Source organism: Diaphorobacter sp. C33, assembly GCF_030503915.1.
Taxonomy (GTDB): Bacteria; Pseudomonadota; Gammaproteobacteria; order Burkholderiales; family Burkholderiaceae_C; genus Diaphorobacter; species Diaphorobacter nitroreducens.
In genome coordinates this window covers 2,457,753-2,514,154 of the sequence record NZ_CP129980.1, presented here as the reverse complement: position 1 = coordinate 2,514,154, position 56,402 = coordinate 2,457,753, and the positions used below count along the sequence as shown (strand labels likewise).

Annotated in this window: 50 protein-coding genes and 1 other RNA gene (2 of these 51 cut by a window edge); 32 read left to right on the top strand and 19 right to left on the bottom strand. The window is 68.0% G+C overall.

Annotation, left to right across the window (positions count from 1 at the left end):
• A protein-coding gene (locus QY917_RS11855) for a glyoxylate/hydroxypyruvate reductase A (RefSeq protein ID WP_015914313.1) crosses the window boundary here: on the top strand, positions 1-294 show its 3' portion. It extends 627 nt beyond the left edge of the window; 294 of the gene's 921 nt are visible here — the last part of the coding sequence; its start codon lies beyond the left edge, outside the window; the stop codon is at positions 292-294.
• Between the two features lie 28 nt (positions 295-322).
• Positions 323-1,237 (top strand): hydroxymethylglutaryl-CoA lyase, encoded by a 915-nt coding sequence (locus QY917_RS11850; protein WP_103738664.1) that lies wholly within the window; start codon positions 323-325, stop codon positions 1,235-1,237.
• A gap of 14 nt (positions 1,238-1,251) precedes the next feature.
• Here QY917_RS11850 and QY917_RS11845 read toward each other — a convergent pair whose 3' ends face one another.
• Complete coding sequence (locus QY917_RS11845; protein ID WP_123676841.1) at positions 1,252-2,985, bottom strand: diguanylate cyclase; 1,734 nt, start codon at positions 2,983-2,985, stop codon at positions 1,252-1,254.
• A 113-nt stretch (positions 2,986-3,098) separates the two neighbouring features.
• Between QY917_RS11845 and QY917_RS11840 the strand changes: the two genes are divergently transcribed.
• The 6 genes from QY917_RS11840 (at position 3,099) to QY917_RS11815 (ending at position 8,212) form a co-directional block, all read left to right on the top strand.
• Positions 3,099-3,587, top strand: a complete 489-nt coding sequence (locus QY917_RS11840; RefSeq protein WP_015914310.1) for a YbaK/EbsC family protein — start codon at positions 3,099-3,101, stop codon at positions 3,585-3,587.
• A complete protein-coding gene (locus QY917_RS11835; protein WP_047350700.1) occupies positions 3,584-3,868 on the top strand; it encodes a DUF1289 domain-containing protein in 285 nt (94 codons plus the stop codon). Before QY917_RS11840 ends, QY917_RS11835 begins: the two co-directional genes overlap by 4 nt.
• Entirely contained in the window at positions 3,865-4,518 is a 654-nt protein-coding gene (locus tag QY917_RS11830) for a 2-hydroxychromene-2-carboxylate isomerase (protein ID WP_015914308.1), read from the top strand. Before QY917_RS11835 ends, QY917_RS11830 begins: the two co-directional genes overlap by 4 nt.
• A gap of 446 nt (positions 4,519-4,964) precedes the next feature.
• Positions 4,965-6,659, top strand: a complete 1,695-nt coding sequence (locus QY917_RS11825) for an MFS transporter (RefSeq protein ID WP_123676840.1) — start codon at positions 4,965-4,967, stop codon at positions 6,657-6,659.
• Between the two features lie 238 nt (positions 6,660-6,897).
• Complete coding sequence (locus tag QY917_RS11820; protein ID WP_088888308.1) at positions 6,898-7,902, top strand: porin; 1,005 nt, start codon at positions 6,898-6,900, stop codon at positions 7,900-7,902.
• 136 nt (positions 7,903-8,038) lie between these two features.
• Positions 8,039-8,212, top strand: coding sequence for a hypothetical protein (locus QY917_RS11815; protein ID WP_162844577.1), 174 nt, complete (start codon positions 8,039-8,041; stop codon positions 8,210-8,212).
• An 86-nt stretch (positions 8,213-8,298) separates the two neighbouring features.
• On the opposite strand, the gene QY917_RS11810 is transcribed toward QY917_RS11815, so the two are convergent.
• Positions 8,299-9,423, bottom strand: coding sequence for an ABC transporter substrate-binding protein (locus QY917_RS11810; protein ID WP_047350704.1), 1,125 nt, complete (start codon positions 9,421-9,423; stop codon positions 8,299-8,301).
• 134 nt (positions 9,424-9,557) lie between these two features.
• Complete coding sequence (locus QY917_RS11805; protein ID WP_047350705.1) at positions 9,558-10,670, bottom strand: ABC transporter substrate-binding protein; 1,113 nt, start codon at positions 10,668-10,670, stop codon at positions 9,558-9,560.
• Positions 10,671-10,828: 158 nt separating this feature from the next.
• On the opposite strand from QY917_RS11805, the gene uvrA reads away from it, so the two are divergent.
• From uvrA to QY917_RS11770, 7 genes are all read left to right on the top strand, one after another.
• Entirely contained in the window at positions 10,829-16,654 is a 5,826-nt protein-coding gene (gene uvrA / locus QY917_RS11800) for an excinuclease ABC subunit UvrA (protein ID WP_123676839.1), read from the top strand.
• Positions 16,655-16,791: 137 nt separating this feature from the next.
• On the top strand, positions 16,792-17,301 hold the full coding sequence (locus QY917_RS11795) for a hypothetical protein (protein ID WP_088888312.1): 510 nt from the start codon (positions 16,792-16,794) through the stop codon (positions 17,299-17,301).
• Between the two features lie 138 nt (positions 17,302-17,439).
• Entirely contained in the window at positions 17,440-18,483 is a 1,044-nt protein-coding gene (gene pyrC / locus QY917_RS11790) for a dihydroorotase (protein ID WP_123676853.1), read from the top strand.
• 34 nt (positions 18,484-18,517) lie between these two features.
• Positions 18,518-19,375: an NYN domain-containing protein gene (locus QY917_RS11785; protein WP_123676838.1), complete on the top strand. Its 858-nt coding sequence runs from the start codon at positions 18,518-18,520 to the stop codon at positions 19,373-19,375.
• Entirely contained in the window at positions 19,372-20,145 is a 774-nt protein-coding gene (locus QY917_RS11780) for a DUF3025 domain-containing protein (protein ID WP_123676837.1), read from the top strand. The genes QY917_RS11785 and QY917_RS11780 overlap by 4 nt, the downstream gene beginning before the upstream one ends.
• Before the next feature lie 127 nt (positions 20,146-20,272).
• The gene (gene htpX, locus QY917_RS11775) at positions 20,273-21,151 is read left to right on the top strand and encodes a protease HtpX (protein ID WP_088888315.1); all 879 of its coding nucleotides are present in this window, start codon (positions 20,273-20,275) and stop codon (positions 21,149-21,151) included.
• Between the two features lie 94 nt (positions 21,152-21,245).
• On the top strand, positions 21,246-21,608 hold the full coding sequence (locus tag QY917_RS11770) for a YXWGXW repeat-containing protein (protein ID WP_011806832.1): 363 nt from the start codon (positions 21,246-21,248) through the stop codon (positions 21,606-21,608).
• 13 nt (positions 21,609-21,621) lie between these two features.
• On the opposite strand, the gene QY917_RS11765 is transcribed toward QY917_RS11770, so the two are convergent.
• Positions 21,622-22,560, bottom strand: a complete 939-nt coding sequence (locus QY917_RS11765; RefSeq protein ID WP_123676836.1) for a LysR family transcriptional regulator — start codon at positions 22,558-22,560, stop codon at positions 21,622-21,624.
• 132 nt (positions 22,561-22,692) lie between these two features.
• Between QY917_RS11765 and QY917_RS11760 the strand changes: the two genes are divergently transcribed.
• The 11 genes from QY917_RS11760 (at position 22,693) to QY917_RS11710 (ending at position 35,022) form a co-directional block, all read left to right on the top strand.
• A complete protein-coding gene (locus QY917_RS11760; RefSeq protein ID WP_123676835.1) occupies positions 22,693-24,810 on the top strand; it encodes a 3-hydroxyacyl-CoA dehydrogenase NAD-binding domain-containing protein in 2,118 nt (705 codons plus the stop codon).
• Between the two features lie 142 nt (positions 24,811-24,952).
• Entirely contained in the window at positions 24,953-26,152 is a 1,200-nt protein-coding gene (locus QY917_RS11755) for an acetyl-CoA C-acyltransferase (RefSeq protein WP_123676834.1), read from the top strand.
• 10 nt (positions 26,153-26,162) lie between these two features.
• Positions 26,163-27,362 (top strand): acyl-CoA dehydrogenase family protein, encoded by a 1,200-nt coding sequence (locus tag QY917_RS11750; protein ID WP_123676833.1) that lies wholly within the window; start codon positions 26,163-26,165, stop codon positions 27,360-27,362.
• 25 nt (positions 27,363-27,387) lie between these two features.
• Positions 27,388-28,518, top strand: coding sequence for an acyl-CoA dehydrogenase family protein (locus QY917_RS11745; RefSeq protein WP_123676832.1), 1,131 nt, complete (start codon positions 27,388-27,390; stop codon positions 28,516-28,518).
• A gap of 109 nt (positions 28,519-28,627) precedes the next feature.
• Positions 28,628-29,458 (top strand): oxepin-CoA hydrolase, alternative type, encoded by an 831-nt coding sequence (locus tag QY917_RS11740; RefSeq protein WP_123676831.1) that lies wholly within the window; start codon positions 28,628-28,630, stop codon positions 29,456-29,458.
• 35 nt (positions 29,459-29,493) lie between these two features.
• Positions 29,494-30,729, top strand: a complete 1,236-nt coding sequence (locus tag QY917_RS11735; RefSeq protein ID WP_123676830.1) for a CaiB/BaiF CoA-transferase family protein — start codon at positions 29,494-29,496, stop codon at positions 30,727-30,729.
• 70 nt (positions 30,730-30,799) lie between these two features.
• Positions 30,800-31,795, top strand: a complete 996-nt coding sequence (locus tag QY917_RS11730; RefSeq protein ID WP_123676829.1) for a tripartite tricarboxylate transporter substrate binding protein — start codon at positions 30,800-30,802, stop codon at positions 31,793-31,795.
• Positions 31,796-31,806: 11 nt separating this feature from the next.
• Entirely contained in the window at positions 31,807-32,781 is a 975-nt protein-coding gene (locus tag QY917_RS11725) for a nitronate monooxygenase family protein (protein WP_011806823.1), read from the top strand.
• A 21-nt stretch (positions 32,782-32,802) separates the two neighbouring features.
• Positions 32,803-33,552 (top strand): electron transfer flavoprotein subunit beta/FixA family protein, encoded by a 750-nt coding sequence (locus QY917_RS11720; protein ID WP_302076993.1) that lies wholly within the window; start codon positions 32,803-32,805, stop codon positions 33,550-33,552.
• 21 nt (positions 33,553-33,573) lie between these two features.
• Entirely contained in the window at positions 33,574-34,506 is a 933-nt protein-coding gene (locus tag QY917_RS11715; RefSeq protein ID WP_302076991.1) for an electron transfer flavoprotein subunit alpha/FixB family protein, read from the top strand.
• 264 nt (positions 34,507-34,770) lie between these two features.
• Positions 34,771-35,022 carry a trimeric intracellular cation channel family protein gene (locus QY917_RS11710; protein WP_302076988.1) on the top strand — a complete coding sequence of 84 codons (252 nt, stop codon included), beginning with the start codon at positions 34,771-34,773 and terminating at the stop codon, positions 35,020-35,022.
• An 11-nt stretch (positions 35,023-35,033) separates the two neighbouring features.
• Here the strand turns inward: QY917_RS11710 and QY917_RS11705 are convergent, their stop codons facing one another.
• The 5 genes from QY917_RS11705 to cysK form a co-directional block, all read right to left on the bottom strand.
• On the bottom strand, positions 35,034-36,815 hold the full coding sequence (locus tag QY917_RS11705; RefSeq protein WP_123676091.1) for an NAD(P)/FAD-dependent oxidoreductase: 1,782 nt from the start codon (positions 36,813-36,815) through the stop codon (positions 35,034-35,036).
• A 102-nt stretch (positions 36,816-36,917) separates the two neighbouring features.
• On the bottom strand, positions 36,918-37,970 hold the full coding sequence (locus QY917_RS11700) for a YbhN family protein (protein ID WP_123676092.1): 1,053 nt from the start codon (positions 37,968-37,970) through the stop codon (positions 36,918-36,920).
• Between the two features lie 8 nt (positions 37,971-37,978).
• Positions 37,979-39,196, bottom strand: a complete 1,218-nt coding sequence (gene clsB / locus QY917_RS11695) for a cardiolipin synthase ClsB (protein ID WP_123676093.1) — start codon at positions 39,194-39,196, stop codon at positions 37,979-37,981.
• Positions 39,196-39,966: an endonuclease/exonuclease/phosphatase family protein gene (locus QY917_RS11690; RefSeq protein WP_047349377.1), complete on the bottom strand. Its 771-nt coding sequence runs from the start codon at positions 39,964-39,966 to the stop codon at positions 39,196-39,198. The genes clsB and QY917_RS11690 overlap by 1 nt, the downstream gene beginning before the upstream one ends.
• A 205-nt stretch (positions 39,967-40,171) precedes the next feature.
• Complete coding sequence (gene cysK, locus QY917_RS11685) at positions 40,172-41,089, bottom strand: cysteine synthase A (RefSeq protein ID WP_123676094.1); 918 nt, start codon at positions 41,087-41,089, stop codon at positions 40,172-40,174.
• Positions 41,090-41,332: 243 nt separating this feature from the next.
• Here cysK and QY917_RS11680 point away from each other — a divergent pair, with 243 nt between their 5' ends.
• Entirely contained in the window at positions 41,333-41,503 is a 171-nt protein-coding gene (locus tag QY917_RS11680; RefSeq protein ID WP_015914283.1) for a hypothetical protein, read from the top strand.
• Between the two features lie 49 nt (positions 41,504-41,552).
• An RNA gene (gene rnpB / locus QY917_RS11675) (RNase P RNA component class A) lies at positions 41,553-41,894 on the top strand.
• A 65-nt stretch (positions 41,895-41,959) separates the two neighbouring features.
• On the opposite strand, the gene QY917_RS11670 is transcribed toward rnpB, so the two are convergent.
• The 4 genes from QY917_RS11670 to QY917_RS11655 all read right to left on the bottom strand — a co-directional run bounded on the left by QY917_RS11670 (position 41,960) and on the right by QY917_RS11655 (position 46,270).
• The gene (locus QY917_RS11670; RefSeq protein ID WP_123676095.1) at positions 41,960-43,084 is read right to left on the bottom strand and encodes a M48 family metallopeptidase; all 1,125 of its coding nucleotides are present in this window, start codon (positions 43,082-43,084) and stop codon (positions 41,960-41,962) included.
• 58 nt (positions 43,085-43,142) lie between these two features.
• Positions 43,143-44,402, bottom strand: coding sequence for a YjgN family protein (locus tag QY917_RS11665; protein ID WP_123676096.1), 1,260 nt, complete (start codon positions 44,400-44,402; stop codon positions 43,143-43,145).
• A gap of 198 nt (positions 44,403-44,600) precedes the next feature.
• Positions 44,601-45,401, bottom strand: a complete 801-nt coding sequence (locus QY917_RS11660; RefSeq protein WP_123676097.1) for an HpcH/HpaI aldolase/citrate lyase family protein — start codon at positions 45,399-45,401, stop codon at positions 44,601-44,603.
• Positions 45,402-45,421: 20 nt separating this feature from the next.
• Positions 45,422-46,270: a 3-hydroxybutyryl-CoA dehydrogenase gene (locus tag QY917_RS11655; RefSeq protein WP_088887740.1), complete on the bottom strand. Its 849-nt coding sequence runs from the start codon at positions 46,268-46,270 to the stop codon at positions 45,422-45,424.
• 112 nt (positions 46,271-46,382) lie between these two features.
• Between QY917_RS11655 and QY917_RS11650 the strand changes: the two genes are divergently transcribed.
• From QY917_RS11650 to QY917_RS11640, 3 genes are all read left to right on the top strand, one after another.
• Positions 46,383-47,978, top strand: coding sequence for a GMC family oxidoreductase (locus tag QY917_RS11650; RefSeq protein ID WP_123676098.1), 1,596 nt, complete (start codon positions 46,383-46,385; stop codon positions 47,976-47,978).
• Positions 47,979-48,152: 174 nt separating this feature from the next.
• Entirely contained in the window at positions 48,153-48,872 is a 720-nt protein-coding gene (locus tag QY917_RS11645) for a hypothetical protein (RefSeq protein WP_123676099.1), read from the top strand.
• A complete protein-coding gene (locus QY917_RS11640) occupies positions 48,869-49,300 on the top strand; it encodes a hypothetical protein (RefSeq protein WP_123676100.1) in 432 nt (143 codons plus the stop codon). The genes QY917_RS11645 and QY917_RS11640 overlap by 4 nt, the downstream gene beginning before the upstream one ends.
• A gap of 20 nt (positions 49,301-49,320) precedes the next feature.
• Here the strand turns inward: QY917_RS11640 and QY917_RS11635 are convergent, their stop codons facing one another.
• Genes QY917_RS11635 through QY917_RS11620 form a run of 4 tightly spaced genes read right to left on the bottom strand, consistent with a single transcriptional unit; the run spans position 49,321 to position 52,919 of the window.
• On the bottom strand, positions 49,321-50,667 hold the full coding sequence (locus QY917_RS11635) for a GAF domain-containing protein (protein WP_123676101.1): 1,347 nt from the start codon (positions 50,665-50,667) through the stop codon (positions 49,321-49,323).
• Positions 50,664-51,155: a hypothetical protein gene (locus QY917_RS11630; protein ID WP_088887735.1), complete on the bottom strand. Its 492-nt coding sequence runs from the start codon at positions 51,153-51,155 to the stop codon at positions 50,664-50,666. Before QY917_RS11630 ends, QY917_RS11635 begins: the two co-directional genes overlap by 4 nt.
• Before the next feature lie 11 nt (positions 51,156-51,166).
• Complete coding sequence (locus QY917_RS11625; RefSeq protein WP_011806805.1) at positions 51,167-51,976, bottom strand: ABC transporter permease; 810 nt, start codon at positions 51,974-51,976, stop codon at positions 51,167-51,169.
• A gap of 1 nt (position 51,977) precedes the next feature.
• On the bottom strand, positions 51,978-52,919 hold the full coding sequence (locus QY917_RS11620; protein ID WP_103738795.1) for an ATP-binding cassette domain-containing protein: 942 nt from the start codon (positions 52,917-52,919) through the stop codon (positions 51,978-51,980).
• A 178-nt stretch (positions 52,920-53,097) separates the two neighbouring features.
• Here QY917_RS11620 and QY917_RS11615 point away from each other — a divergent pair, with 178 nt between their 5' ends.
• Entirely contained in the window at positions 53,098-54,348 is a 1,251-nt protein-coding gene (locus QY917_RS11615) for a DUF4010 domain-containing protein (RefSeq protein WP_302076965.1), read from the top strand.
• A gap of 72 nt (positions 54,349-54,420) precedes the next feature.
• On the opposite strand, the gene QY917_RS11610 is transcribed toward QY917_RS11615, so the two are convergent.
• On the bottom strand, positions 54,421-55,902 hold the full coding sequence (locus tag QY917_RS11610) for an AMP nucleosidase (protein ID WP_123676103.1): 1,482 nt from the start codon (positions 55,900-55,902) through the stop codon (positions 54,421-54,423).
• 61 nt (positions 55,903-55,963) lie between these two features.
• Positions 55,964-56,402: the 3' end of a bifunctional diguanylate cyclase/phosphodiesterase gene (locus tag QY917_RS11605; RefSeq protein ID WP_123676104.1), read on the bottom strand. It continues 1,652 nt past the right edge of the window; only the last 439 of its 2,091 coding nucleotides appear in the window; its start codon lies off the right edge, out of view; it ends in the stop codon at positions 55,964-55,966.

The window sequence follows — 56,402 nt, the reverse complement described above, 5'->3', positions numbered from 1 at the left end:
CTCCTGCCCGGCGCCTACGTGATCAATGTGGCGCGTGGTGCGCACCTGGTCGAGGAGGACCTGCTCGCGCTGATCGACGCCGGCCATGTGGCGGGCGCCACGCTGGACGTGTTCCGCACCGAGCCGTTGCCTGCCGGGCATCCCTTCTGGGGACATCCCAAGATCACCCTCACACCCCACACTTCGGCACGCACGCTGCGCGACGAGAGCATTGCCCAGATCGCCGGCAAGATCGCGGCGCTGGCGCGCGGCGAGGCCGTGGCCGGCGTGGTGGATGCCGGACGCGGCTACTGACGAATCCCTCACCCAAGGACACCCATCGATGAACCCGAACATCCCCTCCCGCGTCAAGCTTGTGGACGTGGGCCCGCGCGACGGGCTGCAAAATGAGAAGCAGCCGGTGCCGGCGGCCGTCAAGATCGAATTGGTACACCGCCTGCAGCAGGCGGGCCTCAAGGAAGTCGAGGTCACCAGCTACGTTTCTCCGAAGTGGGTGCCGCAGATGGCCGACAACCACGAGGTCATGCAAGGCATTACACGCGTGCCCGGCGTGCGTTATTCAGTACTGACGCCCAACCTGAAAGGCTGGGAGGCGGCCGTGCTCGACAAGCCCGACGAGATCGTGGTCTTCGGCGCCGCCAGCGAGGCCTTCAGCCAGAAGAACATCAACTGCAGCATTGCCGAGAGCATCGAGCGCTTCGCCCCCGTGGTCGAGGCCGCGCGCGCCGCAGGCGTGTATGTGCGTGGCGCGATGAGCTGCACCGTGGGCTGCCCGTACGAAGGCGAGATCGCGCCGGAGCGCGTGGAATACCTGGCCGGGCTCATGAAGGGCATCGGCGTGCAGCACATCGGCGTGGCCGACACCATTGGCGTGGGTACGCCGCGCAAGGTGCAACGCGCCATCGAGGCAACGCTCAAGCACTACGACCTGAACGACGTGTCCGGCCACTTTCACGACACCTACGGCCAGGCGCTGGCCAACACGCTGGCGGCGCTGGAGCTGGGCGTGTGGCAGTTCGACACGTCCGTGGCCGGCCTGGGCGGCTGTCCCTATGCGAAGGGCGCCACGGGTAACGTGGCCACCGAGGATGTGGTCTACATGCTGCACGGCATGGGCATCGAGACCGGTATCGATCTGGACCAGCTGATCGACGCCGGTGCCTACATCAGCGACTTCCTGGGCCGCAAGCCGCAGTCGCGCGTGGCCGTGGCGGTGCTCACCAAGCGCAAGGGCTGAGCGGCCACCCGGCGTCAGGCCAACGGCAGAGCCGGCGCTGCCGGGTGCTGCGCCGCGTCCTTGTGCGCCTGCTTGGCCTGGTACATGCGCTGGTCGGCGCAGCGCATCAGCTCCGTCAGCGTGGGGCCGTCCTGCGGGCTGTGCGCAACGCCCGTGCTGACGCCCACGCACAGTTCCTGGTGCTGGAAGTACACCGGCTGGCAGATAGCCAGCTCCAGATGCTTGACCAGCGCCGTCAGGTCGTCGCCCGCGGGCGCGTGGGCCAGCATGACCACGAACTCGTCACCGCCCAGCCGGGCCACGATGTCGCCGGACCGCGTGTGCGTCTGCAGCCGTGTGGCAACGGCGCGCAGCACCTCGTCGCCGGCGTCATGGCCATAGGTGTCGTTGATGGGTTTGAAGCGGTCCAGGTCGAGCAGCAGCAGGGCGTGCGTGCCCCCTTCCGACAGCAGTTGCGTTGCGCCCTGGGTCAGCCCCATGCGGTTGGTCAGGCCCGTGAGAGGGTCGGTGGTCGCGGCCTTGGCCAGATGGTCCGCGCGCAGCCGCAGGGCGATCTGGGAGGCGTTCAGGCTGTCGATGCGGGTGCTCAACGCAACGGCGAACACCACCATCTCGGCCGCCACGCCGATCTGCAGGCCGTTGGCCAGCATGAAGGGCGCGTCGATCACCTTCCAGTTGCTCAGCACCACGCCGGCCACCGTGACGAACAGCAGCGCCTGCGCGCCCAGGTACCAGCGCGCGGGCGTGAAGCCTCGGCGCAGCACCAGAATGGCCGCGAGCGACGCGGCCGCGATGCCGGCGCTGGCCAGCAGTTCGTTCTGCGTCTGGGCGATGGCAAATTGGCCGAGCCCGCCGAGCACGGCGGTGAGCGCCGCCAGCAGGCCGATTGCCACCAGCACTCCGTCCATCAAGGGCGTCTGCCGGGTGTCCAGGAAACTGCGCGTGAACAGCGCGCCGAAGAACAGCCACAGGCTGGGCAATACGAAATAGCTGCGCTCCTGCCACCACGGCGCGTCGCCCCACAGGTAATGGGCCGTGTGGCCGTTGAAGGTGGCCAGCGTCAACAGCGCGAAGATGCACTGGCCGACGTAGAAGGTGTACGTGGTGTCCCGAAAGATGCCCACGAGCGTGAGGTTGTAGACCAGCAGTGCGATCAGGATGCCGTAGCAGATGCCGTCGAACAGCCGCTTGTGCTGGCGCCATTGCAGGTATTCGGCCGTGTCCCAGACGGACAGGTCGAAGGACGGCGCCGTCTCGCTGTACAGCCGGGCGTAGACCGTGTAGGTGCCCGGGCCCGGGGGCTGCAGGCGCGTGAGGTAGCGCTCGCTGCCCAGGGGCCGCGTGGCGAAGGGCTGCGCCAGGCCCGTGTGCACTGGCGGCGCAAGCGCCGTACCCGACGCATCGAACGGGCCGTAGAACCGCACGTCCTGCAAAGACGTGGTCTGGGTGGCCAGCACCCAGTCGCCGCTGGCCGCGCGCTGCTCCAGGACCACTTTGAACCAGTGGTAGGCCGGTGTGGCCCCGCGCAGCGGCATGCGGGGGGGCGGGCCGAAGCGCGCATCGGTAGCCGCTGCGCGCACATCGTCGATGGTGAGGGTGCCCAGGTCGTCCACGAGCCACAAAAGCTGGCCGGTGCTTCCCAGCGATAGGCCCTTGCGGTGATCGTCCAGCACCGCAGGGGCGCCACCGGCCCAGGCCAGTTTGCCGACGAGAAGCCACAAGAGCAGGCAGGCGCGAAGCAGGTTCATGGACAATGGATGGCAGCTATCACACTGTAACCCCGCCTGGGGCTTGTGGCTGCGCCGAGGCACTCCGCATCCGTGCGTGCGCTTCGCCGTCCCAGGCCCCGCATTGCCCTGTTATGCACGCATTACCTGAAAGCACCCAGCGGGTGGCTGCCGAGTTGCAGCGCCTGCGCCACCCCCACGCGCCGCGCATGCTTGACGACGCCGCGCGCACCGCGCAGCAGGCGGCTGACGGGCTGGGCGTGGCGCTGGGGCAGATCGCCAAGAGCATCATCTTCCGGCGCAAGAGCGATGATGCAGCCGTGCTGGTCGTTACCTCCGGCGACCGGCGCGTGGACGAGAAGAAGGTCGACGCCCTCGTGGGCAAGACGGGCCGCGCCGACGCGGAATTCGTCAAGGCCAAGACCGGCTTCGCCATCGGCGGCGTCTCGCCCGTGGCCCATTCCACCGCGCCTGTCACCCTCATCGACCGCGAGCTGTTCCGCTTCGATGTGATTTGGGCTGCCGCCGGCCATCCCCACGGCGTGTTCCAGTTGAGCCCGCACGATCTGCAGCGGCTCACCGGTGCCCCGGTGGCCGACGTGGTGCAGGAGATCAGCGCATGAGCGACGCCGCAGTGAATGCTTCTGAATTGATAGCTGCTCGCGCTGGTGAAATAAGCGCTAGAGGCCAATTTGGCTTAAATTCCCAGGAGCCGGTTCCGTCGCCCTGTGTGTCGGTCTGCCGCATGACGGCCGACCGCAGCCATTGCGAGGGGTGCTTCCGTACGATCGACGAGATCCGCGCCTGGTCGCAAGCCGATGGCGCCGCGCGCCGCGCGATCTGGACCGCCGCATTGCAACGCGCGGGGGTGGACCTTCCCGAAGAGCTGGAGCCACTGGCATGAAGCACATCACGTTCTACCTGGATTTCGTCTCGCCGTACGCGTGGCTGGCCTTCGAGCGGCTGCCGCAGGTACTGGAGGGGCTGAGCTACCACCTGCACTACAAGCCGGTGTTGTTGGGCGCGCTGCTGCAGCAGCATGCCAACCCCGGGCCGGCCGGCGTGCCGCCCAAGCGCGACTGGACGTACCGGCACGCCACCTGGCTGGGCCATGCGCTGGGCTGCGGTCTGGACATGCCGGCGCGCCACCCCTTCAATCCGCTGCCGTTGCTGCGCCAGGCGCTGGCGTGCAGCGACGATGGCACGGTCAACCGCTATGTCGCCGGCACCGTGCTGCGGCATGTCTGGCTGGGTGGGCAGGATGCGCTGGACCCCGCGCGCCTGGACGTGCTGGCGCAGGCCCTGGCAGAGCAGTTGCGGCCCGACGCCGAAGGCGCGGGCGCCCTGCCCAAGGCCCTGCTGCGCGCCAACACGGACGAGGCGTCAGCCCGTGGCGTGTTTGGCGTGCCGGCCTTTGAGGTGGAGGGGCGCCTGTTCTGGGGGCTCGACAGCCTGCCCATGTTGCGCGCCTACCTGGACGGCGACGCGTGGTTTGACGGGCCGGCATGGGATGCGGCCCCCGCGGTGCCATCGGGCCTGCCTTCCGTGCGCTGAAGCGCATTCCTCGGCGGCGGCCGACGGGGCCGCGGCAGGCGTTCCAAGGCGCCGCAGACAGCGTTCTGCGGCGCCTTTTTGCATGGGGCCGTGCCCAGCACTGTGCGGCGGGCGTGGGTTTGTCATGCGTCAAGGGTTTGTCCTAGGGAGGGCAAACCCTGGCGAAAAACTGCGGGGTTACCCGTGTCTGGTGCCGTGCGCGAGACTCACCGCAGCCTCGTGCAGTCCGATTTTTCGCATCAAGAAAAACGATCTGCGGGTTGTCACGGAGTTTGTCAGATGGCCGTAAGACTGAGGTGGCGGCAGCGTTTGGCGCATGTCAGCTTTCGGTCAGATGGCGGCCCGATATTGCGTCGCAAGCACCGCAGAGTGCTTCAGATCGTCGGTTTTTCGCGCTTTCTTACGCGCATTTTCGATTCCATCCCAATAAGCAGGAGACAGCATTCATGGCTACCAGCACTGCATACGCCGGCCGCCCCGGCGCTGCCGCCCGACCGATGTCGGCGGAAGAAAAGAAGGTGATCTTCGCCTCGTCCCTCGGCACCGTGTTCGAGTGGTACGACTTCTACCTCTACGGCTCGCTCGCGGCCATCATTGCCAAGCAGTTCTTCAGCGGGCTGGATGCTGGCGCGGCGTTCATCTTCGCGCTGCTGGCCTTCGCGGCCGGCTTCCTGGTGCGCCCGTTCGGTGCGCTGGTGTTCGGCCGCCTGGGCGACATGATCGGGCGCAAGTACACCTTCCTGGTGACCATCCTGATCATGGGTATCTCGACCTTCATCGTCGGTGTGCTGCCCAGCTACGCCAGCATCGGCATCGCGGCACCGGTCATCCTGATCGCGCTGCGCATGCTGCAAGGCCTGGCGCTGGGCGGTGAATACGGCGGTGCGGCCACCTACGTGGCCGAGCACGCGCCCCATGGCCGCCGCGGTGCCTACACCTCGTGGATCCAGACCACGGCCACGCTGGGCCTGTTCCTGTCGCTGCTGGTGATTCTGGGCACCCGCACCATACTGGGCGAGCCCGTGTTCAACGACTGGGGCTGGCGCATTCCGTTCCTGGTGTCCATTCTGCTGCTGGGCATCTCGGTGTGGATTCGCCTGTCGCTGTCCGAGTCGCCGGCCTTCCAGAAGATGAAGGCCGAGGGCAAGACGTCGAAGGCGCCGCTGTCCGAGTCGTTCGGCGAATGGAAGAACCTGAAGATCGTGATCCTGGCGCTGGTGGGCCTGACCGCCGGCCAGGCCGTGGTGTGGTACACGGGCCAGTTCTATGCGCTGTTCTTCCTGATGCAACAGCTCAAGGTGGATGCCGTCACGGCCAACCTGATGATCGCCGCCGCGCTGCTGATCGGCACCCCGTTCTTCGTGGTGTTCGGCTCGCTGTCCGACAAGATCGGCCGCAAGCCCATCATCATGCTGGGTTGCGTGCTGGCCGTGCTGACCTACTTCCCGGCCTTCAAGATGCTGACGGAAGCCGCCAACCCCGACCTGGCCAAGGCCCAGGCGACAGCGGGTGTCGTGGTGACCGCCGATCCCGCCACCTGCTCGTTCCAGGGCAACCCCGTGGCACGCGAGATCGACTTCAAGAGCTCCTGCGACATCGCCAAGCGCTACCTGGTGCAGAACTCGGTGAGCTATGACAACGCCGCAGGCGCACCTGGCTCTCAGGCCGTGGTGAAGATCGGCGACAAGGTCGTTACGGCACCCAGCGGCACCGTGGTCAACCACAAGTTCGACGAGGCAAGCGTGAAGGCCATCGCCGCCTTCAAGAAGGAGATGGCCGAAGACCTGAAGCTCGCCGGCTACCCCTCCAAGGCCGATCCCGCCAAGATGAACAAGGTGATGATGGTCGTCATCCTGACGTATCTGGTGATCCTGGTGACCATGGTCTACGGCCCCATCGCGGCCATGCTGGTGGAACTGTTCCCCACGCGCATCCGCTATACCTCCATGAGCCTGCCGTACCACATCGGCAATGGCTGGTTCGGCGGCCTGCTGCCCACGACATCGTTCGCCATCGTGGCGTCCACCGGCAATATGTATAACGGCTTGTGGTACCCCATCATCATCGCCGGCATGACGGCAGTGATCGGCACGCTGTTCATCCGCGAAACCAAGGACGTGGACATCTACGCCAACGACTGACGTCGTTCCGCTCTTTTGTCAGGGTTTTCCCTGACTGAACCCTGCCGCCACACCTTTGCCTGTGCGAAAGTGTGGCGGCAATACGTCAGGGGTATTACAGGCGGGACTTTCCCCTGTGTTGGCCCAGATGGTTACACCTAGAATTTGCGCCGTAGCTGCACATTGTGCTAACCGGCTCCCTGCGGGCGGCGAGCTGTGCCTACCACAACTGATGGACACAAGCATTCAAGGAACTCAAATGCAAAAACCAAGTCGTTTGCTGCTCGCTACCCTGGCTCTGCTGGGTACTTCCGCTGTTTTCGCGCAAAGCAGCGTGACCCTGTACGGCCGCGTGAACACGTCGGTGGAACGCCAGAAGGTCGGCGGTACCAGCAACACCGTCATGCAGAACAACTCCTCGCGCTTCGGCTTCAAGGGCACTGAGGACCTGGGCGGCGGCCTGAAGGCCGGCTTCCAGCTGGAAAGCGGCTTCAACTCCGATACCGGCACGGGCTCGGGCTGGACCCACCCCACCACCGGCATGACCTTCGCCCGCCAGAGCGAAGTGAACCTGTCTGGCGGCTTCGGCATGATCCGCCTGGGCAACTTCACGCCCGAGTCGTACTACGCTACGGCCGACTACGTGAGCATGCACAACCATGACACGGGCACGTCTTCGGACGCTCTGTACTACGATCCCGTGTGGTTCGGCGGCCTGAGCACCACCAACAAGATCGGCTACCGCTCGCCTAGCCTGGGCGGCCTGACGATCGATGCCTCCGTGAATCTGCACGAGCAGACCACCGGCGGCAAGAACGGCTATGACCTGGCTGCCAACTACAACATCGGCGCGCTGAACCTGGGCGCCGGCTACAGCCAAGTGGACAGCAATCGCCAGCTGGGCCTGCGCGCGTTGTACACCTTCGGCCAGTTCGTCGTGGGTGGCTACTACCAGCGTAACAAGGACGACAACCAGCTCCTCGCCACGGGCGCAGGCAACCGCAACAACTTCCGCCTGGCGGGCGCCTACATGATGGGTGCTTCCGAGTTCCACGTGAACGTGGGCCGCGCTGGCAAGTGGAGCGACATTGCCGACAGCTCCGCTACGCAGTGGACCCTGGGCTACAACTACAACTTCAGCAAGCGCACCAAGGTGTACGCTTTCTACACGAAGGTGGACAACAAGGCAGGTGCTACCTACATGACGGGCGCCGCTGGCCAGGACTTCAGCTCGCTGGCGCTGGGCGTTCGCCACAACTTCTGATGCACCGGCAGCGTAAGCTGCCTGCAATGCAAGCCTGATTCAATGGAGTCGGGCTTGCGATCAGACAGGCCTCACACGATGGTGTGAGGCTTTTTTATTGGTGCCGCCCTTTTCCGTCGACAACAATTTTCAGGAGATGAGCATGTGGAAGATCGTGGTGGGTTTCGTGGTGTTCGCAGTGATCATGCTGTTCGTGATCATGAAGGCAGGAGACCAGGTGGACATGAGCGGTGAAAAGCATGGGGTGGAAGCGACGCACGTGCCCGAGTCCGCAGCTGCTCCCGCATCCGGCGCCAGCGCAGCGCAGTGAACTGGCCCCACCCATCCAAAACGCGGAGCCAGGCTCCGCGTTTTGGATGGGGCGGTGGGCTCCGCCGCCGTGGCGTTACGGCCCGCTCAGCGCTGGAACCGGCCGTCCGCTCCGATGATGGACAGGTCGGCGAAGTCCAGCCCCGAGTGTTCCTTTGCGCTGTAGGAAAGCTCCAGGCCCCCCAGGTCGAATTTGCTCAGGCTTTCCAGGGCCGCGTGCAGCCGTGCACGGTCCGGCTTGGGGCCGGCGCGGCGCAGGCCCTCGGCCAGCACCTTGGCGTTCACGAAGCCCTCGACCATGGCCGGAGTGAGTTCCTTCAGCCCTTGCGCCTTCGCCAATTCCAGGGCTTCCTTGATCACCGGGTAGTTCAGCGACCGCTCGGACGGAAAGACCTGCGTGACGATGACGCCGCGGGCCTGGTCGCCCAGCGCCTTGGTGAAGCCCCCCGACGCATTGTTTGACAGCGTGACGATCTGCCCGCCCACGCCGGCCGCGCGCAGTGCCTTGATGCCGTCCACGACCGCCGCGCCGGTGCCGATGAAGATGACGGCCTGGGGATCCTGCGCACGCACGCGCGGGGCGATGGCTGAGAAATCGGGCTTCGCCCGGTCGAACTTCTCCACGAACAAGGCGGGCAGCTTGTTGTTCTGCAGGCCCTTTTGCGCACCTGCCAGGCCGTCCTGGCCGAAGGCGTCGTCCACATGCACGATGCCGATGCGCTGAACTCCCAGCAGCGCAAGGTGGGCGATGGCTTTCTCCACCTCGCGCTGGTAGGGCGCGCGGACGTTGAAGATATTGCGGGAAACGGGCTGGTGTAGCGCCATGGCGCCCGTGGAGGGCCCCACCAGCGGCACGCCGTACTTGTCCAGCAGCGCAACGATGCCCTGGGTGTGGGGCGTGCCGCGCGTCATGAACAGTGCCAGCACACCCTTGTCCTCGATGAGCGTGCGGGCGTTGTCCTGCGTTAGCTTGGGATCGAATTTGTCGTCGAGTGCGACGAGCTCGATCTTCTGCCCGTTCACGCCGCCGCGGGCGTTGACATGGTCCAGGTACAGCGACGCGCCCAGCATCGATTCCTTGACGGTTGCCGCCGCGGACCCGGTGATGCCGACGGTCTGACCCACGAGCAACTGCGCGTGGGCCAATGATGAGGCCGCACTGACCACCGCAAGGGCGCACGCTGCGCCCCACTTTTTCCAATGTGTCTTCATGAGGTGTCTCTTCCCTGTGTATTTGCGCGTGAGTGCGAGCAGGGGCGAGTGTATCGGCGGCAGCCTACGCTGGAATGACGTGCCGCAGACGCCGCGCGATCACCCAGGCGGCGTCTGACCTCATGAAAGGGGTTTCAGCGGCGGAACTTGCCGTCCGTGCCGATGATGGAAAGATCGGCGAAATCCAGGCCCGTGTGATCGTCGGGGCCGTAGGAGATGTCCAGCCCGCCCAGATCGAACTTCTGGATGGATTCCAGGGCCGTCTGAATCTTCTCGCGCGACGGCTTCGGGCCGGCGCGGCGCAGGCCTTCGACCAGCACCTTGGCGGCGGCAAAACCTTCGAGCATGGCCGGGCTGACCTCGGTCATTCCCTTGGCCTTGGCCAGGTCGATGGCTTCCTTGACCAGCGGGAAGGTCAGGCTGCGCTCGTTCGGGTAGACCTGCGTGACGATCACGCCGCGGGCATTTTCGCCCAGGCTCTTGATGAAGCCGCCCGAGGCATTGTTGGACAGCGTGACCACCTGTGCCGTGGAGCCCGCCTGGCGCAGCGCGTTGTAGCCATCCACCACCGACGTGCCCGAGGCGACCATCAGGACGGCCTGGGCCTGCGCCTGGGAGATCTTGGCCACCAGCGGGGTGAAGTCCGGCTTGGCGCGATTGAACTTCTCCAGCACCACGGGCTGCAGCTTGGCCTGGGTCAGGCCTTTCTGCGCGCCCGTGACGCCATCGGCGCCGAAGCTGTCGTCCGCATACAGCACGGCGATGCGCGTGATGCCCATCGAGGCCAGGTGGGTCATGGCCTTCTCGGCCTCGCGCTGGTAGGTGGCGCGCACGTTGAAGATGTGCTTGCGCACCGGCTGGTGCAGCACCATGGCGCCCGTGGACGGGCCCACCAGGGCCACGCCATGCTTGTCCAGGTGCGGGATCATGGATTCGGTGTGGGGCGTGCCGCGCGTGAGGAACATGACATGCACGTTCTTGTCCTCGATCAGCGTGCGCGCGTTCTCGCCGGCGGTCTTGGGGTCGAACTTGTCGTCCATCGAGATCAGTTCGATCTTCTGCCCGTGCACGCCGCCCTTGCCATTGACCGCGTCCAGGAACAGCTTGGCGCCCTGCGTGGTCTCCTGCACCCCTGCGGCCACCTGGCCGGAAAACCCGGCCGTCTGCCCCACCAGGATCTGTGCATGGCTTGCGCCCAGCGTTGCGCCCAGGACCAGGGCGGCCCCCCATTTATGCCATGGCTGCATGGCGTCTCCTCTCTTTGGTTGTTGGTGCGGCGCAGTCTAACGGATAGGGCCGGATGCGCCATCACCTGCGTGACCGGCTGTGGTGTGGTGTCCACCCGGTCGATGCGGAATCCGGCTCGTCCCTAGAATGTTCCGCCTCATTGCAGAAAGACCCGCTCATGACCCAGGGACTGATCCGTATCCACGGCGCGCGCCAGCACAACCTCAAGAACATCGACCTGGACATCCGCACGGGCGAGCTCACCGTGGTCACCGGTCCCAGCGGCTCCGGCAAGTCCAGCCTGGTGTTCGACACGCTGTATGCCGAGGGCCAGCGCCGCTACGTGGAGACCTTCAGCGCCTACGCGCGCCAGTTCCTGGACCGCATGGACAAGCCCGCCGTGGACAAGGTGGAGGGCGTGCCCCCGGCCATCGCCATCGACCAGACCAACCCGGTGCGCTCGTCGCGCTCCACCGTGGGCACGATGACCGAGCTGAACGACCACCTCAAGCTGCTGTTCGCGCGCGCCGGCCAGCTCTTCGACCGCGAGACGGCGCTGCCCGTGCGCCACGATTCGCCGGACACCATCCATGCCGAGTTGCAGCGGCGCTGCGCCGCCGAGGACGACCCGCGCATCGTGCTCACTTTTCCCGTGGAACTGCCCGTGGGCACCACCGCGGAACAGCTGGAGCAATGGCTGTCGGCCAGCGGCTTCACCAAGGTGCAGGCCGAGCGCGAGGTGGCCACGCCCACAGGCCCGCGCAAGCTGCTGGACGTGGTGGCCGACCGCTTCCGCATGGGCAACGTGGAGCGCGCGCGCGCGGTCGAGGCGATCGAGGTCGCGCTCAAGCGCGGCGGGGGGCGGCTCAATGTCTATCGCCTGCGGGACGATGGCGAAGCAGACCTGTGGCGCTTCTCCACCGGCCTGCATTGCCCCGAGAGCGACCTGCGCTACGCCGAACCCATCGCGTCCATGTTCTCGTTCAACTCCGCCGTGGGCGCCTGCGACACCTGCCGGGGCTTCGGCCGCGTGATCGGCGTGGACTACGGCCTGGTCATTCCCAACGACAAGCTCACGCTGCGCGCCGGTGCGATCAAGACCATCCAGACCCCCGCCTGGAAAGAAGCGCAGGACGACCTCATGCGCCACGCCGAGGCCGCCGGTATCCCGCGCGACACGCCCTGGTACAAGCTCACCGCGGAGCAAAAGCACTGGGTGATCGAAGGCACGCCCGGCTTCAAGAACGGCAACTGGAACAAGCAGTGGTACGGCATCCGCCGCTTCTTCGAGTACCTGGAGAGCAAGGCCTACAAGATGCACATCCGCGTGCTGCTGTCCAAGTACCGCAGCTACACGCCATGCCCGGTGTGCGCCGGCGCGCGACTGAAGACCGAGAGCCTGCTGTGGCGGCTGGGCAGCAAGGAGGACGCCGATGCCGTGCTCGACCCCGCGCAGCGCTTCCTGCCGCAGGGCGTGGCCTGGACGCGCGCGCAGCTGGAGGCGCTGCCCGGCCTGTGCCTGCACGACCTGATGTTGCTGCCCATCGACCGCCTGCGGCGCTTCTTCGCGCGCATGGCGGGTGTGCAGAATGCTCCTGTTTCAATAGCTGGTAGCGCTCGCCAGGTAAGCGCTACAGGCCAAAACGACTCTCAGGCTGGCGATCGCCAGGCGCTGCAGCTGCTGCACGACGAGATCGCCACGCGCCTCAAGTACCTGTGCGACGTGGGCATCGGCTACCTCACGCTGGACCGGCAAAGCCGCACGCTGTCGGGCGGCGAGGTGCAGCGCATCAACCTGACCACGGCGTTGGGCACCTCGCTGGTGAACACGCTGTTCGTGCTGGACGAGCCCAGCATCGGCCTGCACCCGCGCGACATGCACCGCATCACCGAGGCCATGCTGCGCCTGCGCGACGCGGGCAACACGCTGGTGGTGGTGGAGCACGACCCCGCCGTGATGCTCGCGGCCGACCGCGTCCTCGACTTCGGCCCGGGTCCCGGCGAGCGCGGCGGACAGATCGTGTTCGACGGCACGGTGGGCGAACTGCGCCGCGCGCCCACGCTGACCGGCCAGTACCTCGGCGGGCACAAACAGATCGGCACCGGGCTCAAGCGCCTGGTGACGGATGCCACGCCGCGCCTGGTGCTGGAGGGTGCGCGCGAGCACAACCTGCGCGATGTGAACGTGGAGTTCCCGCTGCAGCGCCTGGTCACCATCACCGGCGTGTCGGGCTCGGGCAAGTCCACGCTGATCCAGGACGTGCTGGCGCCCGCGCTCATGCGCCACTTTGGCAAGGCCACGGAGACGCCCGGCGCGCATGAGCGCCTGCTGGGCGCCGACCACCTGAGCGACGTGGTGTTCGTGGACCAGTCGCCCATTGGCAAGACGGCGCGCTCCAACCCCGTGAGCTATGTGGGTGCGTGGGATGCCATCCGCGAGCTGTTCGCCGTGGCACCGCTGGCCCGGGAGCGCAGCTACACCGCGGCCAAGTTCAGCTTCAACTCGGGCGACGGGCGCTGCCCCACCTGCGGCGGCTCGGGTTTCGAGCATGTGGAGATGCAGTTCCTGTCGGACGTGTACCTGCGCTGCCCCGACTGCGACGGCAAGCGCTACCGGCCCGAGATCCTGGAGGTGCGCATCGAACGCAGTGGCAGGCTGCTCAACGTGGCGGACGCGCTGGACCTCACCGTGCACGAGGCAGCAGAGCTGTTTGCGAAAGACCGCGAGGTGATCCGCGCGCTGCAGCCCATCGTGGACGTGGGGCTGGAGTACGTGAAGCTGGGCCAGCCCGTGCCCACGCTGAGCGGTGGCGAGGCGCAGCGCCTGAAGCTGGCGGGCTTCCTGGCCGAGGCGGCCCGGAGCCAGGCCAAGTCGCGCCAGCCGCTGGCCCGCAAGGGCACGCTGTTCCTGTTCGACGAGCCCACCACCGGCCTGCACTTCGACGACATCGCCAAGCTCATGCGCGCATTGCGCAAGCTGCTGGACGCGGGGCATTCGCTCATCGTCATCGAGCACAACCTGGACGTGATCCGCGCCAGCGACTGGCTCATCGACCTGGGGCCCGAAGGCGGCGACGCCGGCGGCCAGGTGGTGGCCGAGGGCGCACCCGAGGAGGTGCGCCAGCACCCCACGTCGCACACCGCGCAAGCGCTGCGCGAGTACGAACTGGCGCTGGGCGAGGGCGGCCATTCGGTGCACGAGCAGCAGGCGGCGCTACGAAAAGAGAAGCTGCTCGCGCTGGATGGAAAAGCGCCAGAGGCCAAAAACGCCATAGAGATCGTGAACGCGCGTGAGCACAACCTGCGGCACCTCACGCTGGACATTCCGCGCGGCCAGTTCAACGTGATCACCGGCGTGAGCGGCTCGGGCAAGTCCACGCTGGCGTTCGACATCCTGTTCAACGAGGGCCAGCGCCGCTACCTGGAGAGCCTGAACGCCTACGCCCGCAGCATCGTGCAGCCGGCCGGGCGGCCCGAGGTGGACGCGGTGTACGGCATACCGCCCACCGTGGCCATCGAGCAGCGCCTGTCGCGCGGCGGGCGCAAGAGCACCGTGGGCACGACCACCGAGGTGTGGCACTTCCTGCGTCTGCTGTATGTGAAGCTGGGCGTGCAGCACTGCGTGCACGACGGCGCGGCGGTGCAGCCACAGACCAGCGAGAGCATTGCCGCGCAGCTGCTGCGCGACTACCGCGGCCAGCACATTGGGCTGCTCGCGCCGCTGGTCGTGAACCGCAAGGGCGTCTATACCGAACTGGCCGACTGGGCGCGCCCGCGTGGCTACACCCACCTGCGCGTGGACGGCCACTTCCTGCCGACCGCGGGTTTTCCGCGCATCGACCGCTTCAAGGAGCACACCATCGAGCTGCCCGTGGCCAGCGTGGACGTGTCGCCGGAGCATGAAGACACGCTGCGCACGCAACTGTCCAAGGCGCTGGAGCTGGGCAAGGGCGTGGTGCATGTGCTGAGCGGCCTGGACGGCCTGCAGCAGGCGCTGCAGGACGGCGCGCCCACGGCGCACATCGGGCGGCTGCAGGTGTTTTCCACCAAGCGCGCCTGCCCCGTGTGCGCCACCAGCTATGCCGAGCTGGACCCGCGCCTGTTCTCCTACAACAGCAAGCATGGCTGGTGCCCCGACTGCGTGGGCACGGGCGTCAAGCTGACATCGGCGCAGCGCAAGGTGTTGGACGACTCCGTGCAGTCGGAGGACAACCGCGGCCGCGAGCAAACCTTTGCCGAGCCCGAGATGGAGGACGTGGCCGACGCCGCCTGTCCCACCTGCCAGGGCACGCGCCTGAACCCGGTGGCGCGCGCCGTGCAGTTCGCCGGCACGCCGATCACCGAGGTGGCGCGCCTGTCGGTGGCCGAAGTGCGGCAGTGGATCGCCGGGCTGCAGCTGTCGGGGCGCGAGGCGGAGATTGCGCGCGACCTTGTGCCCGAGATCCAGAGCCGGCTGGAATTCCTGGAGGAAGTCGGGCTGTCCTACCTCACGCTGGACCGCGGCGCGCCCACGCTCAGCGGCGGCGAGGCGCAGCGCATCCGCCTGGCGGCGCAGCTGGGCAGCAACCTGCAGGGCGTGTGCTATGTGCTGGACGAGCCGACCATCGGCCTGCATGCGCGCGACAACCAGATCCTGCTGAACGCCCTGCACAAGCTCGGCGACAAGGGCAATACCCTGGTGGTGGTGGAGCACGACGAGGACACCATCCGCCGCGCGGACCACATCATCGACATCGGCCCCAGCGCGGGCAAGCGCGGCGGGCGCCTGGTGGCCCAGGGCACGGTGGCCGACGTGCAGGCGGCTGCGGACTCGCAGACCGGCCGCTACCTGCTGCATGCCATGCGCCACCCGCTGCAGGCGCGTCGCCCGGTGGATGCTATTGAAAAAGTAGCTGATTGCGCCCATCCGGCGGGCGCTGGAGGCCAAAACGATGCGGAACCCCTGCGCTGGCTCACCGTGCACGGCGCGCACCTGCACAACCTGCAGCAGGTCACCGCGCGCGTGCCGCTGCAGCGGCTGGTGGCCGTCACGGGCGTAAGCGGCTCGGGCAAGTCCACGCTGGCGCGCGACGTGTTGCTGGCCAACGTGGCCGCCTGGGTGCAGCAACGCAGTACCAAGGCCGGGCGCGACGCCATGGATGCGGGCAAGGCGCCGCCGCTGGCCGGGTGCACCGGCCTGTCGGGCTTCGAGACCATCGACCGCGTGCTGGAGGTGGACCAGACGCCCATCGGCAAGACGCCGCGCAGTTGCCCCGCCACCTACATCGGCTTCTGGGACACCATCCGCAAGTTGTTCGCCGAGACGCTGGAGGCCAAGGCGCGCGGCTATGCGCCCGGGCGCTTCAGCTTCAACACCGGCGAGGGGCGCTGCCCGGCCTGCGAAGGGCAGGGCGTGCGCACCATCGAAATGAGCTTCCTGCCCGATGTGAAGGTGCTCTGCGAGGTCTGCCACGGCGCGCGCTTCAACCCCGAGACGCTGGCCGTCACCTGGCGCGGCAAAAGCATCGGCGACGTGCTGCAGATGGAGGTGGACGAGGCCGTGGAGTTCTTCGCCAGCATGCCCGGCATTGCCCACCCACTGCAGCTCTTGAAGGACGTGGGCCTGGGCTACCTCACACTGGGCCAGCCCAGCCCCACGCTCAGCGGCGGCGAGGCACAGCGCATCAAGCTGGTGACCGAGCTCACCAAGGTGCGCGACGACGTAGGCCGGCGCGGGCAGAAAAGCCCGCACACGCTCTACGTGCTGGATGAGCCCACCGTGGGCCTGCACATGGCCGACGTTCACAAGCTCATCCAGGTGCTGCACCGGCTGGTCAACGGCGGCCACAGCGTGGTCGTGATCGAGCACGATCTGGACGTGATTGCCGAGGCCGACTGGATCATTGACCTGGGCCCCGAAGGCGGCAAGGACGGCGGGCGCATCGTGGCGGCAGCCACGCCCGAGGACGTGGTGCGCCAGGGCACGCACACCGGCAAGGCGCTGGCACCGGTGTTGGCGCGCTGACCGGGCCGCGGGGGCTTTTCCTACAGGGTGCGGCGTGCGTGGCTCACACGCCGCCCCTGGGCGCGCTTTCTAGGATCGAACCCATGTTGCCAGCACGCGTTGCTGGCGGTGTTCAACCCCCAACAGCACACAGCGCCATGAATACCTTTGTCAGAACCTCCTGCGCCGCGGCGGTGGCCGCCACTGCCCTTCTTCTCAGCGCCTGCGGCGGAGGCAACGACGACGATCCCACGCCCAGCGACCAACTGGGCGTGTTGACCGTCACCGGCTCCACCGTGGACGGCCTCAACGGGGTGTATGGCGACGGCAACATCAACCTTACCGATGTGGACAAGAAGAACCCCATCGGCTCCTACCCCGAGGTGTGCACCTTCCGCTTCGACGGTGCCAACCGCGTGGGCGGCAGCGGCCAGGCGTTTGGCGACATCCGCTACCAGCCCGATGCCACGTCGGTGTACGAGGCCTTCTTCACCTTCATGGACCGCGAGTTCCGCGCCGACGACGGCTGGAGCGACGTGGCCGTGGTGCGCGACACCGATCGCATCCGCCTGGTCAACAAGACGCTGACGGCCACCGACGGCTCGGGCGCCCGGGTGACGGTTTCAGGCGTGATCCCCATGCGGCCCAACCGCCCGTCGGGCTGCTGAGCACCGCTTCCTCCCGCTCTTTTACGGCTCTCTTTTGCTTACCCCTCGCCCCTACTACGGGGTTTGCCCCGGCCCGCTACGGCGCCGGGGCTCTTTTTTGCGCGTGTTGCGCATGTAGTGGATGGGACAATGCGGTCCATGACCGCCACCACCGACACCCTCACGATCACCCGCCCCGACGACTGGCACCTGCACGTGCGCGACGGGGAGCCGCTGCGCACCGTGGTGCCGCACACGGCCGCGCAGTTCGGCCGCGCCATCATCATGCCCAACCTGCGACCGCCGGTGACCACGGCGCAGCAGGCCGCTGAGTACAAGCAGCGCATCCTCGCCGCCGTCCCCGAGGGGGTGGCCTTCGAGCCGTTGATGACGCTCTACCTCACCGACAACCTGCCGCCCGACGAGATCGCGCGCGCCAAGGATGCGGGCGTGGTCGCCGCCAAGCTCTACCCCGCAGGCGCCACCACCAACAGCGACGCGGGCGTGACCGACCTGCGCAAGACCTACAAGACGCTGGAGGCCATGCAGAAGGCCGGTCTGCTGCTGCTGGTGCATGGCGAGGTGACCAGCAGCGACATCGACCTGTTCGACCGCGAGGCGGTGTTCATCGAGCAGCAACTCATTCCGCTGCGCCGCGACTTCCCCGAGTTGAAGATCGTCTTCGAGCACATCACCACGAAAGAGGCGGCGCAGTACGTGCAGGAGGCCGGCCGCTTCACGGCCGCCACCATCACCGCGCACCATCTGCTGTACAACCGCAACGCCATCTTCACCGGCGGCATCCGCCCGCACTACTACTGCCTGCCCGTGCTCAAGCGCGAGGTGCACCGCCAGGCGCTGGTGCACGCGGCTACCAGCGGCAGCGACAAGTTCTTCCTGGGCACCGACAGTGCGCCGCACCCCGCGCACCTGAAAGAGCATGCCACCGGCTGCGCGGGCTGCTATACCGCGCACGCCGCCATCGAGATGTACGCCGAGGCCTTCGACAACGCGGGCGCGCTGGACAAGTTGGAAGGCTTTGCCAGCTTCCACGGCCCGGCGTTCTACGGTCTGCCGCGCAACACGGGCACGGTCACGCTGCGCCGCGAGAGCTGGACGCCGCCCGACAGCTTCGCCTTCGGCGAAGCCGCGCTCAAGCCGCTGCGCGCGGGCGAGGCGCTGCCCTGGCGCCTGGTGGCATAAAAAGCGTCACAACCCACACAGGGGGAGGTCACCCATGGCGGAACGCCAATTGCGCATTGCGCTGCTGATCGACGCCGACAACGCACCGGCCGACAAGATCGACGAGATCCTCACCGAGCTGTCCACGCTGGGCGAAATCAACGTGCGCCGCGCCTACGGCAACTGGACCAAGTCCGGCCTGGGCGGCTGGCAGCAGCGGCTGCTGGAGTTCGCCATCCGACCGATCCAGCAGTTCGACTACTCCAAGCGCAAGAACGCCACCGACATGGCGATGACGGTGGACGCGATGGAACTGCTTTATTCAGAGCGGCCCGACGCGTTCGGCATCGTGTCGTCCGACGCTGACTTCACCCCCTTGGTCATGCACCTGCGGGCCAAGGGCTCGGCGGTGTACGGCTTTGGCGCCGCGCAGACGCCCAAGCCTTTCGTGAACGCCTGCTCGCGTTTCCTGTACCTGGAGTCGCTGGTCAGCGAAGAAGACGCCGAGGGCGCGCCCCTGCCGGCGCAGCCCGAGGCCACGGCCGCGCCCGCGCAACCCGCCCCCGCCAAGACCGAGGATGTGCCCGCCCCCGGCGTGCCGCTGTGCCCCGCCACGCTGCGCGTGCCCACGGCCCAACTGCGCCAGGACACGCGCCTCATGAACCTGCTGCGTGATGCCGTGCAGGCGTGCGCGGACGAAACCGGCTGGGCCCGCGTGGGCGCGGTGGGCACGCAGATTGGCAACAAGACCTCGTTCGATGCCCGCAACTACGGCTATGCCTCGCTGTCCAAGCTGCTGGCGGCCACGCAGGCCTTCGAGTTCCGCGACGAGGGCACCTCGCGCGTGGCCGTGCGCGACAAGCGCGCGGCGCGTGCTCCGGCCCCGCCCGCCGGTGGGCCGGCCAGCACGTGAGCGAACCCTCCGCCGCGCAGGCGTTGGCGGCCATCGACTGGCAACGCCCCTGGCTTGCGCCGCTGGCGGTCCTGGGGCCACGGGTGGCGGCACGCGTGCAGGCCGGCGCCTGCGTGGCCGACGCGCTCAACGCTGCCATGGACTGCGCAGGGCTGGCGCCGGGTATTCGCTTCGCGCCGCAGCAGGCACTCCCAGCGGGCGAGGCCTATGAGCAGTTCGTCCATGGCCAGCGCCGCGTGCCCACGCGCGACAACCTGCATGACTTCTTCAACGGCCTGATCTGGCTGCACTACCCGGCTACCAAGCGGCGTCTCAACGACTTGCAGGCCCGCGCCATCGCTGCGCAGGGCGTGGGCGCGGTGCGCGGGCCGCTGCGTGACGCGGTCACGGTGTTCGACGAGAACGGCGCCGTGCTGCTGGCGCCGCAACCCTTGCACGAAGCCCTGGCCGCGCGCCAGTGGCGCCGACTGTGCGTGGAACTGCGCCCGCTGTGGCGGCAGGCGCGGCTGCTGGTCCTGGGCCATGCCCTTCTGGAAAAGCTGGTGTCACCCCGAAAATCGATCACAGCGCACGTCTATCAAGCGCAGGCAGCTATCAAAAGCGAAGCAATGGTGGACCAGGCGCTGGCGCGAGACCTCAGCGCGCCATGGCTCGCGGCCAAGCCGTTCAATCCCCTGCCGGTTCTGGGTGTGCCGGGCTGGTGGCCCGAGAACGAGAACTTTTGCTTCTATGATGACTCCCTCGTTTTCCGCAGCGCGCGCGTCGCATAACGCAACCACAACAGGCGCACCCTTCGCTGCCCGCGCGGCTTGAAGCGCCGCGCTCCATCCCCAACTTGTTTTCTGCCCGCCGCGCCTGTCCGCGGCCTTACCGTCGCTTTCCACGGAGAAGCCATCGATGAAACGCATTGCGCTCTTTTTGCTGACCAACGTCGCCGTCGTGGTGGTGCTGGGCATCGTTGCCAGCCTGCTGGGCGTGAACCGCTACCTGACGGCCAACGGCCTGAACCTGGGCGCCCTGCTGGGCTTTGCCTTCATCATGGGTTTTGGCGGCGCCATCATCTCGCTCCTGATGAGCAAGCCCATCGCCAAGATGAGCATGGGCGTCACGATCATCAACGCGCCGCGCAACGGGGATGAGGCCTGGATCGTGGAGACCGTGCGTGCCTTCTCCGAAAAGGCCGGCATCCAGATGCCCGAGGTCGGCATCTACGAGGGCGAGCCCAATGCCTTCGCCACGGGCGCGTTCAAGAACTCGGCCCTGGTCGCTGTCTCCACGGGTCTCTTGCAGGGCATGACGCGCGAGGAGGTCGAGGCCGTGATCGGCCACGAGGTTGCGCACGTGGCCAATGGCGACATGGTCACCATGGCGCTGATCCAGGGCGTGATGAACACCTTCGTAGTGTTCCTGTCGCGCGTGATCGGCTACGCGGTGGACAGCTTCCTGCGCAGGAACGACGAGAACAGCTCGGGTCCCGGCATCGGCTACATGATCACCACCATCGTGCTGGACATCGTGCTGGGCTTCCTGGCCGCCATCATCGTGGCCTGGTTCTCGCGCCAGCGCGAGTTCCGCGCCGACGCCGGCGCCGCCCAGCTCATGGGGCGCAAGCAGCCCATGATCAACGCGCTGCACCGTCTGGGCGGCATGCACCCGGGCGCCATGCCCCAGAGCCTGCAGGCCATGGGCATCACGGGCAACATCGGCAAGCTGTTCAGCTCGCACCCGCCCATCGAGGAGCGCGTGGCCGCACTGCAAAACAGCCAGAGCGCCTGATCCAGCGCACGGTCTTTACCTTCGCTTCACAAGCCCCTGTCAACAACCGGCAGGGGCTTTTGCGTTGTAAAGGCATGACTGCCAGGAATGCGCCATGACGATGAACTTCCCTGTTTCTCTGGGCATGCGCCGCGTGCTGCCAGCCGTGGCGCTCGCCAGCGCCATCGCGGCACTGACCGGCTGCGTGGTGGCGCCGGCGTATCCCGTCGTGCCGCAGGGCGAGGTGGTGTATGCGCCGGCGCCCCCGCCGCCGCTGCGCACCGAGGTGATTCCTGTCGCGCCCTCGCCGGTGCATGTGTGGATCAACGGTTACTGGGGCTGGGGTGGCGGGCGCTATGCATGGACGCCGGGCTACTGGGCCGTGCCGCCGCACCGCGGCCACGTGTGGCACCCCTACCGCTGGCAACAGGGCCCGCAGGGCTGGTACCGCGGCGGCGGGCGCTGGGGGCCGCGCTGAACCCGACCGGCGATCAACCGCCGGTCGCTGCTGCCTCTGGCGCCGCCTGCGGGGCGGGCGGCAGCGCACTGCGGCCGGCCTTGGCCAACAGGAAGTCGATGCAGGTGCGCACCGCGCGCGTCTGGTGCCGGTTGGGCATGTACAGCAAGTACATGTGGGTGCCGAAGATGCTCAGGCGGTATTCCTGCAGCGCGGTCAGCACCTCGCCGCTGGCGATCTTGTCCTGCACCACATAGTCCGGCACCACGCCCACGCCCAAGCCCGCCAACACACCCTGGCGCAGGAAGGGAAAGTGCTCTGAGATCAGTGTGGGCTCCAGCATCACCTCTTGCCGCTCCAGCCCCTGGTAGGCCGCCAGGCGCAACTGGCGCCCCATCACGCCGGCCGTGATCACCGGGGCATTGCGCAGCTCCAGCAGCGTGCGCGGCAGGCCGTGGCGCGCGGCGTAGTCCAGAGACGCGCATGCCACATAGCGCACATCGCCCAGGCTGCGCGCCACCACCGACAGCGGCGGCTCCTGGATCACGCGGATGGCGATGTCCACCTCGTCGCGCAGGTTGTCGGCGCGGTTCTCGAACAGCACGTCCAGCACGATGCCCGGGTACAGCTGCTTGAACTCGATCATCCAGTCGCTCATCACCATCTGGCCGTAGCCGCTGGGCACGCTGATGCCCACGCGCCCGCGCAGCTCCTGGCCCAGGCTGGTGATGGTCTCCTGTGCGGCGGCCAACTCGTTGCGCACATTGCGGCCATGTTCATACAGGCGCAGCCCCACCTCGGTGGGCTCCACGCGGCGCGTGGTGCGCTTGACCAGCTGCACGCCCAGCGACTTCTCCAGCTGCGCCAGGTGGTAGCTGACGTTGGCGCGGGTCATCTTCAGCTTGCGCGCGGCCTGGCTCAGGTTGCCGCTGTCCACGATCTCCACCAGCAGGGTCAGGGCATTCAGGTCCATGTCAGGCTCCGGTGGAAGGTAGGTATTTGTTCAAAAAGATTTGACGCTCTGTCAATTTGACTGTGGATTGTAAAGAACCATTATCAGAACAAGAATGCGACTTTTCCGTTACGAGACACCGGAGACGTACGCATGAGCCCTGCCGCCCAGGCCCCTGAAGTCCAGACCCGCCGCGAAGGCGCGGTGCTGGTGGTCAGCATCAACAACCCGCCCGTCAATGCCCTGGGGCAGGCGGTGCGCGCCGGCCTGCTGGCCGCGGTGGAGCAGGCCGAGGGCGACGCCGCCGTGCGCGCCCTGCTGATCGTGGGCGAGGGCAAGGCCTTCATCGCCGGTGCCGACATCCGCGAGTTCGGCAAGCCCCCGGTGCCGCCGTCGCTGCCCGAGGTGTGCAACCGCCTGGAGTCCTGCGGCAAGCTGGTGGTCGCCGCCATCCACGGCGCCGCGCTGGGCGGCGGGCTGGAAGTGGCGCTGTCCGCGCACTACCGCCTGGCCTTGCCCGCGGCCAGCCTGGGCCTGCCCGAGGTGAACCTGGGCCTGCTGCCCGGCGCCGGCGGCACCCAGCGCGCGCCGCGCCTGATGGGCGTGAAGGCGGCAGCCGAGCTGATGCTCAGCGGCAAGCATTTGAGCGCCAAGGCCGCCGCCGCGGCGGGCCTGGTGGACCGACTGGTCGAAGGCTCCGACCCCGTGGCCGCCGGCCTGGCCTACGCCAACGAGCTGCTGGCCCAGGGCGCGCAGCCGCGCCGCACGCGGGACCTGAAGATTGCCGACCAGGCCGCCGCGCTGGCCGAGCTGGACGCGCTGGCGCTTGAGACCGCCAAGAAGACCCGCGGCCTGTTCTCGCCCGGCAAGATCGTGGAATGCGTGCGCGCCGCTGTGGAGCTGCCGTTCGACGAGGGCATCGCCAAGGAGCGCGCGCTGTTCGTCGAATGCCTGAACAGCCCGCAGCGCCAGGGCCTGGTGCACGCGTTCTTCGCCGAGCGCGAGACCGCCAAGATCCCCGAGGCGCAGGCCGCCGCGCCGCGCCACTTTGCCAAGATCGCCATCATCGGCGGCGGCACCATGGGGGCAGGCATCACCGTGGCCGCGCTGGACGCCGGCCTCACCGTGACCATGATCGAGCGCGACGCCGAGTCCATCGCGCGCGGCCGCAAGAACGTCGAGAAGGTCTACGACGGCCTGATCGCCAAGGGCCGCATGACCGAGCAGGCCAAGGCCGCGATCCTGGCGCGCTACACGCCCAGCACCTCCTACGACGACATCCAGGATGTGGACCTGGTGATCGAGGCCGTGTTCGAGGACATCGATGTCAAGAAGGCCGTGTTCCAGGAGCTGGACCGCGTCTGCAAGCCGGGCGCGGTGCTGGCCACCAACACCTCCTACCTCGACATCGACGCCATCGCCGCCGTCACTCGCCGCCCGCAGGACGTGATCGGCCTGCATTTCTTCAGCCCGGCCAACATCATGAAGCTGCTGGAGATCGTGGTACCCGCCAAGGTGAGCGCCGACGTGGTGGCCACCGCCTTCGAGCTGGCCAAGAAGATGAAGAAGGTGCCCGTGCGCGCCGGCGTGTGCGACGGCTTCATCGGCAACCGCATCCTGGCCGTGTACAAGCAGGCGGCTGACTACCTGATGGAAGACGGCGCCAGCCCCTACGAGATCGACGAGGCCGTGCGCGGCTTCGGCTTTGCGATGGGCCCGTTCCAGGTGACCGACCTGGCCGGTGGCGACATCGGCTGGGCCACGCGCAAGCGGCGCGCCGCCACGCGCGACCCTCAGGCCCGCTACGTCGAGGTGGCCGACCGCGTTTGCGAGCGCGGCTGGTTCGGCCAGAAGACCGGCCGGGGCTTTTACCTCTACCCGCAGGGCGCCCGCGTGGGCCAGCCCGACCCCGAGGTGCTGGCCATCGTGGACGCCGAGCGCGCCAGGAAGGGCATCACGCCGCGCCAATTCACGGCCGACGAGATCATGCGCCGCTACATGGCCGCCATGGTCAACGAAGGCGCCAAGGTGGTGCAAGAGGGCATTGCCCTGCGCCCGCTGGATGTGGACGTGACCTTCCTGTCCGGCTACGGTTTTCCGCGCTGGCGCGGCGGCCCGATGAAGTGGGCCGACATGACGGGCCTGGACAAGGTGCTGGCCGACATCCGCGCCTTCGCCAAGGAAGACCCGCTGTTCTGGAAGCCCGCGCCGCTGCTGGAACAGCTGGTGGCCGAGGGCCGCAACTTCGACAGCCTGAACAAGGCAGCTTGATTCTCTGGCCGATTATCAAAAACAGGAGCTGTCAGCGCTTGTCATTCAAAGGTTTAAAGGGGTTTTCATGCTTGAAGGCCCATTGAACAAGCGCTAGCAGCTATCAAAAACACAGCATCCCGAGACACCCAGGAGACCCGCCATGCGCGAAGCCGTCATCGTTTCCACCGCCCGCACGCCGCTCACCAAGTCGCACCGCGGCGAATTCAACCAAACCCCGGGCGCCCAGCTGGGGGCCTTCTCGGTGCAGGCTGCCGTGCAGCGCGCCGGCATCGACCCCGGCCTGATCGAAGACCTGGTCTGGGGCTGTGGCTACCCCGAGGGCACCACCGGCCGCAACATCGGCCGCCAGACTGCGCTTCGCGCCGGCCTGCCGGTGACGGTGGGCGGCACGGTGATCAACCGCTTCTGCTCCTCGGGCCTGCAGGCGATCGCCGTGGCGGCCGGGCGCATCGTGCTGGAGGGCGTGCCGGCCATGGTCGCCGGCGGCGTGGAGAGCATCTCGCTCATGAACCCCGCCGGTCGCAGCGGCGCCTCGCACCTGGACCCCTGGCTGGTGGAGCACAAGCCCGCGCTGTTCATGGAGATGATCGACACCGCCGACGTGGTGGCCCAGCGCTACGGCATCACGCGCGAGGACCAGGACGCGTTTTCGCTGCAAAGCCAGCAGCGCACGGCGGCCGCGCAGGCCAGTGGCGTGTTCGAAAACGAGATCGTGCCCTGCGCCACCACCATGGCCGAGAAGAACAAGGAAACCGGCGAGGTGACCTACCGCGAGGTGGTCGCCACCATGGACAACTGCAACCGCCCCGGCACCACGCTCGAAGGCCTGGCCAAGCTGGAGCCCGTGAAGGGCGCGGGCAAGTTCGTCACCGCGGGCAATGCCTCGCAGCTGTCCGACGGCTCGGCCGCCTGCGTGATGATGGAAGCCAAAGAGGCCGAGCGCCGCGGCCTGCAGGCCCTGGGCGCCTTCCGCGGATTTGCGGTGGCGGGCTGCGAGCCCGACGAGATGGGCATCGGCCCCGTGTTCGCCGTGCCGCGCCTGCTGGAGCGCGCGGGCCTGAAGGTCGAAGACATCGCCCTGTGGGAGCTGAACGAGGCCTTTGCCTCGCAGGCCCTGTACTGCCAGCGGCAACTGGGCATTCCCATGGAGCGGCTGAACGTCAACGGCGGCGCGATTTCCATCGGCCACCCGTTCGGTATGACGGGCGCGCGGCTGGCCGGCCACGTCTTGCTGGAAGGCCAGCGCCGCAAGGCCAAGGACCCGTCCGTGAAGTGGGCCGTGGTGACCATGTGCATCGGCGGCGGCCAGGGCGCGGCCGGGCTGTTTGAAATTTTCTGAAGAGACTCCCATGGATCTGCAATTCACCCCCGAGGAGCAGGCATTTCGCGACGAAGTGCGTGCGTTCCTGAAAGACAAGCTGCCCGCGCGCATCGCCGCCAAGGTCAAGGCCGGCCAGCGCCTGACCAAGGAAGACCAGGAGGAATGGCACGCCATCCTCAACGAGCGCGGCTGGCTGGCCAACCATTGGCCCCAGGAGCACGGCGGCCCCGGCTGGGGCGCGGTGCAGAAGTTCATCTTCGACACCGAATGCGCGCTGGCCGGCGGCCCGCGCATCGTGCCGTTTGGCGTGAACATGCTCGGCCCGGTGCTGATCAAGTACGGCAACGAGCAGCAAAAAAAGTACTGGCTGCCCCGCATCCTGAACGGCGATGACTGGTGGTGCCAGGGCTATTCGGAGCCTGGCGCGGGCTCGGATCTGGCCTCGGTCAAGACCACGGCCGTGCGCGACGGCGACCACTACATCGTCAACGGGCAAAAGACCTGGACCACCCAGGGCCAGCACGCCAACATGATCTTCTGCCTGGTGCGCACCAACAAGGACGCCAAGGCGCAGGCCGGTATCAGCTTCCTGCTGGTGGACATGACGGCGCCCGGCGTGGAGCTGCGCCCCATCCGCACGCTGGACGGCGACAAGGAAGTCAACGAAGTCTTCTTCACCGACGTGAAGGTGCCCGTGGAAAACCTGGTCGGCGAAGAGAACAAGGGCTGGACCTACGCCAAGTACCTGCTGACGTATGAGCGCACCGGCATCGCCGGCGTGGGCTTTTGCATCTCGGCGCTGGCCAAGCTCAAGGTCATCGCCGCCAAGGTGCACAAGAACGGCAAGCCTTTGAGCCAGGACCCGCTGTTCGCCGCGCGCATGGCGCGCGTGGAGATCGACCTGGAAAACATGAAGACCACCAACCTGCGCGTGATCGCCGCCGTGGCCGGCGGCGGCGTGCCCGGTGCGGAAAGCTCCATGCTGAAGATCCGCGGCACCGAGATCCGCCAGGAAATCCTGTCGCTGATCCGCCGCGCCATGGGGCCGTATGCCGTGCCCTACATCGACGAGGCCCAGTACGAGGGCTGGAACGAGGCGCCCGTGGGCGGCATCGACGAGGCGGCCACCGCCGCGGCCAGCTACTTCAACTACCGCAAGCTGTCGATCTTCGGCGGCTCCAACGAAATCCAGAAGAACATCATCTCCAAGATGATCCTGGGCCTGTGACCGAACCGCGCGGGAAGAAAAGCACATGAACTTCGCACACACCGAAGACCGCCGCATGCTGGCGGACACGCTCGGCCGCTTCGTCTCCGAGCAGTACGCCATCGAGGCGCGCAACCGCATCGCCTATGGCGACGAGGGCCACAGCCCGCAGGTGTATGCGCAGCTGGCCGAACTGGGCGCCATCGGCGCGCTGTTTCCCGAGTCCGAAGGCGGCTTTGGCGGCGCGGGCTTTGACATCAGCGTGGTGTTCGAGAGCCTGGGCCGCGGCCTGGTGGCCGAACCCCTGCTGGGCGCGCTGGTGGTGGGCCAGGCGCTGATCGCCGCGGGCAGCGACGCGCAGAAGGCGCGGCTGGAAGACCTCGTGGCCGGCACCGCCATCGCCGCGCTGGCGCATGACGAGCCCGGCGGCCACTACGAGCTGAACCGCGTGACCACCACTGCCGCACGCACGGCCAGCGGTTGGGAGCTGAACGGCGCCAAGGGCGTGGTGGCCTTCGGCGAGAAGGCCGACCTGCTGCTGGTCTCGGCACGCACGGCCTGCGGGCCGCTGGACGAGGCGGGCATCAGCCTGTTCCTGGTCGATGGCAACGCGGCCGGTATTGCCAAGCGCGCCTACAACCGCTTCGAGGGCGGCCGTGCGGCCGAACTCACCTTCAACAATGTGCAACTGCCGGCCGACGCGCTGCTGGGCGCCGAGGGCGAGGGCCACGCCGTGCTGCAGCACATCGCGGGCTATGCGCTGCTGGCGCTGTCCGCCGAGTCGCTGGGCGCGATGGACGTGGCCAAGGACCAGACGCTGGAATACCTGCGCACGCGCAAGCAGTTCGGCGTGGCCATCGGCACCTTCCAGGCCCTGCAGCACCGCATGGCCGACCTGCTGCTGGAAGTCGAGCAGGCGCGCTCGGCCGTGATCAACGCCGCCGACGCCATCGACAACGCCCAGGGGGCCGCGCGCGACCGGGCGCTGTCCGCCGCCAAGTACACCGTGGGCTACGTGGGCACGCAGGTGGCCGAGGAGAGCATCCAGCTGCACGGCGGCATCGGCATGACCTGGGAACTGCCGCTGGCGCACTACGCCAAGCGCCTGGTGATGATCGACCACCAGTTTGGCGACGAGGACCACCACCTGCAGCGCTTCATGGCCCTGGCGGCCTGAGGCGGTTCTCTGGAGCCCCTTCTTCGTTGGAAGAGGGGGTTAAGCATAAAAATAGCCACGAGCCATTGCGCATCAAGCGCGGATAGCTACAAAATAAATAGCATAGGAGATGCCCGTGACCGACAAAGCCCTGGATGGCGCGCCAGACGGCGTCCTGCTCACCCGCCGCGAAGGCGCGGTGCTCGTGTTGTCCCACAACAATGTGGCGGCGCGCAATGCGTTGTCGCCCGCGTTCTATGCCGCCGTCACCCAGGCCCTGGTGGACGCGGTGGCAGACCCCACCATCGGCGCCGTGGTGCTGACCGGTGAGGGCGGGCACTTCTGCGCAGGCGGCGATCTGCGCCAGCTGGCCAAGCGCCGCGAGCTGCCCATCGCGGAGCGCCGCGCCAAGCTGGAAGGCCTGCACGACCTGATCCGCGCCGTGCGTGACTGCCCCAAGCCCGTGATCGCCGCGGTGGAGGGCGCGGCCGCGGGCGCCGGCCTGTCGCTGGCGCTGGCCTGCGACATGCTGGTGGCGGCAAAGAACGCGGTGTTCTCCGTGGCCTACGTCAAGGTGGGCCTCACGCCCGACGGCGGCGCCACGGCTTTCCTGGCCGAGTTCGTCTCCCGCCAGGTGCTCACCGAGCTGTGCCTGACGGGTGAGCGCATCAGCGGCGAGCGCATGCACCAGCTCGGCCCGGTGAACCGGCTGTGCGAGCCCGGGCAGGCACTGGCCGATGCGGTGGCGCTGGCCGCGCAGGTGGCCAGCGGCCCCGCGTGGACCATGGCCCGCATCAAGGAGCTGTGCCGCGCCGCGCCGCGCAACACGCTGGAGCAGCAGCTGGAGCTGGAGGCGCAGTGCATGGTGCGCGCGCAGGAGACCGCCGAATCGCGCGAGGGCATCGGGGCCTTTCTGGAAAAGCGCGCACCCGATTACACGAAACTGCGCGGCGCGCACTGATTTTCGTATTGGCCGATATCCAAGGAGACAAGCCCATGGCATCCAACGCACCGACCCACGACATCGACTTTCCGCTCGACGGCGTGAGGGTGCTTGATCTTTCCCGCGTGTTCGCCGGGCCGCTGTGCGGCCAGGTACTGGCGGACCTGGGGGCCGAGGTCATCAAGGTGGAACACCCGGGTCGCGGCGACGATACCCGCGACTGGGGCATGCGCATCGGCAAGACCGAGACCACCTACTACAACAGCATGAACCGCAACAAGCGGTCCATCACCCTCGACCTGCAAAGCCCCGAGGGGCTGAAGATCGTCCACGAGCTGCTGCCGCAGTGCGACGTGGTGATCCACAACTTCAAGACCGGTGGCGCCGAGAAGCTGGGCCTGGGCTACGAGCAGCTCAAGGCCCTCAAGCCCGACCTCATCTACTGCGCCGTGGCCGGCTACGACACCAGCGGCCCCGAGGCCAAGCGCCCCGGCTACGACCTGGTGATCCAGGGCGAGACCGGCCTCATGGCGCTCAACGGCGAGGCGGGCACGCCGCCGCTGAAGTTCGGTGTCGCCGTGGTGGACCTGATGACCGGCATGTACGCCGGCCAGGCCGTGCTGGCGGCGCTGTTCCAGCGCAGCAGAACGGGGCGCGGGCGCCTGATCGAGATGGCGCTGTACGACTGCGGCCTCACCATCACCGGCTATTACGGCCTGGACGCGCTCAAGCTCGGCCACGACCCCGAGCGCTACGGCAACGCGCACCCGTCCATCGTGCCGTACGGCATGTACGACTCCGCTGACGGCCCGCTGATCATTGCAGTGGGCAACAACGCGCAGTTCGACAAGTTCTGCCGCCAGGTGATCGAGCGGCCCGACATCGTCGAGGACCCGCGCTTTGCCACCAACGTGAACCGCGCCAAGCACCGGCTGGAGCTGGGTCCCATGCTCAAGGAGCTGATCGCCACCTTCCCGCGCGACCTGCTGCTGCAGCGCCTGACCGCGGCCGGCATCCCCTGCGGCAAGGTGGCAGGCCTGCACGAAGCGCTGACCAGCGAGCGCACGCGCCGCGGCCGCCTGGTGCAGGACATGCCGCACCCCGTCGAGGGCACCACGCCGGTGTTCGCGCCGCCGTACCGGCTGGACGGCCAGCGCCTGCCGATCCGCAATGCCCCGCCCACGCTGGGAGAGGGCACGCGTGAGGTCTTGCACCGGCTGCTGGCGCTCAGCGATGAGCAGCTGCAGGCCTTGCAGGCGCAGGGCGTGCTCACGCTGCCGCCGCAGTGAGCTATCTAAAAGATAGCTGCCAGCGCTTGATGGGTAAGCGCTGGAACCTTTTTTTATTCTAGGAGACGTCATGAAATTTTCTGCAATTACCCGCCGCACCGCACTGGCCCTGGCCGCCGCGCCCCTGCTCGCCAGTGTGGCCGGCGGAGCCATGGCGCAGGCCGCCTGGCCCGACAAGATGGTCAAGCTGATCGTCCCATTCCCGGCGGGCGGACCCACCGACACGGCCTCGCGCATCGTGGGCCAGAAGCTGGCCGACCGTCTCAAGCAGCCCGTGGTGGTGGAAAACCGCGCGGGTGCCTCCGGCTCGATCGCTGCCGCACAGGTCGCCAAGAGCCCGGCCGACGGCTACACGCTGATGATGCTGGCCACCCCCACGCTGCTGGCGCCGCATCTGTACAAGAAGGCGGGCTACGACACGGTGAAGGACTTCACCCCCGTGGCCATGGTGTACGACCTGCCCATCGTGGTCGTGGTGAACCCCACGCAGCTGCCCAACGTGACCGACCTGGGCTCGCTCATCCAGCATGCCAAGGCGCAGAAGGTGCCGATGAATTACACCAGCTCGGGCACGGGCAGCTTCGGCCACCTGAGCATGGAACTGCTCAAGCAGATGGGCGGCTTCGACATGCAGCACGTGCCCTACAAGGGCAGCGCCCCTGCCATCACCGACACCATCGGCGGCCAGGTGCCCGTGATGTACTCGGACCTCATCGCCGCACTGCCGCACATCCAGGCCGGCAAGCTGCGCGCCATCGCCGTGGGATCGCCCCAGCGCGTGGGCGTGGTGCCCGATGTGAAGACCATTGCCGAGCAAGGCTTCAAGGGCTACGAGGCCGTGTCCTGGGGCGGCTTGGTGGCGCCCTCGGGCACGCCCAAGGCCGTCGTGGACCGCGTGGCCCATGAGGTGCGCCAGATCCTGGCCGAGAAGGAAGTGCAGGACCGCCTGCTGGGCGCCGGGGCCATTGCCCATTTCATGGATCCCGTCCAGATGGGCCAGCGCGTGCAGCAGGACTACACCCGCTGGGGCCAGGTGATCCGCGACAAGGGCATCGCCAACGACTGAGCGAGCGCGCCATGAAGACCCGCATCACCGAGCTCTTCGGCATAGAGCACCCGATCCTCCAGGGCGGCATGCACCACGTGGGGTATGCCGAGCTGGCCGCAGCCGTCTCCAATGCCGGCGGGCTGGGCATCATCACCGGCCTCACGCAGAAGACGCCCGAGTTGCTGGCGCAGGAGATCGCACGCTGCCGCACGATGACCGACAAGCCGTTTGGCGTGAACCTCACGTTCCTGCCGTCGGTGAATCCGCCCGACTACCCGGGCTATGTGAAGGCGATCATCGAGGGTGGCGTGAAGATCGTCGAGACGGCAGGCAACAACCCGCAGAAGTGGATGCCCGCGCTGAAGGAGGCCGGCATCAAGGTCATCCACAAGTGCACCTCGGTGCGCCACGCGCTCAAGGCCGAGTCCATCGGCTGCGACGCGATCAGCGTGGACGGCTTTGAATGCGGCGGCCACCCGGGCGAGGACGACATTCCCAACTTCATCCTGCTGCCGCGCGCGGCCGAAGAACTCAAGATCCCCTTCGTCGCCTCGGGCGGCATGGCCGATGGGCGCAGCCTGGTGGCTGCGCTGGCGCTTGGCGCTGACGGCATCAACATGGGCACGCGCTTCATCGCCACCCAGGAAGCGCCGGTGCACGAGAACGTCAAGCAGGCGATCGTTGCGGCCTCCGAACTGGATACGCGGCTCATCATGCGCCCGCTGCGCAATACCGAGCGCGTGCTCACCAACAGCGCCACCGAGCGCGTGCTGGACAAGGAGCGCGCACTGGGCGCCGCCATCACCTTCGCGGACATTGCGCCCGAGGTGGCCGGCGTCTACCCGCGCATCATGCAGCAGGGCGACATGCAGGCCGGCGTGTGGTCCTGCGGCATGGTTGCCGGGCTGATCCATGACGTGCCCACCGTGCAGCAGCTCATCGACTCCATCATGTCCCAGGCCGAAGCGCTGATCTCCCAGCGCCTGGCGGGCATGCTCCGATAACCCAGCAGAAAGAGACTTGTTATGAAAATCCTCGTCCCCGTCAAGCGCGTGGTGGACTACAACGTGAAGGTCCGGGTGAAGTCGGACGGCACGGGCGTAGACATCGCGAACGTGAAGATGAGCATGAACCCCTTTGACGAAATCGCCGTGGAAGAGGCGGTGCGGCTCAAAGAAAAAGGCCTGGCCACGGAAGTGATCGCGGTGAGCTGCGGCGTGGCGCAATGCCAGGAAACGCTGCGCACGGCGATGGCCATTGGCGCCGACCGCGGCATCCTGGTGGAAACCGATGCCGAGCTGCAACCCCTGGCCGTGGCCAAGCTGCTCAAGGCCCTGGTGGACAAAGAGCAACCGGGCCTGATCATCCTGGGCAAGCAAGCCATCGACGACGACGCCAACCAGACCGGCCAGATGCTGGCGGCCCTGGCAGACCTGCCCCAGGCCACCTTCGCCAGCAAGGTCGAAGTGGCCGGCGACAAGGTCAGCGTCACACGCGAAGTCGACGGCGGCCTGGAAACCCTGCAACTGACCACCCCGGCCGTCATCACCACCGACCTGCGCCTGAACGAGCCGCGCTACGTCACGCTGCCCAACATCATGAAGGCCAAGAAAAAGCCGCTGGACACCATCAAGCCCGAAGACCTCGGCGTAGACGTGGCCCCGCGCCTCAAGACCCTCAAGGTGGCCGAACCCCCGAAGCGCGGCGCTGGCGTGAAAGTGCCCGACGTCGCCACGCTGGTGGACAAGCTCAAGAACGAAGCCAAGGTCATCTAAAGGCAGGACAGGAGAAACAACATGACCGTACTCGTCATTGCAGAACACGACAACGCCAGCCTCAAGGCCGCCACCCTGAACACCGTCACCGCCGCACTCGCCTGCGGGGGCGACGTGCACGTGCTCGTAGCCGGTGAAGGCGCGCAGGCCGCCGCCCAGGCCGCCTCCCAAATCGCCGGCGTCGCCAAAGTCCTGCACGCCGACGGCGCCAGCCTGAAGGACGGCCTGGCCGAGAACCTGGCCGCCCAGGTGCTGCAGATTGCCGGCAACTACAGCCACATCCTGTTCCCGGCCACCGCCAGCGGAAAGAACGTCGCCCCGCGCGTGGCCGCCAAGCTGGACGTGGCGCAGATCAGCGACATCACCAAAGTGATCTCCGCCGACACCTTCGAGCGCCCCATCTACGCGGGCAACGCCATCGCCACCGTGCAAAGCGCGGACAACGTCAAGGTCATCACCGTGCGCGGCACCGGCTTTGACGCGGCGCCCGCCACGGGCGGCAGCGCCGCGGTGGAAACCACCGCCGCCGTGGCCGATGCCGGCAAGAGCAGCTTTGCCGGACGTGAAGTCACCAAGAGCGACCGCCCCGAGCTCACCGCCGCCAAGATCATCGTCTCGGGCGGCCGGGCGCTGGGCAGCAGCGAGAAGTTCAACGAAGTCATGACCCCGCTGGCGGACAAGCTGGGCGCGGCCATTGGCGCGAGCCGCGCAGCGGTGGACGCAGGCTACGCCCCGAACGACCTGCAGGTGGGGCAGACGGGCAAGATCGTTGCGCCGCAGCTGTACATCGCGGCGGGGATCTCGGGGGCCATCCAGCACCTGGCAGGGATGAAGGACAGCAAGGTGATCGTGGCGATCAACAAGGACCCGGAGGCACCGATCTTTGCGGTGGCCGACTATGGGCTGGAGGCCGATCTGTTCCAGGCCGTGCCGGAGATGGCCTCTCGGTTGTAACCGGGCGCACCCGCACGGCACTGGGGTGCCGTGCGGGATCGCACCTCTCGTCCTTCCTCAGGCTCCTGAGCGACGATCCGCGGCACCTTCTTGATCCCTCAGCTTGGCGTCGGAGCGGGTATTTCCGGCCGCATCGCGCTGCGCCGCCTGCCCCCAGCGGCATTCGTGTGCTGCCAGTAGTGTTTTGCGCATCGACCGCGGACGGTGGTGTCGTGCGGCGACAGAATGCGGCACAGTTGCACACGCACACCCATCCTCCTGCGGATGGTGACGGCCGTCGGCGGCGGCGTGGTGCGCGACGTGCTGCTCAACCGCGTACCGATCATCCTGCACAAGGAGATCTACGCGCTTCCGGCATTGCTGGCGGCGGCGATCCAGGTGATGGGGCAGCGCATGGAATGGTGGGTGACGCTGACGCCCTGGTTTGCCGCGTCGGTCTGCTTGGCCGTGCGTCTGCTGGCGTTGCGGTATTCGTGGAGCCTTCCGCCGGTCTGGAGAAAGGCGCCGCCGCAGTGAACTGGCCCGGCTCAGGCCGCGCCGCCCGAACCGCGCGTGCCCGAGGAGGGCAGCGGCAGGCCCAGCATGGCACAGGCCACGGCCTCGCCGACCTTGATGCCGTCCACGCCGGCCGAGAGGATGCCGCCCGCGTAGCCCGCCCCCTCGCCGGCGGGGTACAGGCCGGCGGTGTTCAGGCTCTGGAAGTCGTCGCCGCGGCCGATGCGCAGCGGTGACGAGGTGCGCGTTTCCACGCCCGTCAGCACCGCGTCGTGCATGTCGTAGCCACGGATCTTGCGGCCGAAGGCGGGCAGGGCCTCGCGCATGGCCTCGGTGGCGAAGGCGGGCAGGGCGTCGTCCATGCCGACCAGCGTGACGCCAGGCTTGTACGAGGGCTGCACGTCCCCCAGCGCGGTGGATGCGCGGCGCGCCAGAAAATCGCCCACGCGCTGCGCGGGGGCGTTGTAGTTGCCGCCTCCCAGGCGGTAGGCGTTCGACTCCAGCTGGCGCTGCAGCACGATACCGGCCAGCGGGTGCACCTGCCCGGTGGGCAACGTGTCCACGCCGTGGGCTGCGCCCAGCGCGGCCTCGAAGGCCGCGGGGTCGCGCGGATAGTCCTGCGGGTCTACACCCACCACCATGCCGGCGTTGGCGTTGCGCTCGGCGCGCGAATACTGGCTCATGCCGTTGGTGACCACGCGCCCGGGCTCGCTGGTGGCGGCCACCACGGTGCCGCCGGGGCACATGCAGAAGCTGTACACGGTGCGCCCATGGCTGGCGTGGTGCACCAGCTTGTAGTCGGCCGCGCCCAGCAGCGGGTGGCCCGCATGCTTGCCCCAGCGCGCGCGGTCGATCACGCTCTGCGGATGCTCGATGCGCACGCCCACGGAGAACGGCTTGGCCTCCATGGCCACACCGTGCGTGTGCAGCATGGCGAAGCTGTCGCGCGCGCTGTGGCCCAGGGCCATGACCACGTGATCGGCGCGCAGCTCCTGCACTGCGCCGCTGGCCAGATCGCGCACGCGCAGGCCGTGCAGGTGGCGCCGGCCGGCGGTGTCGGTTTCGATGATCACGTCGTCCACACGCTGCTCGAAGCGCACCTCGCCGCCCAGCGCGATGATCTGTGCGCGCAGCGACTCCACCACCTTCACCAGCTTGAAGGTGCCGATGTGCGGGTGGGCCACGTACAGGATCTCGGGCGGGGCGCCCGCTGCGACGAATTCCTCCATCACCTTGCGGCCCAGGTGGCGCGGGTCCTTGATCTGGCTGTAGAGCTTGCCATCACTGAAGGTGCCGGCGCCGCCTTCGCCGAACTGCACGTTGGACTCGGGGTTCAGTTCGCGCTTGCGCCACAGGCCCCAGGTGTCTTTGGTGCGCTCGCGCACGGGCTTGCCGCGCTCCAGCACGATGGGCCGGAACCCCATCTGCGCCAGTACCAGCGCCGCGAAGATGCCGCAGGGCCCGAAGCCCACCACCACCGGGCGCTGTGCGGGCGCTTCGCCAGCGCAGCCCACCGGGCGCCAGGCCATGTCGGGCGTGGGCTGGATGTGCGGGTGGCCGGTATGGCGTGCCAGCAGGGCGCCGGCCTGGGACGCGTCCGCGAGCTGCAGGTCCAGGATGTACACCGCCATCAGGTCGGCCTTGCGCGCGTCGAAGCTGCGCTTGTGCACGTGCAGGGCGGCGATGGCGGACTCGGGCACGCCCAGCACCTGTGCGGCCTGGGCGCGCAGCAGGGCGTCGGGGTGGGTGTCGGCGTCGTAGGCGCCAGCGGGCAGGGCTGCCAGCGGCAGCTTGATTTCGGAGAGGCGGATCATGGGGTGCGGCCCGTGACTATCGGGCGGTGCCAAAGAGGAGGGCGATCATAAGGGAGCGCCGCACGGCCATGACCGGTGAGGAGAACTCAATTCGCTATTGTATTAATAGCTGCTTGCGCTTGTCTGAAAAGCGCTAGGGGCTGTTTTTTCTTGAGAACTCGTGGTCGGCTGATGCCGCCGCCACCACAGCTCGGTCGCCAGCAGGGCCAGCGCCGCGGGCGCGAGCGGTGCGAAGTAGTACACCGCGCGGAAGGCCAGCACCACGGCCAGCGCCTGGCTCACGGGCAGGTGCACGGCCAGCACGGCCGTGCCCACGGCCTCCAGCACACCCAGGCCGGCGGGGATGCGCGATACCAGCCCGGCCACCGCGCCCAGCAGCACCGTGGCCAGCGCCGCGGCGTAGGGCACCTGCTGGCGCGCCAGCACCCACACGGACGCGGCCATCAACGCCCAGTGGGTGCACGACAGCACCAATTGCAGCAGCGCCACGCGCCAGGTCGGTAGCGGCAGGCGTCGCCCGCGCAGCATCAGCGGTCGGTGCCCGCCGCGCCGCGCGCACAGCGCCAGGTAGCCCAGCGCCACGCAGGCCAGCACCGTGCCCAGCCAAGGGAGCTGGCCGCTGCCCATGCGCCAACCCTCGGGCAGCGGCGGTGTCCAGGCCCAGAACAGCGCACAGGCCAGCACGCAATAGCCCAGCCAGTTGGTGGCGATGGACAGGCTGATCACCTGCGCGATCTGCCCCACATCCAGGCCCTGGCGCGAATACAACCGGTAGCGCACCGAAGCGCCGCCGATCAGCGAGCCCAGGTTGAGCGTGAAGGGGTAAGCGATCAGCGTGACGCCCATGGTGCGGGCGGCGCCCAGCCTGTGGCGTACCACGTGGCGACCGAACAGGTCGAAGCACCCGTACACCAGGTGGCCGGCCCAGGCCAGGGCTGCGGCTGCAGCCAGCGTGGGCACAGGCAGCGCACGCAGCGCCTGCCACACGCCGGGCCAGTCCACCTGCAGGCCCTGGCGCACCAGCAGCCATACCACCAGGGCGGCCACCGCTGCCATGGCGAGCCCGGCCAGCCAGCGCCAGCCCCGTAACCGGCGCCATCCGCTGCGGCGACGGCGGCGCGCAGTGTGGACAGGCGAAGTGGCAGGGCCGTGCATGGGCTGCCTCAGGACGCGCGCGCCGTTTGGTCAGCGGGCGGCTCGGCCTGCATGACGGTGATGGCGGGCTCGTGTCGCGGCAGCCAGCCCGCCCAGGCGGGAAACCAGCGCATGAGGTGGTACACGCAGTAGCCGCGCAGCAGGCGCAGGGCCTCCCAGGCGCCGCGCGGAGCGGGCTCCACCTGGCGGCAGTGCCGCTGCATCAGGCGCGACAGGCGCTGGTACAGCAGCGCATTGAAGGAGGCATCGCGGATGACGACGTTCGCCTCCAGGTTGAGCGACAGGCTGAGGGGGTCGAGATTGCTGGAGCCAACGGTGGACCACTCGCGGTCCACCAGCGCCACCTTGCCGTGCAGCGGGCGCTCGCAGTACTCGTAAATGTGCACTCCCGCGCGCAGCAGGTGGTCGTACAGCAGGCCAGCCGCGGTCTTCACGATGGGCATGTCGGGTTCGCCCTGCAGGATCAGGCGCACGTCCACCCCGCGCCGCGCCGCGCGGCGCAGCTCGCGCACCAGCCGGTAGCCGGGGAAGAAATACGCGTTGGCGATCACCACGCGCTCGCGCGCGGCGCGCAGGGCGATACGGTAGTGGCGCTCGATGTCGTTGGTATGCCGGTGGTTGTCGCGCGTGACGAACATGGCGTGGGCTGAGCCCGCTGCGGGCAGCTGCGGCAGCGGTCCGTGGCGGTGGGTGCGCTGGACAGACGGGGGCAGGACCGCCGTGCGGGTGAAGCGGTGCATGTGCGCCACGATGGGGCCATGCACCTCGACGGCATAGTCTTGCTTGGCCTGCGGGCCGAAGTCCGCCACGTGGTCCGCCGAGTAGTTGATGCCGCCGATGAAGCCCAGCGTGCCGTCCACCACCACGATCTTGCGGTGCATGCGCCGCAGCAGGTTCAGGCGCTGGCCGAAGAGGCGCCGCCCTGGGTCGAACACACGAAAACGCACGCCCGCCTGCACCAGGCTGTCGACAAAATGATCAGGCAGGTCGGGCGAGCCAAAGCCGTCCACCAGCAGGTGCACCGACACGCCGCGCCGCGCCGCCTGCAGCAGCGCCGCGTGCAGCCCCTGGCCGATGTGGTCGTCGAACAGGATGAAGGTCTCCACCATCACCTCGCGCTGCGCCTGGGCAATGGCCTCGAACACGCGCGGGAAGAACTCCTCGCCGTTCTCCAGCAGGCGAAAGTGGTTGCCGGGTATCCAGCGCGAGGACGGGCGCGGGCGCATCACAGGAGGATCTCCGCGGCCAGCGGTGCGTGGTCCGACAGGCGGTTCCAGGGCCTGCGCGGCAGACTCATCGGCGTGTGCACCGAGGTGCCGCGCACGTAGATGCGGTCCAGCGGCAGCAACGGCAGCGATGCGGGAAAGGTGCGCACGGCCCGCCCGCAGGCTTGCACGAACACTTCATGCAGGCCGGCTTCGCGCTGCAGCACGTCGTGCGCGCGGCCGCGCCAGTCGTTGAAGTCACCCGCGACGATCACCGGGTCCTGCGCGGGAAACGAATGCACCAGCGCGGACACGCGGCGCAACTGCTGCTGGCGGTGCGCCTCCTGCAGGCCCAGGTGTACGCAGATGGCATGTACCGGCCGTGAATGCTGGGGCGGCTGCAGCACGCAGTGCAGCATGCCGCGGCGCTCCGGGCCGCTGACCGAGATGTCGTGGTTCTCGTAGTGCACGATCGGGAACTTGGACAGCAACGCGTTGCCGTGGTGGCCATCGGTGTAGACCGCATTGCGGCCATAGGCGTACTGCGTCCAGATGGAGTCGGCCAGGAACTCGTAGTGCGGCTCCTGTGGGAAATTGGTCACGCGCCCCGCATGGCGCTGGTGCGTGCCCAGCACCTCCTGCAGGAACACGAGGTCGGCCGATACCTGGCGCACCGCCTCGCGCAACTCGTGCAACATGAAGCGGCGGTTGAAGGACGTGAACCCCTTGTGCACGTTCACGGTCAGCACCTTGAACGCGACGGGGGAGGAAGAAGGCGGGTTCTGAGTCATGGGGAAATCCAATGCCGGCCCGCTGCCGGGGGGCGCACCGCAGCGCGGCAGCGGAGGGCGATGGGGCATTGTTTCCCTGGCGGCCGGCACGCGGCTGTAGGACGGTGGACCATGCCGGTGCGTGAACATGCCGCGTCGTTGCGTTGGCGGCAAGGCATAAAAAAGGCCCCTTGCGGGGCCTTGTCGAAAAGGTGCGCCAGGCGTGTCAGGCGGGCAGGAAGCCCTCGACCGACAGATAGCGTTCGCCGGTGTCGTAGTTGAAGCCCAGCACCCGCGCGCCCGCGGGCAACTCAGGCAGCTTCTGGGCAATGGCGGCCAGTGTGGCGCCGGAGGAAATGCCCACCAGCAGCCCTTCCTCGCGCGCGGCGCGGCGGGCGTATTCACGCGCGGGCTCGGCCTCGACCTGGATCACGCCGTCCAGCAGGCTGGTGTCCATAATCTGCGGCACGAAGCCCGCGCCCAGGCCCTGGATGGGGTGCGGGCCGGGCTGGCCGCCCGACAGCACGGGCGATTGCGAAGGCTCCACCGCGAACACCTTGAGCTGCGGAAACTGCGCCTTGAGCACGCGCGCCACGCCCGTGATGTGCCCGCCCGTGCCCACACCGGTGACGAGTGCGTCCAGCCCGTCGGGGAAGTCGGCGGTGATTTCCTGCGCCGTGGTGCGCATGTGCACCTCGACGTTGGCCGGGTTTTCGAACTGTTGGGGCATCCAACTGCCGGGTGTCGCGGCCACCAGTTCCTGCGCGCGGGCGATGGCGCCTTTCATGCCCTTTTCCTTGGGCGTGAGGTCGAAGCGGGCGCCGTAGGCCAGCATCAGGCGGCGGCGTTCGATGGACATGCTGTCAGGCATCACCAGCACCAGCTGGTAGCCCTTGACGGCCGCTACCAGCGCCAAGCCAATGCCGGTGTTGCCCGAGGTGGGCTCGATGATGGTGCCGCCGGGCTGCAGAGCGCCACTGCGCTCGGCCGCCTCGACCATCGCCAGGGCGATGCGGTCCTTGATGGAACCGCCTGGGTTGGCGCGCTCGGACTTCACCCACACGTTGGCACCCGCGCCGAACAGGCGATTGATGCGCACGTGGGGAGTGTTGCCGATGGTGTGCAGGATGTTGTCGACTCGCATGGTGTCTCCAGGGTAGAGGGTGGGAATCCGGCAAAGCGGGAGAGGCGTCCATTGTGGGGGAGTCGTTCAGCGGCGTCGCGATATGGATATTCCCGCTGTGGATATGGCGCCGGCGTGAATCGTCCGCCTGTGGGTCGGCTTGATTGATATGCATCAAGATTTGCCGGCGCGTGCGCGCCCGCCTGTGCCATCGGTCGGGTGTGCGCGCGACAATGGTCTCGTCTTCACTTTCCCTCCTGCGCCATGACCTTGCTGCACACCACCATGCTCATGCTCACCGCGAGTTGTGCGCTGATGCTGATCGGTTTCTCGGCGCGCGAGTCGCGCTGGGGCCCGGCGCTGATGATGGTGGGCATCGTGGGCGCGCTGCTGCTCATTGCCTACAACATCTTCCAGTTATTGCCCGCGCATTGAGCGCGCCGGCCGCGCGCCGCAGCGGAGAAACGCGGATAATTGCGCCCGTGAAGCACGCCAGACCGCCGCTGGTGCAATCTGGGAAACCAGGCACTGGAGGAACGTCCGGACTGCACAGGACAGCGTAGCAGCTAACGGCTGCCCACCGTGAGGTGAGGATCAGAGCAACAGAGACGAGTCCCGGGGGAGTGCCTGCGAAGGCAGACCACTGGGGGTGAAACGGGCAATCTCTACGCGCAGCAATACCAAGTAGGCCAGCGTTGACGTGGTTCCGCGGAGCTGGCGGGTAGGTAGCACCGAGCCGTGGTGGTGACACCCGGCCCAGATTAATGGCGGTCACGCTGCGGGCAACCGCAGTGCACAGAATCCGGCTTATCGGCGCGCTTCACACTTTTATGCCAAAACAGCTGCTAGCCCTTGACAGTCAAGCGCTGGCAGCTCTTTTTTCAGGAGCGCTCAGGAGCAATACGGCGCATGGCCGGCGCGCAGCGCGGTGGCGCGCTCCAGCGTGTCCGGATGGGTGCTCAGCAGCGTCCACAGGCCGTGGGATTGCGGCGGGTCCTCGGGCGTGGGAGGGGCCTTGCCGGCCTGCGGGGAGGGGGTTGTGGAATCCTCGTCCCGCAGCATGGCCAACAGCAGATCGCCCATCGGTGCGGTGGGCAGGCCGGCATGGCGCATCAGTGCGAGCGCGTGGCAGTCGGCCTCGCGCTCATGGCTGCGGCTGTAGGCCAGGCCCGTGAGCAACGAACTGCCCGTGGCCACCAGGCCGGACACGTCACCCAGCGCCAGCCCCAGACCCACCTGCAGCACCCCCTGCTCGACGAGCATGCGCGTGGTATGCCGGTGGGCCACATGGCCGATCTCGTGTGCCAGCACGCCCACCAGCGCGTCGTCGTCCAGGCGTTGCGCGCGGGCGGTTTCCACCAGCGCATCGGTCATCACCACCGTGCCGCCGGGCAAGGCGAAGGCATTGGGCCCCAGGCCGGAGCGGAACGCGAGCGTGTAGTGCGGCGCGTAACTGCCATAGCGCTGCAGCGCCGCGGGCGAAGCGGTCAGCAGCGCATCGAAACGTGCGCGCAGCGCGGCTTGGCGCGCAGGTGTGAGCGTGGTGGGCTTGAGCGTGCCCGCGTCCATCTGCGCCAGCGCACTCTGGGCCAGCGCCACCTCCCAGGCCAGCGGCACATGGCGCGTGAGCTGCGCGGCCAGCCAGGGCGTGCCGTGGCGGTAGAACGCGAACAACCCGGCCACGGCCAGCACCAGGACGACGGCAAACACGCCCCAGCGCGTTTGCATGCGCTGCGCCAGCCCCGGCCGGTGGCCGGCCGCATCCAGCGCGGCCTGCCAGGCGGCGGGGTCGTCGATCTCCAGGCTGCCGTCGTCGCCCAGATCGGCCACGAGTTTTGGTTGCGGACGCCGGGCGTTCCAGGCCTCGGGCCAGGCCACGGCGCGGTGGGCAAAGCGGCGCGGCGGCGCACCGGGCACATGCAGTTCCAGCGCGGGGCCGTCGGGCGCGGGCAGCAGCCGCACCTGCACCGCGCGCGGTCGGCTGCTGCGCCCGTCGAACCAATGGGCGAGCACCATGCCCGTCAATCGCGTCTCCGCGAGGGGGCGCCGGACGAAGGTGTTTTGGGGCGGCCGGTCATCCGATCAGGTCCAGGCCCGCCGCGTCGGCCAGCGCATCGCCGATGCCGCCCGGCTGCTGCCGGCCCAGGCGCCCCGCCACCTGGTCCACGCCGCCCTTGACATGGACGGTGACGGATTCGAGCTTCATGCGGTATTCGCTCACCATGGCGAATGGGCGGAAGAACCCCAGCGTTAGTACCGTGAGCAGCATGTTGCGCAGCCGCAGCAGCACATAGCCGCCCGTGCTGAGGTTGCACTTGAAGCGCGCGATGCGGCTCACACCGATGTTGCTCCAGGTCAGGCGAAACAGCGCGGCCTCGCGATAGGCGCGTGCCGGTGCGGTGGCCAGCATCATCGCCAGCAGCGCGCCCACGAAGGCCGCCATGATCAGCACGAAGATGCCCAGCCCCATCCCGCCCTTGCCCAGCTTGGACACGAGTCCGAGCGAGCCCGTGAAGAGGCCCGCGACCAGCGCGACGAGCACCAGCAGCGAGACGAGAAACACCGCCAGCGTGGCAAGCCACAGCTTCACGAAATCCATGTACACGGGCTTCCAGCGGCCGGCCTCGTTGCCGATGCGTGAGCGCAGCACCAGGAGGCTGCGGTAGTTGAACTCCAGCCGGATGATGCACAGCACCGTGAGCAGCAGGCCCAGCGCCACCAGACCTATCAGCGGCGCGGTGACCTCGGGCAGCTTGCGGCCGGTTTCTTCGTTCACCACCGCGGCCGGGGCCAGGGGCTGCAGGCCCCAGAACACGCCCAGCCACACCAGTGCCAGAGCGAACACGGGCCAGCTGGCGGTGTAGACCTCGCGCCAGCTCGCCGCGAACTGCAGACGCAGCCCGCGCCAGCGCGTGTTGGCCAGGCGAAAGCGCATGGCGCTGCCCCAGATCAGCGGCGACAGGGCCGCGCCGCCCAGGATGAAAAGGCCCACGGCCGTGTCCTGCCCCGTGTTGACGGCCAACTGGTAGGCCACCGTGAGCAGCAGCAGCACGACGAAGCCCACCACCATGCGCCGCTGCTGCGCGGTGAATTCCAGGGGGCTGCCTGCCACCAGCGTGTGGCCGTAGAAGTACTGAGCCGTACGCCGCCGCGCCCAGGGGGTGTACAGGCCCAGCGTCAGAATGCTCAGCAGTACGTTCACGATCCACACGCGGAAGTACTCGCCGCCGCTGCCCGTGAAGCGCATGGTGTGTGGCTCGATGTCCTGTGACTCGAAGGACGAGCGCAGCCCAGAGCGCGCCCGCGCGCGCTCGGACGATACCTGGACGTCCATGGTTTTTCCCTCTCTGGTGGTTGTTGGCGCGCAGTGTAGCGCAGCGCCCAGATGGAATTTTTCTAGACGTAGAAAGCTGGAATCGCCGCCATATCACCGCTGGCAGCTATAGCTAATGTAGCGAGATTGGCGACCGAAACACGCTGTGGCGGGCGGTTTGGTAGGCGGAAGCGCCGACCGCGCGGGCGGCGCTCGGGGTCAGTAGCTCGTGGCGACGGGCCCGCTTGCATCTGGCCGGAAGCGCGCGGCCAGCCCGTCCGCGGCCTGGCGCAGCAGGAGCATGTCCATGCCCACGGCCACGAACTGCGCGCCCAGGGCCAGGCATTCGCGCGCCCGGGCTTCGTCCACCACGAGGATGCCGGGTGCCTTGCCGGCCGCGCGGATGCGGCGGATCGCGTTGTCGATCGCGGCGCGCACCGTGGGATGGTTGGCATCACCCGGGAAGCCCATGCTGGCGGACAGGTCGGCCGGGCCGATGAAGATGCCGTCCACGCCCTCCACCGCGGCGATGGCCTCAATCTGCTCCAGCGCCTCGGCCGTCTCCACCTGCACCAGCAGGCAGAGCTCGTTCTCCGCATCGCGTACATAGGCCGCGTCGCGGCCGAAGTCCGAGGCGCGCATGGAGCCGCCCATGCCGCGGATGCCGCGCGGCGCGTAGCGCATGGCGGCCACGGCGGCGCGCGCCTCGTCCGCGTTCTGCACGAAGGGCAGCAGCAGCGTTTGCGCGCCGATGTCCAGGTAGCGCTTGATCAGCACCGGGTCGTTCCAGGCCGGGCGCACCACGCCGTGCGTGTGGTCCCGGCAGCCGGCGGCCACGGCCTGCAGCTGCTGCACCATGAGCGGTACGTCGCTGGGCGTGTGTTCCGTGTCCAGCAGCACCCAGTCAAAGCCCGATCCCGCGATCAGCTCGGTGACCAGGGGTGATGGCAGGGTGGACCAGATGCCGATCTGCGCCTGACCGGCGGCCAGTGCGTGCTTGAAGGGGTTGCGAACGGGCATGGCAGGTGGTCTGGGTCAGGTCAGTACTGGTACACGCCGCGGCCGGTCTTGCGGCCCAGGCGGCCGGCGGCCACCATCTCCTTGAGCAGCGGGCAGGGGCGGTACTTGCTGTCGCCGAACTCGGTCAGGTACACGTCCATCACGGCCAGGCACACGTCCAGACCGATCATGTCGGCCAGCGCCAGCGGGCCGATGGGCTGGTTGCAGCCGAGCTTCATGCCGGCGTCGATGTCCTCGGGCGTTGCCAGGCCCTCTGCCAGCACGAAGAAGGCCTCGTTGATCATGGGCACCAGGATGCGGTTGACCACGAAGCCGGGGGCGTTCTTCACAGTGATGGGCGACTTGCCCAGGCGCTCGGAGAGCTGCTTCACCGCGTCGTGCGTGGCGTCGGAAGTCTGCAGGCCGCGAATGATCTCCACCAGCGCCATCATCGGCACGGGGTTGAAGAAATGCATGCCGATGAACCGGTCTGCGCGCGACGTGGCGGCGGCCAGCTTGGTGATGGAGATCGAAGAGGTGTTGGACGCAATGATCACTTCGGGCGCCACCAGCGCGTCCACCTGCTTGAGGATCTTGAGCTTGAGTTCGTAGTTCTCGGTGGCAGCCTCGATCACGATCTGGGCGGCCTTCAGGTCGTCGTAGCTGGTGGAGGTTTTGATGCGCGCGAGGGCGGCGCTCTTGTCGGCTTCGGTGATCTTTTCTTTCTTGATCAGGCGGTCCAGGCTGCCTGCTACGGTGGCCACGCCCTTTTGCACGGCGGCGTCGGAGATGTCCACCATCACCACATTGATGCCCGACACAGCGCATGCCTGGGCAATGCCGTTGCCCATGGTGCCCGCGCCGATGATGCCAACGGTCGAAATCGTCATATAAATGTCCCTTGAAAGTGTAGTAGTGAGAAAAAAACGATGCCGTGATGGTATCGGCAATCGCGCGTCTGCTGCTGCGTTGCAGCATCGCCATACAACGAGGGGACACTGCATGCGTGAGTTCGACTATGTCGTGATCGGGGGCGGCTCGGCGGGCTGCGTGCTGGCGGGGCGGCTGAGCGAGGACCCCACGGTGCGCGTGTGCCTGTTGGAGGCGGGCGGCAGCGATGCCAGTGTGCTTATCCATTGCCCGGCGGGGCTGGCCGCCATGGCGCGCAGCGGCGCCTTCAACTGGGGGCTGCACACCACGCCGCAGGCGGGCTTGGGCGGGCGTCGGGGCTACCAGCCGCGCGGCAAGGTGCTGGGTGGTTCCAGCTCGGTCAACGCCATGATCTACGCGCGCGGCCACGCCAGCGACTACGACCACTGGGCTGCGGCCGGCAATGCAGGATGGGGTTGGAACGACGTGCTGCCGTACTTCCTTCGGGCCGAGCACAACGAGCGCGGTGCAAGCGCCTGGCACGGCACGGATGGGCCGCTGAATGTGGCGGACCTGCAGTCGCCGCAGCGTGCCAGCCGCGCCTTCGTCGAAGCCGGCGTGCAGGCTGGCCATCCACGCAATGACGACTTCAACGGCGCGCAACTGGAGGGAGTGGGTCTCTACCAGGTCACGCACCGGGCGGGCGAACGCTTCAGCGTGGCCAAGGCCTACCTCACGCCCCACCTGGGCCGGACCAATCTGCAGGTCGTGACCGGCGCGCAGGCCACGCGCATCCTGTTCGAGGGCCGGCGCGCCACGGGCGTGGAATACCGCCGAGGCGGCCAGCCGCAGCAGGTGCGCGCCACGCGTGAGGTGCTGCTGTCGGCGGGGGCGCTGCTATCGCCGCAATTGCTCATGCTCTCGGGTGTGGGGCCGGGCGCGCAGTTGCAGAGCCACGGCATTGGCGTGGTGCACGATCTGCCGGGCGTGGGCGCGCATCTGCACGACCATCCCGACGTGGTGCAGGTGATGGACGCACCGCGGTTGACGGACCTCTTCGGCCTGTCGCTGCCCGGGGCGCTGAACGTGCTGCGCGGCGTGCGGGAGTGGCGTGCGCACCGCAGCGGCATGCTGACCACCAACTTCGCCGAGGCTGGCGGCTTCATCAAGAGTCGCCCCGAAGAGCCATTGCCCGACCTGCAGCTGCACTTCGTGGTCGGCAAGCTGCTGGACCACGGCCGGCGGGCCACATGGGGCCATGGCTATTCCTGCCATGTATGCCTGCTGCAGCCCCGAAGCCGCGGCCGGGTGACGCTGGCCAGCGCCGACCCGGCGGCCGCTCCGCTGGTGGACCCGGCATTCTTCAGTGATCCCGACGACATGCAGCGCCTGGTGCGCGGCGTGCGGCGCATGCGCGAGATCCTGGCGCAGCCCGCCCTGGCCAGCCTGGGCGCGCGTGAGCTGTCCCATTCGTCCCGTGCGCAAAGCGATGCACAGATCGAGCAGTTCATCCGCGACTGGGCCGACACCATCTACCACCCCGTGGGCACGTGCCGCATGGGCTGCGGTCCGCTGGACGTGGTGGATGCCCAGCTGCGTGTGCATGGCCTGCAGGCTCTGCGTGTGGTGGACGCATCCATCATGCCGCGCATTGTGAGCGGCAACACGAATGCACCCACGGTGATGATTGCCGAGCGCGCGGTGGACTTGCTGCGCCAGGCTGCATGACGCGCTCCGGTTCGGCAGTGCGCGCTTAAGAAATTTTGAGGGTTCGCATAAGCGTTTTTTAGCAGCACGCGCGCTGCACCGTTCCTAGACTGCACAGCACCTGTGAGACACACGATGTGCCGCATGGGAAGGCGAGGCTCCCAAGCCGCAACACCACAAGAACCGGAACCGACGATGCAATTCAACCCTCAGGAAATCACCGCGCTCGCGCAGGCCGACGCCGCCGCACCGCGCATGGACCTCTATGCCTTCATCCACAAGGCCTTGCGCGCCTATATGGTCGACACACTCGTGGGCCTGGGTCGCGTGGACGCCGAGGACGACCTCGAACTGTCCCAGGCCGGCGCTCGCGTGCTGCAGCTGCTGAGCTTTTGCCGCGCGCACCTGTACCACGAGAACACCTACGTGCATCCCGCCATGGAGCGCCATGCACCTGGCAGCGCCGCCGCGGTTGAGCAGGAACATGATGGTCATGGACAGGCGATTGCGGCGCTGGCGGATGCGGCGCAGCAGCTCATGCAATGCCCGCGCGAGCGGCGAGCGCGCGTGGCTCATGCGCTGTACCAGCAGCTGGCGCTGTTCGTGGCACACAACTTCGAGCACATGCAGTTGGAGGAGACGGCGCACAACGCGGTGCTCTGGGCGCATTACAGCGACGCGGAACTGGCTGCCATCGAGGATGCGCTGGTAGCGTCGATACCGCCGGACGAGATGCTCGTCACGCTGCGCTGGATGCTGCCCAGCATGACCCCGAGCGAGAGGGCCATGGTGCTCGGTGACATGCGGCGCAATGCGCCTCCCGGCATCTTTGACACGGCATTGAGTGTCATGCGGCCGCACCTGTCGGATGGCGAGTGGGGCAAGCTGGCACGTGCTTTGGAGCTTGCGCGATGAGCCATTGGTTGCTGCGCCATACCCTGGCTGCATTCGGGCTTTGCGTGGCCAGCGCGAGTGCCCTGGCTGCGGGCCCCCCGCCCCCCGAACGCTTTCGGCTCACGCCCCAGTTGCTGGAGCGCATGGAGGCACTGCAGGCTGCGTCGCCAGAAGCCGCACGTCCCGGCGACGACGACGAGCCGGACGCGCAGTCCGTTCAGGAGCTGGCGCGTCAGCTGGATGCGGATCCGCGCATCCGTGCCTTGCTGGCCCGCCACCGGGTCAGCAGCATCGAGTACGCCACGGCGGTGTATGCCGCACTGCACGCGGGCATGTTCCTCGCCATGGAATCGCTGGCTGACAAGGCTTCGCGCACCAAAGCGCTGGCATCCTTCACCCCAGAGCAGCGCGCCAACATCGAGTTGCTGCGCCGGCGCCCAATCAAGTGAGCGCCGCCGCGGCGCGACCTTCAACCGCCGGCCATCTCTTCCAACTGCGCAGGTGCGTCCAGGCGCAGCCGCAGTCGCCCACGGCCGGTCTTGTCGATATGGATGCCGGTGTCGCTTTCCTGCAGTCGGCGCTGCAGCAACAGCAGGCGCGCCTCCAGGTTGTCGGCCACGCCTGGCAGGCGCAGGCTGGGGTCCAGACGCAGTTCGCGGTTGCTGAAGTCCTGGCGTCCGGTGCGCTCATGGTCGCGCAGCAGCTTCCACAGGATCGCGCCCGCCACGCCCTTGATGAGGTAGGTGTCATTGACGAACACGCTGTCGTTCACCGCGAAATGCCGCACCCGCACGGGCGCCCCCCGCGGCGCCGGCGCGGGCGCGGGTTCTTGCGATGCCTCCGTGGCTTCGTCGGCCGACTGCAGCAGGTCGATCGCGGTGGCCAGCTGTCCTGCCAGCGCCACCAGCGCGTCTTCCTCCGGGTAGCGGAACTGCAGGTCCAGCGGGCTTTCCACGAACAGCACCCCCAGGGTGCGGCCGCAGCTCACCAGGGGCACGGCCAGCTGGCTGTGCGGCGCGGGCAGGCCCGGGTAGGGAATCTCGTGCGCGGGCGCGCTCTGTCCCAGGCTGCTGCGCATGGCATGGCTGTACAGCGCGGCATGGGTCATGTGGCTGATGCGTACCGGCGTGGCTTCGCGCGCGGCCACCCCTATCACGCCCTGGCCCAGCTTGATCTCCGAGCCCACGCCCGAATGTGTGTAGCCATGGCTTGCCACGGTGTACAGGTGGCCCGCTTGCGCATCCAGCATGAGCACCATCGCATGCTGCACGTGCAGATGCTCGTGCAGGCCCGCCAGCAGTGTCTGTAGCAGCTCGTCGAGCGTGGTGCAGCGCGCCAGGCGCTGGCTGCACAGGCGCACGGCGCCCAGCAGATCGGCGCGTGGCAGTTGCGCGGGGCTGGGTGCCAGTCCTTCTCCGGGCACGGGTTCGATGCGCTCGACGGCGTAGACGTCCGATCCCTTGAGTTCGAAGACGCCCGCCATGCCGTTGTGCGAGGCGATGCCCGCCAGCTGCGCGCGCATGCGCTCAAACAGTGCGCCTTCCGCCTCCGTGCGCAAGAAGTGCAGGTGCAGGCGAAAGCAGCGTGCTGTCACGGGGTCCAGCACCAGCACGCTGGCATAGGGGTTGGCGAGGATGTTGGCGCGCGTCTTGTTGAAGAACTGGAACGACAGGGCCACATGCTGCTCATCAACGTAGACCACCTGTGAGATGTAGGCCACGTTGGGCGTGCCGTCGGGGGCGCAGGTGGCCATGATGGCAGGAATCGCGCCCTCCAGGCAGGCGCGGATGGAGCGCAGGGTGGGCGGCACGTTCACGGCTGGCGCTCCTTGCGCAACGGTTCGCCGGCATGTGGGCCGGGGGTCTGGTCGAACGCGGCTTCGGGCGAAAACTCCACTGCCACCAGATCGTCCCGTGGTGCATTCAGCATGGCCGCGGTGTACTGCGGGCCATAGCCCACCTGGGCCACGGCATGCTGCATGGCGGACAGGTAGCTTTGCAGCGCGGGCTCGTCGGCCGGCAGCACGGCACGTTGCACGGCGGCGGTGGCCTTGACCTGCACCGTGCGGTGGGATGGCGGGTCACTGAAGACCACGGCAATGTGGCCGGTGGTGGCAATGTCGGCCAAAAGCTGTCGTGACTGGCTTCGCCGCAGGAAGACCGTGATGCGCTGGCCGTTGGTGCTGATGCGCGCGCCTACGGCGCGCATCACGCTGGGGCGCAACTGCGCGTCGCGCGAGGCCACGATGGTGGAGACGCCCCGGTCCACCAGGGCGATGTATTCGGCGCTCAGAAGCGTAGGCATGCGTGAAAGGCTCAGGCGCGAAAGCGCTTGCGGGTGAGCGCCAGGGCCACCCAGTACGCGGCCACGGTGGTCACGGCGATCACCAGGCCGTGGCGCAGCGGGTGCTGCGGCCACTGGTCCATGAAGAGGGGGCGCACCAGTTCCACGGCGTTGGTGAGTGGCAGCCAGTCCGAGGCGAGGCGTATGGCCGTGGGCAGCTGTTCGCGCGGGAAGAAAACACCCGACAGGAACATCATGGGCGTGAGCACCAGCGTGAAGTAATAGGTGAAGAAGTCGTAGCCCTTGGCCAGCGCATTGAAGATGAGCGCGATGCTGGAAAACATGATGCCCACGCACAGCAGCACGGGCCAGGCCACGATCAGCTTGGGGCTGTAGCTGATGCCCAGCGCCAGCATCACCCCCAGGATGGCGGTGGTGGTGAACAGCGCCTTGAATGCGGCCCACAGCATCTCGGCCAGCAGCACGCTGTCCAGGCTGATGGGGGCGTTCATGATGCCGTCCCAGGTCTTTTGCACATGCATGCGCGAGAAGGCCGAGTACAGCGCTTCGAAGCTGGCCGCATTCATGGCGCTCATGCAGATCGACCCACTGGCCAGGAACAGGATGTAGGGCACGTTCTGCCCGCCCACCTGCACCTGTCCCACCAGCGCCCCCATGCCGTAGCCGAAGGCCACCAGCCACATCAGCGGCTCGGCGATGTTGCCCAGCAGGCTGGGCACCGCCAGCTTGCGCCACACCAGCAGGTTGCGCAGGAACACGGGCCACCAGCGCATCGACAGGTCGGGCGCGCGCCAGGGGCTGGGCGTGGTGGGCGTGGGCATGTCAGCCTTCCTCGCGGATTTGACGTCCGGTGAGCTTGAGGAACAGGTCCTCCAGGTTCGCGGGCCGGTGCAGGGTGCGCAGGCTGCCATGGGCCGACAGCGCCTGCAGCAGCGGGCGTGCGTCCTGCGTGTAGAAGAACACGGTCTCGCCGCTGACTTCCACACGCCGCGCCAGCGGACGCAACTGCGCATCCTGTGCCAGGGCCAGCGCGCCGGGGCCGTAGGCCTCGACCACGTCGGGTTCCAGGTGCTCGGCGATCAGCGCGCGCGGCGTGCCTTCGGCGATCTTGCGGCCATGGTCCAGCACCAGCAGGCGCGAGCACAGGCGCTCGGCCTCATCCATGAAGTGCGTCGTCAGCAGGATGGCCTTGCCGCCCTGCAGCAGCTGCTGCAGCCGCTCCCACATCAGGTGGCGCGCCTGCGGGTCCAGGCCGGTGGTGGGCTCGTCCAGCAACAGCAGGCGCGGGTCGTTTACCAGGGCGCGCGCCAGCGACAGGCGCCGGCGCATGCCCCCCGACAGTTCGCCCGGCCGCGCATCGGCCTTGGCCGTGAGCGCGGCGAACTCCAGCAGCGGCGCGATGCGCTGTGCCATGGCCGCGCCCTTCAGGCCGAAGTAGCGGCCGAACACGCGCAGGTTTTCGGCGCAGCTGAAGTCCGGGTCCAGGCTGTCGAACTGCGTGACCACGCCCAGTTGTGCCTTGATGGCCAGCGCGTCCTGCGGCATGGCGAGCGGCGCAGCGCCGCCGCCAGGGTGAAAGTGCACGCTGCCCTCGTCGGGCGCCGTGAGGCCCAGGCACATGCGCAGGGTGGTGGTCTTGCCCGCGCCGTTGGGGCCGATCACGCCCAGGCACTCCCCCGGCGCGATGGCGAACGACAGCCCATCCACCACGGTGGCGGTGCCATAGCGCTTGCGCAGGTCGCGGGCTTCCAGAAGCACTTGCATGGCGCGATTGTGGGGGGAAGACCGCGCCATTGCAGAGGTTTATGAGAAAAATGGCGCTGGCGCTTTACTGACAAGCGCTGATAGCTATCAAAACCAGAGTTTTCTGAGAGCGGGGCGCCCTTTGGATGCCCGCTTTCCATGGTCCAATCGTCAAAGCCAACCAACCACGATGGACACCATGGACACAACCGGCTTCCAGGACACGCTGGCCGTTCTGGCGGGCGCCCTGGGCAGCGGCCTGCTGATGGGTATCGAGCGCGAACGGCGCAAGGGCCAGGGCCCGTTGCGCGCGCTCGCGGGCGTGCGCTCGTTCACGCTGGCGGCGGTGTCGGGTGCGACGGCGGCGCTGCTGGGCAGCGAGGCGCTCATAGCGGTGGGCGCGGTGTTCATTGCGCTGCTGGGCGTGGTGGCCTATGCGCGCGACCGCTCCGAAGACCCCGGCGTGACCACCGAGATCGCGCTGCTGCTGGCCTACCTGATCGGCGTGCTGTGCACGCAGAGCCTGCCCGTGGCGGCAGGGCTGGCCGTCGCCGTCACCAGCCTGCTGGCGGCGCGTGAGGCGCTGCACGAGTTTTCGCGCGAGTGGCTGCGCCAGGGCGAGGTGCGGGGCGGGCTGATCCTGGCTGCGCTGGCGCTGCTGGTATTGCCGCTGGCGCCCAACCAGCCCCTGTGGGGGGAGGCGCTGAACCCCCAGGTGCTGGTGCGCCTGGTGGTGGTGCTGCTGGTGATCCAGGCGCTGGCACATCTGGCGCGCCGGCTCATGGACGCGCGCCGCGCGAACGCCCTGTCGGCGCTGGCCTCGGGTTTCATCTCCAGCACCGCCACCATCGCCAGCCTGGGCGTGGCCGTGCGCGAGGGGCGCGAGCCCGTGCGCGCGCAGGGGGGCGCGGCCGTGCTGTCGTGCGTGGCGACCATGGCGCAGATCCTGGTGGTGGCGGCCACCGTGCAGCCCCAGTGGCTGGTGCGGTTGTGGGCGCCGGCACTGGCGGGCGGGGTGGTGGCGCTGGTCTGGGGGTGGGCACTGCTGCGCAGCATGCCCGCGGGTGAGGCGCCGGCCCCGGCGGACGTGGACGGCACGGCGCTGTTCAAGCTGCGCGACGCGCTGCTGATCGCCGCGCTGCTCACGGCTGTGCAGGTGCTGGTGCAGGCACTGCGCGGCTGGTGGGGCGACGCGGGCCTGCTGGCCGGCGCCCTGGTGGCGGCGCTGGCCGACGTCCATGCGGCCGCCGCGGCCATCATGTCGCAGGGCCGGCCGCTGGACCCCGTGGGGCCCAGCCTGGTGAGCGCGCTGGCGGCGGGGCTGAGCGTGCACGCCGTCAGCAAATGCGTGACGGCGCTGGTCAGCGGGGGCTGGCGTTATGCCGTGGCGGCCGGTGGCGGCGTGGTGCTGCACACGCTGGCCTTCGTCGCGGTGCTGTTGCTACTCTAAATTGATAAAAAGCGGCTCAAACGCTTATGGGATAAGCGCGAGCAGCTATCGATGAAATAGCAATGGCTGCGGCTACTGGAACGCCACCTCGGCAAAGCTGCGCAGCTTGCGGCTGTGCAGCCGGTGCACACCGCCCGCGCGCAGGATGTCGATGGCGCGCATGCCGATGCGCAGATGCTGGTCCACGCGTTCGCGGTAGAAATGGTTGGCCATGCCGGGCAGCTTGATCTCGCCGTGCAGCGGCTTGTCGCTCACGCACAGCAGGGTGCCGTAGGGCACGCGAAAGCGAAAACCGTTGGCGGCGATGGTGGCGCTTTCCATGTCCAGCGCCACTGCGCGGCTTTGGCTGAAGCGGCGCTGGGGCATGTTGTCGGGCAGCAATTCCCAGTTGCGGTTGTCGGTGCTGGCCACGGTGCCGGTGCGCATGATGCGCTTGAGCTGGTCCTGCGGCATCTGCGTCACGTCGGCCACGGCCTGCTGCAGCGCCATCTGGATCTCGGCCAGCGCGGGGATGGGCACCCACAGCGGCAGCTCCTCGTCCAGCACATGGTCCTCGCGCACGTAGGCGTGGGCCAGCACGTAGTCGCCCAGCTGCTGGCTGTTGCGCAGGCCCGCGCAGTGGCCCAGCATCATCCAGGCGTGGGGGCGCAGCACGGCGATGTGGTCGGTGATGGTCTTGGCGTTGCTCGGGCCTACGCCGATGTTGACCATGGTGATGCCGCTGCGGTCCGCGCGCACGAGGTGGTAGGCGGGCATCTGCGGCAGGCGGGCCGGGGCCACGCCCAGGTCGTCGCCGGCCTGCGCGGGCAGGCCCGTGCGGCGCGTGACCACGTTGCCCGGCTCAATGAAGGCGATGTACTCGCTGTCGGGCTTGGCCATCTCGGCATGGCCCAGGCGCACGAACTCGTCGATGTAGAACTGGTAATTGGTGAACAGCACGAAGTTCTGGAACCACTCGGGCTGCGTGCCGGTGTAGTGGCGCAGGCGGTGCAGCGAATAGTCCACGCGCGGCGCGGTAAACAGCGACAACGGCTGCGCCTCGCCAGCGCGCGGCGACCAGGTGCCGTTGGCAATGCCGTCGTCCATGGCCTCCAGGTCGGGCAGGTCGAACACGTCGCGCATCAGCATGCGCCGCTCGGGGCTGAGCGTGCCTTCGATGTGGTCGTGCTCGGCGAACGAGAAGTGGATGGGGATGGGCTGATTACTCACGCCCACTTCCAGCTCGACGTTGTGGCTGGCGCGCAACAGGCGTAGCTGCTCCGTGTAGTAGTCGGCGAACAGGTCAGGCCGCGTGAGCGTGGTCTCGTAGCGCCCCGGCCCCTCCACGAAGCCATAGGCCAGGTGCGTGGGCGCGCGCGCCACGGTGCTGGTCTGCACGCGCACTAAGGGATAGAACGCGCGCACGGGCGCGGCGGGCGTCTCTCCCGCCACGAAGCGCTGCATGGCGCTGCGCAGGTGGTCGATCTGCTGCTGGTAGATGCGCTGCACCTGGGCCAGTGCCTCGGTCTCGGTCGCGTGGAAGGTGGGATCGGGAAGTGCGGGGATCTGGGCCATGGTGCCTATTGTCCACGCCGCATGTGTCAGCGTGGGCACGGCGCCGGGCCGGGCCGGCTGCTCACTCGGCCTGGGCGCGCAGCCACTCGCGGGCGCGCTGCGCATCCATGGGCGGTGCGATGCCAAAGCCCTGCGCCAGTTCGCAGCCCAGGCGCTGCAGCAGCGCGAGCTGCTCCGCGGTCTCCACGCCTTCGGCCACGGGCTGCAGCTGCAGGCTGTGCGCGAGCTGGATGATGGCGGTGACGATGGCCACGTCTTCGCTGTCGGCAGGCGTGTCGGTGACGAAGGAGCGGTCCACCTTGATCTTGTCCAGCGGGTAGCGTTTGAGGTAGGCCAGCGACGAGTAGCCCGTGCCGAAGTCGTCCACTGTCACGGCAACGCCCAGGGCCTGCAGGGCCTGCAGGGTGGTGCGCGTGTGGTCGGCCTGCTGCATGAGGGCGGATTCGGTGATCTCCACCTCCAGGTACTGCGGTGCGAGGCCCGCGGACTGCAGCACCTGG

What these genes read in the sequence shown, in the direction of transcription:
- QY917_RS11850 (WP_103738664.1), top strand. Translation starts at nt 323, where the DNA reads ATGAACCCGAACATCCCCTCCCGCGTCAAGCTTGTGGACGTGGGCCCG.
- QY917_RS11845 (WP_123676841.1), bottom strand. Translation starts at nt 2,985, where the DNA reads ATGAACCTGCTTCGCGCCTGCCTGCTCTTGTGGCTTCTCGTCGGCAAA.
- QY917_RS11840 (WP_015914310.1), top strand. Translation starts at nt 3,099, where the DNA reads ATGCACGCATTACCTGAAAGCACCCAGCGGGTGGCTGCCGAGTTGCAG.
- QY917_RS11835 (WP_047350700.1), top strand. Translation starts at nt 3,584, where the DNA reads ATGAGCGACGCCGCAGTGAATGCTTCTGAATTGATAGCTGCTCGCGCT.
- QY917_RS11830 (WP_015914308.1), top strand. Translation starts at nt 3,865, where the DNA reads ATGAAGCACATCACGTTCTACCTGGATTTCGTCTCGCCGTACGCGTGG.
- QY917_RS11825 (WP_123676840.1), top strand. Translation starts at nt 4,965, where the DNA reads ATGGCTACCAGCACTGCATACGCCGGCCGCCCCGGCGCTGCCGCCCGA.
- QY917_RS11820 (WP_088888308.1), top strand. Translation starts at nt 6,898, where the DNA reads ATGCAAAAACCAAGTCGTTTGCTGCTCGCTACCCTGGCTCTGCTGGGT.
- QY917_RS11815 (WP_162844577.1), top strand. Translation starts at nt 8,039, where the DNA reads ATGAGCATGTGGAAGATCGTGGTGGGTTTCGTGGTGTTCGCAGTGATC.
- QY917_RS11810 (WP_047350704.1), bottom strand. Translation starts at nt 9,423, where the DNA reads ATGAAGACACATTGGAAAAAGTGGGGCGCAGCGTGCGCCCTTGCGGTG.
- QY917_RS11805 (WP_047350705.1), bottom strand. Translation starts at nt 10,670, where the DNA reads ATGCAGCCATGGCATAAATGGGGGGCCGCCCTGGTCCTGGGCGCAACG.
- uvrA (WP_123676839.1), top strand. Translation starts at nt 10,829, where the DNA reads ATGACCCAGGGACTGATCCGTATCCACGGCGCGCGCCAGCACAACCTC.
- QY917_RS11795 (WP_088888312.1), top strand. Translation starts at nt 16,792, where the DNA reads ATGAATACCTTTGTCAGAACCTCCTGCGCCGCGGCGGTGGCCGCCACT.
- pyrC (WP_123676853.1), top strand. Translation starts at nt 17,440, where the DNA reads ATGACCGCCACCACCGACACCCTCACGATCACCCGCCCCGACGACTGG.
- QY917_RS11785 (WP_123676838.1), top strand. Translation starts at nt 18,518, where the DNA reads ATGGCGGAACGCCAATTGCGCATTGCGCTGCTGATCGACGCCGACAAC.
- htpX (WP_088888315.1), top strand. Translation starts at nt 20,273, where the DNA reads ATGAAACGCATTGCGCTCTTTTTGCTGACCAACGTCGCCGTCGTGGTG.
- QY917_RS11770 (WP_011806832.1), top strand. Translation starts at nt 21,246, where the DNA reads ATGACGATGAACTTCCCTGTTTCTCTGGGCATGCGCCGCGTGCTGCCA.
- QY917_RS11765 (WP_123676836.1), bottom strand. Translation starts at nt 22,560, where the DNA reads ATGGACCTGAATGCCCTGACCCTGCTGGTGGAGATCGTGGACAGCGGC.
- QY917_RS11760 (WP_123676835.1), top strand. Translation starts at nt 22,693, where the DNA reads ATGAGCCCTGCCGCCCAGGCCCCTGAAGTCCAGACCCGCCGCGAAGGC.
- QY917_RS11755 (WP_123676834.1), top strand. Translation starts at nt 24,953, where the DNA reads ATGCGCGAAGCCGTCATCGTTTCCACCGCCCGCACGCCGCTCACCAAG.
- QY917_RS11750 (WP_123676833.1), top strand. Translation starts at nt 26,163, where the DNA reads ATGGATCTGCAATTCACCCCCGAGGAGCAGGCATTTCGCGACGAAGTG.
- QY917_RS11745 (WP_123676832.1), top strand. Translation starts at nt 27,388, where the DNA reads ATGAACTTCGCACACACCGAAGACCGCCGCATGCTGGCGGACACGCTC.
- QY917_RS11740 (WP_123676831.1), top strand. Translation starts at nt 28,628, where the DNA reads ATGCCCGTGACCGACAAAGCCCTGGATGGCGCGCCAGACGGCGTCCTG.
- QY917_RS11735 (WP_123676830.1), top strand. Translation starts at nt 29,494, where the DNA reads ATGGCATCCAACGCACCGACCCACGACATCGACTTTCCGCTCGACGGC.
- QY917_RS11730 (WP_123676829.1), top strand. Translation starts at nt 30,800, where the DNA reads ATGAAATTTTCTGCAATTACCCGCCGCACCGCACTGGCCCTGGCCGCC.
- QY917_RS11725 (WP_011806823.1), top strand. Translation starts at nt 31,807, where the DNA reads ATGAAGACCCGCATCACCGAGCTCTTCGGCATAGAGCACCCGATCCTC.
- QY917_RS11720 (WP_302076993.1), top strand. Translation starts at nt 32,803, where the DNA reads ATGAAAATCCTCGTCCCCGTCAAGCGCGTGGTGGACTACAACGTGAAG.
- QY917_RS11715 (WP_302076991.1), top strand. Translation starts at nt 33,574, where the DNA reads ATGACCGTACTCGTCATTGCAGAACACGACAACGCCAGCCTCAAGGCC.
- QY917_RS11710 (WP_302076988.1), top strand. Translation starts at nt 34,771, where the DNA reads ATGGTGACGGCCGTCGGCGGCGGCGTGGTGCGCGACGTGCTGCTCAAC.
- QY917_RS11705 (WP_123676091.1), bottom strand. Translation starts at nt 36,815, where the DNA reads ATGATCCGCCTCTCCGAAATCAAGCTGCCGCTGGCAGCCCTGCCCGCT.
- QY917_RS11700 (WP_123676092.1), bottom strand. Translation starts at nt 37,970, where the DNA reads ATGCACGGCCCTGCCACTTCGCCTGTCCACACTGCGCGCCGCCGTCGC.
- clsB (WP_123676093.1), bottom strand. Translation starts at nt 39,196, where the DNA reads ATGCGCCCGCGCCCGTCCTCGCGCTGGATACCCGGCAACCACTTTCGC.
- QY917_RS11690 (WP_047349377.1), bottom strand. Translation starts at nt 39,966, where the DNA reads ATGACTCAGAACCCGCCTTCTTCCTCCCCCGTCGCGTTCAAGGTGCTG.
- cysK (WP_123676094.1), bottom strand. Translation starts at nt 41,089, where the DNA reads ATGCGAGTCGACAACATCCTGCACACCATCGGCAACACTCCCCACGTG.
- QY917_RS11680 (WP_015914283.1), top strand. Translation starts at nt 41,333, where the DNA reads ATGACCTTGCTGCACACCACCATGCTCATGCTCACCGCGAGTTGTGCG.
- QY917_RS11670 (WP_123676095.1), bottom strand. Translation starts at nt 43,084, where the DNA reads ATGGTGCTCGCCCATTGGTTCGACGGGCGCAGCAGCCGACCGCGCGCG.
- QY917_RS11665 (WP_123676096.1), bottom strand. Translation starts at nt 44,402, where the DNA reads ATGGACGTCCAGGTATCGTCCGAGCGCGCGCGGGCGCGCTCTGGGCTG.
- QY917_RS11660 (WP_123676097.1), bottom strand. Translation starts at nt 45,401, where the DNA reads ATGCCCGTTCGCAACCCCTTCAAGCACGCACTGGCCGCCGGTCAGGCG.
- QY917_RS11655 (WP_088887740.1), bottom strand. Translation starts at nt 46,270, where the DNA reads ATGACGATTTCGACCGTTGGCATCATCGGCGCGGGCACCATGGGCAAC.
- QY917_RS11650 (WP_123676098.1), top strand. Translation starts at nt 46,383, where the DNA reads ATGCGTGAGTTCGACTATGTCGTGATCGGGGGCGGCTCGGCGGGCTGC.
- QY917_RS11645 (WP_123676099.1), top strand. Translation starts at nt 48,153, where the DNA reads ATGCAATTCAACCCTCAGGAAATCACCGCGCTCGCGCAGGCCGACGCC.
- QY917_RS11640 (WP_123676100.1), top strand. Translation starts at nt 48,869, where the DNA reads ATGAGCCATTGGTTGCTGCGCCATACCCTGGCTGCATTCGGGCTTTGC.
- QY917_RS11630 (WP_088887735.1), bottom strand. Translation starts at nt 51,155, where the DNA reads ATGCCTACGCTTCTGAGCGCCGAATACATCGCCCTGGTGGACCGGGGC.
- QY917_RS11625 (WP_011806805.1), bottom strand. Translation starts at nt 51,976, where the DNA reads ATGCCCACGCCCACCACGCCCAGCCCCTGGCGCGCGCCCGACCTGTCG.
- QY917_RS11620 (WP_103738795.1), bottom strand. Translation starts at nt 52,919, where the DNA reads ATGCAAGTGCTTCTGGAAGCCCGCGACCTGCGCAAGCGCTATGGCACC.
- QY917_RS11615 (WP_302076965.1), top strand. Translation starts at nt 53,098, where the DNA reads ATGGACACAACCGGCTTCCAGGACACGCTGGCCGTTCTGGCGGGCGCC.
- QY917_RS11610 (WP_123676103.1), bottom strand. Translation starts at nt 55,902, where the DNA reads ATGGCCCAGATCCCCGCACTTCCCGATCCCACCTTCCACGCGACCGAG.